Source organism: Paenibacillus sanguinis 2301083 = DSM 16941 (assembly GCF_000374825.1).
GTDB lineage: Bacteria > Bacillota > Bacilli > Paenibacillales > Paenibacillaceae > Fontibacillus > Fontibacillus sanguinis.
Genome location: NZ_KB895386.1, coordinates 57,672 through 115,342 on the forward strand (window position 1 = coordinate 57,672; position 57,671 = coordinate 115,342).

At 50.0% G+C, this 57,671-nt stretch carries 55 protein-coding genes and 2 riboswitches (2 of these 57 cut by a window edge); of the genes, 27 read left to right on the forward strand and 28 right to left on the reverse strand.

Going from position 1 to position 57,671, the window contains the following annotated elements; genetic code table 11:
• From C557_RS23685 to C557_RS0116510, 10 genes are all read left to right on the forward strand, one after another.
• Positions 1 to 1,104, forward strand: the 3' portion of a protein-coding gene (locus tag C557_RS23685) for a putative DNA modification/repair radical SAM protein (RefSeq protein WP_018752989.1). The gene continues 219 nt to the left of window position 1, outside the view; the window shows 1,104 of its 1,323 coding nt (coding positions 220-1,323); the start codon falls outside the window, past its left edge; it ends in the stop codon at positions 1,102 to 1,104.
• On the forward strand, positions 1,089 to 1,940 hold the full coding sequence (locus C557_RS0116460; protein ID WP_018752990.1) for a TIGR03915 family putative DNA repair protein: 852 nt from the start codon (positions 1,089 to 1,091) through the stop codon (positions 1,938 to 1,940). Before C557_RS23685 ends, C557_RS0116460 begins: the two co-directional genes overlap by 16 nt.
• Positions 1,941 to 2,128: 188 nt before the next feature.
• Positions 2,129 to 3,082 carry a TRM11 family SAM-dependent methyltransferase gene (locus C557_RS0116465; protein ID WP_018752991.1) on the forward strand — a complete coding sequence of 318 codons (954 nt, stop codon included), beginning with the start codon at positions 2,129 to 2,131 and terminating at the stop codon, positions 3,080 to 3,082.
• A gap of 82 nt (positions 3,083 to 3,164) precedes the next feature.
• Positions 3,165 to 3,378, forward strand: a riboswitch (cobalamin riboswitch).
• A 279-nt stretch (positions 3,379 to 3,657) separates the two neighbouring features.
• On the forward strand, positions 3,658 to 4,665 hold the full coding sequence (locus tag C557_RS0116480) for an ABC transporter substrate-binding protein (protein WP_018752993.1): 1,008 nt from the start codon (positions 3,658 to 3,660) through the stop codon (positions 4,663 to 4,665).
• Positions 4,665 to 5,711, forward strand: a complete 1,047-nt coding sequence (locus C557_RS0116485; protein WP_085979065.1) for a FecCD family ABC transporter permease — start codon at positions 4,665 to 4,667, stop codon at positions 5,709 to 5,711. The genes C557_RS0116480 and C557_RS0116485 overlap by 1 nt, the downstream gene beginning before the upstream one ends.
• Positions 5,708 to 6,514: an ABC transporter ATP-binding protein gene (locus C557_RS0116490; protein WP_018752995.1), complete on the forward strand. Its 807-nt coding sequence runs from the start codon at positions 5,708 to 5,710 to the stop codon at positions 6,512 to 6,514. Before C557_RS0116485 ends, C557_RS0116490 begins: the two co-directional genes overlap by 4 nt.
• A 23-nt stretch (positions 6,515 to 6,537) precedes the next feature.
• On the forward strand, positions 6,538 to 7,617 hold the full coding sequence (gene cobT / locus C557_RS0116495) for a nicotinate-nucleotide--dimethylbenzimidazole phosphoribosyltransferase (RefSeq protein ID WP_018752996.1): 1,080 nt from the start codon (positions 6,538 to 6,540) through the stop codon (positions 7,615 to 7,617).
• Positions 7,614 to 8,258, forward strand: a complete 645-nt coding sequence (locus tag C557_RS0116500) for a bifunctional adenosylcobinamide kinase/adenosylcobinamide-phosphate guanylyltransferase (protein WP_018752997.1) — start codon at positions 7,614 to 7,616, stop codon at positions 8,256 to 8,258. Before cobT ends, C557_RS0116500 begins: the two co-directional genes overlap by 4 nt.
• Positions 8,255 to 9,109 carry an adenosylcobinamide-GDP ribazoletransferase gene (cobS, locus tag C557_RS0116505; RefSeq protein ID WP_018752998.1) on the forward strand — a complete coding sequence of 285 codons (855 nt, stop codon included), beginning with the start codon at positions 8,255 to 8,257 and terminating at the stop codon, positions 9,107 to 9,109. The genes C557_RS0116500 and cobS overlap by 4 nt, the downstream gene beginning before the upstream one ends.
• Positions 9,110 to 9,143: 34 nt before the next feature.
• Positions 9,144 to 10,850: a cobyric acid synthase gene (locus tag C557_RS0116510; RefSeq protein ID WP_018752999.1), complete on the forward strand. Its 1,707-nt coding sequence runs from the start codon at positions 9,144 to 9,146 to the stop codon at positions 10,848 to 10,850.
• 167 nt (positions 10,851 to 11,017) lie between these two features.
• Here the strand turns inward: C557_RS0116510 and C557_RS0116515 are convergent, their stop codons facing one another.
• From C557_RS0116515 to queC, 7 genes are all read right to left on the reverse strand, one after another.
• The gene (locus C557_RS0116515) at positions 11,018 to 12,709 is read right to left on the reverse strand and encodes a methyl-accepting chemotaxis protein (protein WP_018753000.1); all 1,692 of its coding nucleotides are present in this window, start codon (positions 12,707 to 12,709) and stop codon (positions 11,018 to 11,020) included.
• A gap of 257 nt (positions 12,710 to 12,966) precedes the next feature.
• Positions 12,967 to 14,052: a M24 family metallopeptidase gene (locus C557_RS0116520; protein ID WP_018753001.1), complete on the reverse strand. Its 1,086-nt coding sequence runs from the start codon at positions 14,050 to 14,052 to the stop codon at positions 12,967 to 12,969.
• A 212-nt stretch (positions 14,053 to 14,264) separates the two neighbouring features.
• Positions 14,265 to 15,236 carry a 2-hydroxyacid dehydrogenase gene (locus C557_RS0116525; RefSeq protein WP_026263533.1) on the reverse strand — a complete coding sequence of 324 codons (972 nt, stop codon included), beginning with the start codon at positions 15,234 to 15,236 and terminating at the stop codon, positions 14,265 to 14,267.
• Positions 15,237 to 15,328: 92 nt separating this feature from the next.
• On the reverse strand, positions 15,329 to 15,826 hold the full coding sequence (queF, locus tag C557_RS0116530; protein ID WP_018753003.1) for a preQ(1) synthase: 498 nt from the start codon (positions 15,824 to 15,826) through the stop codon (positions 15,329 to 15,331).
• Positions 15,827 to 15,888: 62 nt separating this feature from the next.
• The gene (gene queE / locus C557_RS0116535; RefSeq protein ID WP_018753004.1) at positions 15,889 to 16,623 is read right to left on the reverse strand and encodes a 7-carboxy-7-deazaguanine synthase QueE; all 735 of its coding nucleotides are present in this window, start codon (positions 16,621 to 16,623) and stop codon (positions 15,889 to 15,891) included.
• On the reverse strand, positions 16,620 to 17,111 hold the full coding sequence (gene queD, locus C557_RS0116540) for a 6-carboxytetrahydropterin synthase QueD (RefSeq protein WP_018753005.1): 492 nt from the start codon (positions 17,109 to 17,111) through the stop codon (positions 16,620 to 16,622). The genes queE and queD overlap by 4 nt, the downstream gene beginning before the upstream one ends.
• Complete coding sequence (gene queC / locus C557_RS0116545; RefSeq protein ID WP_018753006.1) at positions 17,108 to 17,776, reverse strand: 7-cyano-7-deazaguanine synthase QueC; 669 nt, start codon at positions 17,774 to 17,776, stop codon at positions 17,108 to 17,110. The genes queD and queC overlap by 4 nt, the downstream gene beginning before the upstream one ends.
• Positions 17,777 to 17,936: 160 nt before the next feature.
• Positions 17,937 to 17,980: riboswitch (PreQ1 riboswitch) on the reverse strand.
• Between the two features lie 193 nt (positions 17,981 to 18,173).
• Here queC and C557_RS0116550 point away from each other — a divergent pair.
• Positions 18,174 to 19,670: a copper amine oxidase N-terminal domain-containing protein gene (locus C557_RS0116550; RefSeq protein ID WP_018753007.1), complete on the forward strand. Its 1,497-nt coding sequence runs from the start codon at positions 18,174 to 18,176 to the stop codon at positions 19,668 to 19,670.
• 143 nt (positions 19,671 to 19,813) lie between these two features.
• Positions 19,814 to 20,224 (forward strand): NusG domain II-containing protein, encoded by a 411-nt coding sequence (locus C557_RS0116555; protein WP_018753008.1) that lies wholly within the window; start codon positions 19,814 to 19,816, stop codon positions 20,222 to 20,224.
• Here the strand turns inward: C557_RS0116555 and C557_RS0116560 are convergent.
• The 6 genes from C557_RS0116560 to zwf all read right to left on the reverse strand — a co-directional run bounded on the left by C557_RS0116560 (position 20,214) and on the right by zwf (position 27,041).
• A complete protein-coding gene (locus C557_RS0116560; RefSeq protein WP_018753009.1) occupies positions 20,214 to 21,080 on the reverse strand; it encodes a TIGR03943 family putative permease subunit in 867 nt (288 codons plus the stop codon). The two genes, C557_RS0116555 and C557_RS0116560, sit on opposite strands and share 11 nt — an antisense overlap.
• A 53-nt stretch (positions 21,081 to 21,133) precedes the next feature.
• Positions 21,134 to 22,141, reverse strand: a complete 1,008-nt coding sequence (locus C557_RS0116565; RefSeq protein WP_018753010.1) for a permease — start codon at positions 22,139 to 22,141, stop codon at positions 21,134 to 21,136.
• A gap of 289 nt (positions 22,142 to 22,430) precedes the next feature.
• The gene (locus C557_RS0116570; RefSeq protein WP_018753011.1) at positions 22,431 to 23,108 is read right to left on the reverse strand and encodes a uracil-DNA glycosylase; all 678 of its coding nucleotides are present in this window, start codon (positions 23,106 to 23,108) and stop codon (positions 22,431 to 22,433) included.
• Positions 23,109 to 23,355: 247 nt separating this feature from the next.
• Positions 23,356 to 24,768 (reverse strand): NADP-dependent phosphogluconate dehydrogenase, encoded by a 1,413-nt coding sequence (gene gndA / locus C557_RS0116575; RefSeq protein ID WP_018753012.1) that lies wholly within the window; start codon positions 24,766 to 24,768, stop codon positions 23,356 to 23,358.
• 15 nt (positions 24,769 to 24,783) lie between these two features.
• Positions 24,784 to 25,443 (reverse strand): fructose-6-phosphate aldolase, encoded by a 660-nt coding sequence (gene fsa, locus C557_RS0116580; protein WP_018753013.1) that lies wholly within the window; start codon positions 25,441 to 25,443, stop codon positions 24,784 to 24,786.
• A 65-nt stretch (positions 25,444 to 25,508) separates the two neighbouring features.
• Entirely contained in the window at positions 25,509 to 27,041 is a 1,533-nt protein-coding gene (zwf, locus tag C557_RS0116585) for a glucose-6-phosphate dehydrogenase (protein ID WP_018753014.1), read from the reverse strand.
• A gap of 140 nt (positions 27,042 to 27,181) precedes the next feature.
• Here zwf and C557_RS0116590 point away from each other — a divergent pair, with 140 nt between their 5' ends.
• Positions 27,182 to 28,063: a LysR family transcriptional regulator gene (locus C557_RS0116590; protein ID WP_018753015.1), complete on the forward strand. Its 882-nt coding sequence runs from the start codon at positions 27,182 to 27,184 to the stop codon at positions 28,061 to 28,063.
• A gap of 87 nt (positions 28,064 to 28,150) precedes the next feature.
• Here C557_RS0116590 and C557_RS0116595 read toward each other — a convergent pair whose 3' ends face one another.
• From C557_RS0116595 to C557_RS0116620, 6 genes are all read right to left on the reverse strand, one after another.
• Positions 28,151 to 29,263, reverse strand: a complete 1,113-nt coding sequence (locus C557_RS0116595; RefSeq protein WP_018753016.1) for a TolB family protein — start codon at positions 29,261 to 29,263, stop codon at positions 28,151 to 28,153.
• Positions 29,264 to 29,370: 107 nt separating this feature from the next.
• Positions 29,371 to 30,831: a sensor histidine kinase gene (locus C557_RS0116600; RefSeq protein WP_018753017.1), complete on the reverse strand. Its 1,461-nt coding sequence runs from the start codon at positions 30,829 to 30,831 to the stop codon at positions 29,371 to 29,373.
• The gene (locus tag C557_RS0116605) at positions 30,821 to 31,516 is read right to left on the reverse strand and encodes a response regulator transcription factor (RefSeq protein ID WP_018753018.1); all 696 of its coding nucleotides are present in this window, start codon (positions 31,514 to 31,516) and stop codon (positions 30,821 to 30,823) included. The genes C557_RS0116600 and C557_RS0116605 overlap by 11 nt, the downstream gene beginning before the upstream one ends.
• Before the next feature lie 56 nt (positions 31,517 to 31,572).
• The gene (locus tag C557_RS0116610) at positions 31,573 to 32,220 is read right to left on the reverse strand and encodes an ABC-2 transporter permease (protein WP_018753019.1); all 648 of its coding nucleotides are present in this window, start codon (positions 32,218 to 32,220) and stop codon (positions 31,573 to 31,575) included.
• The gene (locus tag C557_RS0116615) at positions 32,217 to 33,077 is read right to left on the reverse strand and encodes an ABC transporter ATP-binding protein (protein ID WP_018753020.1); all 861 of its coding nucleotides are present in this window, start codon (positions 33,075 to 33,077) and stop codon (positions 32,217 to 32,219) included. The genes C557_RS0116610 and C557_RS0116615 overlap by 4 nt, the downstream gene beginning before the upstream one ends.
• Before the next feature lie 2 nt (positions 33,078 to 33,079).
• Positions 33,080 to 33,457: a GntR family transcriptional regulator gene (locus tag C557_RS0116620; RefSeq protein WP_018753021.1), complete on the reverse strand. Its 378-nt coding sequence runs from the start codon at positions 33,455 to 33,457 to the stop codon at positions 33,080 to 33,082.
• A 295-nt stretch (positions 33,458 to 33,752) separates the two neighbouring features.
• Between C557_RS0116620 and C557_RS0116625 the strand changes: the two genes are divergently transcribed.
• Positions 33,753 to 34,163, forward strand: coding sequence for a hypothetical protein (locus tag C557_RS0116625; RefSeq protein WP_018753022.1), 411 nt, complete (start codon positions 33,753 to 33,755; stop codon positions 34,161 to 34,163).
• Between the two features lie 7 nt (positions 34,164 to 34,170).
• On the opposite strand, the gene C557_RS0116630 is transcribed toward C557_RS0116625, so the two are convergent.
• Both C557_RS0116630 and rlmD read right to left on the reverse strand, forming a co-directional pair.
• Positions 34,171 to 34,878 carry an alpha/beta hydrolase gene (locus C557_RS0116630; protein ID WP_018753023.1) on the reverse strand — a complete coding sequence of 236 codons (708 nt, stop codon included), beginning with the start codon at positions 34,876 to 34,878 and terminating at the stop codon, positions 34,171 to 34,173.
• Between the two features lie 132 nt (positions 34,879 to 35,010).
• The gene (rlmD, locus tag C557_RS0116635) at positions 35,011 to 36,486 is read right to left on the reverse strand and encodes a 23S rRNA (uracil(1939)-C(5))-methyltransferase RlmD (RefSeq protein ID WP_018753024.1); all 1,476 of its coding nucleotides are present in this window, start codon (positions 36,484 to 36,486) and stop codon (positions 35,011 to 35,013) included.
• A 188-nt stretch (positions 36,487 to 36,674) separates the two neighbouring features.
• Here rlmD and recQ point away from each other — a divergent pair, with 188 nt between their 5' ends.
• On the forward strand, positions 36,675 to 38,504 hold the full coding sequence (gene recQ / locus C557_RS23690; protein WP_018753025.1) for a DNA helicase RecQ: 1,830 nt from the start codon (positions 36,675 to 36,677) through the stop codon (positions 38,502 to 38,504).
• Positions 38,505 to 38,516: 12 nt separating this feature from the next.
• Positions 38,517 to 40,379: a B12-binding domain-containing radical SAM protein gene (locus tag C557_RS0116655; protein WP_018753026.1), complete on the forward strand. Its 1,863-nt coding sequence runs from the start codon at positions 38,517 to 38,519 to the stop codon at positions 40,377 to 40,379.
• On the opposite strand, the gene C557_RS0116660 is transcribed toward C557_RS0116655, so the two are convergent.
• The 4 genes from C557_RS0116660 to mnmL form a co-directional block, all read right to left on the reverse strand.
• Complete coding sequence (locus C557_RS0116660; protein WP_018753027.1) at positions 40,336 to 41,268, reverse strand: alpha/beta hydrolase; 933 nt, start codon at positions 41,266 to 41,268, stop codon at positions 40,336 to 40,338. The two genes, C557_RS0116655 and C557_RS0116660, sit on opposite strands and share 44 nt — an antisense overlap.
• 81 nt (positions 41,269 to 41,349) lie before the next feature.
• The gene (locus C557_RS0116665; protein ID WP_018753028.1) at positions 41,350 to 41,748 is read right to left on the reverse strand and encodes a VOC family protein; all 399 of its coding nucleotides are present in this window, start codon (positions 41,746 to 41,748) and stop codon (positions 41,350 to 41,352) included.
• Between the two features lie 36 nt (positions 41,749 to 41,784).
• The gene (gene mnmM, locus C557_RS0116670) at positions 41,785 to 42,366 is read right to left on the reverse strand and encodes a tRNA 5-(aminomethyl)-2-thiouridylate-methyltransferase MnmM (protein ID WP_018753029.1); all 582 of its coding nucleotides are present in this window, start codon (positions 42,364 to 42,366) and stop codon (positions 41,785 to 41,787) included.
• Between the two features lies 1 nt (position 42,367).
• Entirely contained in the window at positions 42,368 to 43,321 is a 954-nt protein-coding gene (gene mnmL / locus C557_RS0116675; RefSeq protein WP_018753030.1) for a tRNA modification radical SAM protein MnmL/YtqA, read from the reverse strand.
• Between the two features lie 331 nt (positions 43,322 to 43,652).
• Between mnmL and trmB the strand changes: the two genes are divergently transcribed.
• The gene (gene trmB / locus C557_RS0116680; RefSeq protein ID WP_018753031.1) at positions 43,653 to 44,360 is read left to right on the forward strand and encodes a tRNA (guanosine(46)-N7)-methyltransferase TrmB; all 708 of its coding nucleotides are present in this window, start codon (positions 43,653 to 43,655) and stop codon (positions 44,358 to 44,360) included.
• A 627-nt stretch (positions 44,361 to 44,987) separates the two neighbouring features.
• Here the strand turns inward: trmB and C557_RS0116685 are convergent.
• The gene (locus C557_RS0116685; RefSeq protein WP_026263536.1) at positions 44,988 to 46,127 is read right to left on the reverse strand and encodes an MGDG synthase family glycosyltransferase; all 1,140 of its coding nucleotides are present in this window, start codon (positions 46,125 to 46,127) and stop codon (positions 44,988 to 44,990) included.
• A gap of 49 nt (positions 46,128 to 46,176) precedes the next feature.
• Positions 46,177 to 46,704: a phosphatase PAP2 family protein gene (locus C557_RS0116690; RefSeq protein WP_018753033.1), complete on the reverse strand. Its 528-nt coding sequence runs from the start codon at positions 46,702 to 46,704 to the stop codon at positions 46,177 to 46,179.
• Between the two features lie 628 nt (positions 46,705 to 47,332).
• On the opposite strand from C557_RS0116690, the gene C557_RS0116700 reads away from it, so the two are divergent.
• From C557_RS0116700 to C557_RS0116740, 9 genes are all read left to right on the forward strand, one after another.
• Entirely contained in the window at positions 47,333 to 48,571 is a 1,239-nt protein-coding gene (locus tag C557_RS0116700) for a glycosyltransferase family 2 protein (protein WP_018753035.1), read from the forward strand.
• 273 nt (positions 48,572 to 48,844) lie between these two features.
• Positions 48,845 to 49,339 (forward strand): translation initiation factor IF-3, encoded by a 495-nt coding sequence (gene infC / locus C557_RS0116705; protein ID WP_018753036.1) that lies wholly within the window; start codon positions 48,845 to 48,847, stop codon positions 49,337 to 49,339.
• A gap of 60 nt (positions 49,340 to 49,399) precedes the next feature.
• A complete protein-coding gene (gene rpmI, locus C557_RS0116710) occupies positions 49,400 to 49,600 on the forward strand; it encodes a 50S ribosomal protein L35 (RefSeq protein WP_018753037.1) in 201 nt (66 codons plus the stop codon).
• Positions 49,601 to 49,644: 44 nt separating this feature from the next.
• Complete coding sequence (rplT, locus tag C557_RS0116715) at positions 49,645 to 50,004, forward strand: 50S ribosomal protein L20 (RefSeq protein WP_018753038.1); 360 nt, start codon at positions 49,645 to 49,647, stop codon at positions 50,002 to 50,004.
• A gap of 381 nt (positions 50,005 to 50,385) precedes the next feature.
• Positions 50,386 to 51,468: a BMP family lipoprotein gene (locus C557_RS0116720; protein WP_018753039.1), complete on the forward strand. Its 1,083-nt coding sequence runs from the start codon at positions 50,386 to 50,388 to the stop codon at positions 51,466 to 51,468.
• A 124-nt stretch (positions 51,469 to 51,592) separates the two neighbouring features.
• Positions 51,593 to 53,131: an ABC transporter ATP-binding protein gene (locus C557_RS0116725; RefSeq protein ID WP_018753040.1), complete on the forward strand. Its 1,539-nt coding sequence runs from the start codon at positions 51,593 to 51,595 to the stop codon at positions 53,129 to 53,131.
• Positions 53,124 to 54,197, forward strand: a complete 1,074-nt coding sequence (locus C557_RS0116730; RefSeq protein WP_018753041.1) for an ABC transporter permease — start codon at positions 53,124 to 53,126, stop codon at positions 54,195 to 54,197. The genes C557_RS0116725 and C557_RS0116730 overlap by 8 nt, the downstream gene beginning before the upstream one ends.
• Position 54,198: 1 nt before the next feature.
• Positions 54,199 to 55,158 carry an ABC transporter permease gene (locus C557_RS0116735; protein ID WP_018753042.1) on the forward strand — a complete coding sequence of 320 codons (960 nt, stop codon included), beginning with the start codon at positions 54,199 to 54,201 and terminating at the stop codon, positions 55,156 to 55,158.
• A 219-nt stretch (positions 55,159 to 55,377) separates the two neighbouring features.
• A complete protein-coding gene (locus tag C557_RS0116740) occupies positions 55,378 to 55,689 on the forward strand; it encodes a hypothetical protein (RefSeq protein WP_018753043.1) in 312 nt (103 codons plus the stop codon).
• A gap of 7 nt (positions 55,690 to 55,696) precedes the next feature.
• On the opposite strand, the gene C557_RS0116745 is transcribed toward C557_RS0116740, so the two are convergent.
• A complete protein-coding gene (locus C557_RS0116745; RefSeq protein ID WP_018753044.1) occupies positions 55,697 to 56,152 on the reverse strand; it encodes a GNAT family N-acetyltransferase in 456 nt (151 codons plus the stop codon).
• A 594-nt stretch (positions 56,153 to 56,746) separates the two neighbouring features.
• Between C557_RS0116745 and ilvB the strand changes: the two genes are divergently transcribed.
• Positions 56,747 to 57,671, forward strand: partial view of a biosynthetic-type acetolactate synthase large subunit gene (gene ilvB / locus C557_RS0116750; RefSeq protein WP_018753045.1) — the 5' portion only. 821 nt of this gene lie beyond the right edge of the window; 925 of the gene's 1,746 nt are visible here — the first part of the coding sequence; its start codon is at positions 56,747 to 56,749; its stop codon lies off the right edge, out of view.

The following is a 57,671-nucleotide window of genomic DNA, read 5'->3' on the forward strand; positions in this document are numbered from 1 at the left end:
AACCGCAGATCTAATGATACGCAGCGGGCGATGTTTACACCTGAGGAACTGGCGGAGCTGACGATGAACTTTTACCGCCGTAACTATATCGAGGGATTGTTTCTCAGCTCAGGTATTATGCGAAATCCGGATTATACCACAGAGCAGTTGATTCGGGTGCTGGAACTGCTGCGGAGAACCTACCATTTTCGCGGATATATTCATGTCAAGGCGATTCCGGGAGCCGATCCGGCGTTAATCTCCCGGCTTGGTCTGCTGGCAGACCGGATGAGTGTAAATATTGAGCTGCCCTCTCAGGATAGCTTGCTCCGGCTCGCCCCTGACAAGAATAAGACGGATATCCTGGGGCCGATGACGGCCATACGCCAGGGCATTCGTGAAAATAGTACGGATGTGGTCAAATATCGTCATGCGCCCCGTTTTGTACCCGGCGGGCAGAGCACGCAGATGATTGTTGGAGCGACACCGGACAGCGATTTGAGCATTCTGAAGCTGACCGAAGCGTTATACAGGAATTATGAGTTGAAGCGGGTTTATTATTCTGCTTATACCCCGGTAGCCGAGCATGCCCTGTTGCCGTCCATCGACAGCAAGCCCCCGTTGCTGCGGGAGCATCGCTTATATCAGGCGGATTGGCTGCTGCGGTTCTATGGTTTTGAGGCGAAGGAACTGCTTGACGAGGGTATGCCTAACTTTAATCTGATGATGGATCCTAAATGCCATTGGGCGATCCGGCATATCGAGCATTTTCCCGTGGAGGTGAACAAGGCGTCTTATGAAACCCTGCTGCGCGTGCCGGGCATCGGCGTAAGAAGTGCCAAGCGAATCGTGGCTGCGCGCCGAACGGGAAGCCTGGATTTTCATGGATTGAAGAAGCTGGGGGTAGTGCTGAAGCGCGCGCAATATTTCATAACGTGCTCGGGGCGGCGATTGGAAGGGCTTAAGGTGAACGAGAGCACCATTTTAAGGTCGCTGCTGTCCGGCAAGGAGATCGAGATGTATCTGCCCCGGCCAAAGGTAGAACAGCTATCCCTATTCAATGAAACAGAGCTGGCAGACACAGGCTCAAGGGGAAAGGAACAAACGTCATGGCTGCTTGGTTAACGGAGGCGGCCTATGGCTATGACGGAAGCTTTGACGGCTTGCTTAGCTGCGTGTTCGATAGCTATGAGCGGAAGGAGGAGCTAGTGGATATCTGCTCGGCGGCTGACCCGCAGTATACGTTGTTTCAAACCCGCTTTGTCGAGACCTCTGCGGAGAAGGCAGCGAGGGTCTACAAGGGGATTGCCCAGAAGATATCCCCAGCGGCCCAGGAGCTGGTACGGCGAGGCTTTCTGACCTGTGATCCGCAGAAGGATTTGCTGATTTACCGCTTTCTGCGATTAGGCTTTGCCAAAGGGAACGCAGTTATGGGGATGCTGACTGATCCTGTGGTGTATCGGCTGCACAAAGCAGTGCATCACTTGAATACGGAGACTCATGCCTTGACAGGATTTGTCCGCTTTTCGGTTTATGATGAAGTGCTTGTCTCGGTCATTGAACCCAAGAATTATGTTCTCCCACTGCTAGCCCCCCATTTCTGCGACCGTTACAGCCAGGAGATGTTCCTGATTCACGATAAAACGCATGGACAGGCGCTGGTGCATCGTCCGGTACAGAGGGAAGCCTGGCACACCGAGCTTATAGAGCTTGACGAGCTGACACTGCCAGCAGCCGGGGAAGAGGAACGGCTATATCGCCGTTTGTGGAAGCGGTTCTACAATACAATAGCGATTCGCGAACGCTTGAACCCTCGCGGACAAATGTCGCATATGCCCAAGAGATACTGGGGGCAATTAACGGAGATGCAACAAGAGCAGTCTGCTAGTCCGGGGAAGATTTTTGTGTCCCAGCCTGAAGAATCACAACGGCTACCCGGCAGCTTTAAGCAAGATAGATAAATGGTTGGTTAAGGTTGCAAATTGAATATCGATGCGTAACGAAGTAACCTTCTGCCAAGAGAGGTCATAAGCAAGACAAGACGGGCTGTCTGGTATAACAATAAAATCTGGTACAATAAGGGTAATCCGGTGATCAGACAGAGAAATCCGGTAGCCAAGCCATTGTTGCAGAGGGGAAGGCGGACAGCTTGAATCGGATTCAACAGCAGGAGCCCGTTTATATCTATCCGTATGTCAGCCATGAGAATGAACGTGAGCTATGCCATATGGAGCTTCGGGCGCTCTTTGGTGGTTTTAACGCAGAGCTGCCTTATATTGAAAGTGCGCGGCGGATTGCACCTAACCGGAGCCCGTTTATCTCCTTGCGGCTGGATGTACTGTTCGCCAGGACTCGGCTGGAGGACCTCATGGTGCAGGTGGCAGCCTTGTCCCTGGGGGCTTCAACGTTCAAGGTTGTGTACCTGAAATGTGGACTAAGCTGCACTTATGAAGAGCAGAGAGAGGCAGAGCGTCAGATCGGCGGCTGTATACGGGGAAAGGCCGATATGGAGCATCCGGATGTGACCTTCGGCTTGCTAGCCAGCAAGGAAGGATGGACGCTGGGTATTTGCCGTGCAGCCAATCCGGTATGGTTGGCTCATAAGCATAAACCCCATAATTACTCAACGGGGCTGACAACGGTGACCGCCAGGGCATTGGTGAACATCGCTTTACCTGACCCACAAGGTCTAAAGGCTATAGATCCTTGCTGTGGTATGGGCAATGTGCTGATTGAGGCGTTATCGATGGGCGTGGATATCGTTGGTCGTGATATTAACCCGGTTGCGGTACGCGGGGCCAGAGGCAATCTTCGTCATTTCGGTTACGAGGATACCGGAATTGTTGCCATTCAGGATTTGAAGGAGCTTCAAGGGGAATATGCAGCGGCTATCGTTGATCTTCCCTATAACCTTTGTTCGGTGCTTCCTCCAGAGGAGCGAAGACAGATGCTGGATAGCATACGCCGAATTAGCCACCGTGCAGTCATCGTTTCGATTGAGCTGTTGGAGGAAGAGCTCAGGGCTGCCGGATTTAGCATTATGGATCGTTGTGTAGTCATGAAGGGGAAGTTTGCACGCCGTATCTGGCTGGTTCAGCGATAGGATGCAGGTTGTCAGCACCTAGCTTTTCCCCTATAATCCAATAGAGAAGAAGGCCTTTAAGAGGATGTCGCCTTTAAGACAAGTGAACAATCGTACCGTAGGTCCCGATGCTGCCTTAGCGCAAAGCCAAGTGAAGTTCGGGTTAAAAGGGAAGCCGGTGCAATTCCGGCACGGTCCCGCCACTGTAAACAGGGACGAGCTCACTATAGCCACTGTCTGCCGCTAGACGGGAGATGGGAAGGCGAGCATCGTCGGCACCTGTAAGTCAGGAGACCTGCCACGGGAATTGAATGACGGTCCTTCGAGGAAAGGATAACGTTCTGCCAAGACACCCATGCCTATAGCGATTGTTGTGGCCACGCCACCTTTGCCTGGCATGACTTTGTAGACGTAGCCCACCCGATTTGGAGTGGGTTTTTCTTTTTGAGTGCTTTCTTTTACGCCTATAAGTGCGTGATCCAAAAGTTAGGTGTTCAGGACCAAGAAGATTGGATGAGGGAAGACAACTTTTGGAACAACCTCTATAAGGCAAACTCTATAAGGCAAATATCAGACACAAAGGAGAGGTCAGTGGCATGAACAAATGGCAAAAAATGTGGGGCAGTTTTTTATTGGCTGCGCTGTTGGTATTGGCAGGCTGTAGCAGTAATAATGCGGCCGTAGATCAGAACCAGGGAACGGACACACCTGCAGCTCAGGAGCAAAATGCAGGTACAAATGCAGGAAATGAGCAGACCGCTGCGCAAACGGAATATCCATTGACTGTACAGGATTCGAGTGGTCAGGCATTTACCTTCCAATCGGCTCCACAAAGAATCGTATCCCTGGCTCCTTCGGATACCGAAGTATTGTTCGCACTCGGGCTGGACGAGCAAATTGTTGGCGTATCCGATTTGGACGATTACCCGGAAGCGGTAAAGGGCAAGCCGCGGATGGGAACCTCCAAAGTCAATGTAGAAGCCGTCGTTGCTGCGCAGCCTGACCTCGTTGTGACGGCCAACTTCATTAACGAAGCTACGGTCAAGAGCTTGGGGGATTTGGGCATCAAGGTGTTTCAGTCCGAACCCAAGACAATTCAGGACGCCATGGAGCATATCAAGCTGATCGGCACGATTACGGATCACCAGGCTCAGGCAGGGGAAGTGATTGCCAAGATGGAGCAGGAACTGCAATTGGTGACTGAAGCTGTCAAATCCGTGGGCGAGGATCAGAAGAAAAAGGTATATATCGAGTTTTCCCCGGGATGGACGGTGGGGAAAGGCGAATTTATGGATGAAATGATCACGCTGGCTGGTGGGGTCAATGTAGCATCTGACATCGAAGGCTGGTCGGAGATCAACGAAGAGAACATTATTCAGGCTGATCCGGACGTCATTTTGTATGCAAAGAGCCTGGTTTATGAGAACAATCAAACTCTGGCTGATATTATTAAAGCCCGCGGTGGTTGGGAGCAAATCAAAGCCATCAAGGAAGATCAGGTCTTTGGCCTGGAAGATAATCTGCTGAGCCGCCCGGGACCACGGATTACGCAAGGACTTATTGAGGTGGCGAAGGCGATCTATCCGGACCTGGTACAGCCATGATTCGTGGCAAACTGGCCGGATACGGAACGATAGGGCTGTTGCTGCTCGTAGTGACGCTGCTGCTTTGCATCGGAATCGGCTCGGTCTATTTGCCTGCTGGGGAGATTGCGGCTATTCTGCTGCACCGGATTCCGGGACTTGGCCGCTTGATTACTCCTGATTGGGAAGTGGCGGCGGAGCAGATCGTCGTGCTGGTCCGCCTTCCGCGTGTATTACTTGGCATGCTTGTTGGCGCTTCACTGGCGGTAGCCGGAGCCGGATTTCAGGGTGTGCTGCGCAACCCGCTGGCTGATCCCTATACGCTTGGCGTATCTTCGGGTTCGGCCATCGGCGCCGCCGTCCTGATATTCTTCGGCTGGCAGTTTTCCGTGCTAGGGGTGTTCACGCTCCCGGCCATTGCCTTTATTACCGGATCGATCACCCTGTGGATTGTTCTGTGGCTGGCGCGGGAAAACGGCAAGCTGCCGATCGAAAGCTTGATCCTCTCGGGGGTGGTCATGCAATCCTTTCTTGGAGCGGTGGTCTCTTTTCTGACGGCAATGTCCAAGAAGACGGTCAACGAAATTTTATACTGGACAATGGGCAGCTTAAGCTTGCGTGGATGGTCGTATACGGCCATCCTTTTCCCATATTTGCTGCTGGGAGCGTTATACTTATGGAGTAGAGCCAAGCACTTGAATTTGCTGTCCCTGGGCGAGCGACAAGCCGCTCATTCCGGTATGGCTGTGGAGCGGACCAAGCTGCTGGTGCTGCTGGTGGCTACGCTGATGACGGCGGCAGCCGTATCTGTCTCGGGAGTTATCGGCTTCGTTGGACTGGTGGTTCCGCACATGATTCGTTTGATTACCGGACCGGATTATCGCTTGATTATTCCACTGTCGGCGATGGGCGGCGGTATATTCATGATGTGGAGCGATCTTGCCGCTCGCTCCCTGCTTGCCCCTACCGAAATTCCACTTGGCATTGTTACTGCTTTTGTAGGTGCTCCCTTCTTTGGTTACTTGCTATACCTCAAGAAGAAGCAAAGGGAGGCGGAAATGCGTTGATTGAAATCACGAATATATCCAAAGCTTATGGCCGCTACAACATACTGGATAAGCTGAGCTGGAAGGTGCGGTCTGGCGAATTCTGGGGACTGATTGGCCCGAATGGCAGTGGCAAAACCACCCTTATCAACTTGATTTCCGGTGTGGAGAAGCCGGATGGCGGAGAGATACAACTGGATGGAAAGCGACTGGATACCTATTCGCGCAAGGCGTTATCGCATAAAGTTGCCGTGCTGCAGCAGGATGGCCTGCCCCCCGTGAGTTATTCGGTCCGTGAGGTGGTTGAGATGGGCAGGTTCGCCTATCAGGACTGGCGTGGCCGGGAGCTAGGTGATCCGTTGGCAGGAGCCAGGCTAATCGATGGCATCATGGAGCGCCTGGATTTGCTGGAACTGCAGCACCGTCCGCTCAGCGTACTCAGCGGAGGACAACGGCAACGGGCTGCATTGGGGAAGGTCATGGCCCAGCAACCGGAATTGGTATTGCTGGACGAGCCAACCACCTATCTGGATTTGCGCTACCAGCTTCAATTTATGGAACTGGTGGCCGACTGGCAGCGAACAGAAGGGCTGACGGTCATCTCAGTGATGCATGATTTGAATTTGGCAGCGATGTATTGTAACCACCTGCTTGTCATGAGCGGCGGGAGCATCGTGGGACAGGGGGCCCCGGAGGACATTCTCTCTCCAGACCTGGTAGCCAGCGTGTTTGGCGTTCATGCCCACCAGGTCGTGCATCCCGATCTGAACATTCCCCAGCTATTACTGCGGCGGGGGGACGTTGCTCCGTGGCAGAGTCAGTAAGGCTGAGAAAGGGGAAAATGAACATGGAATTTAAAGCGCTAGCACAGTTGATAGAGGAGATCACACCTCTGAATTTGGCAGCGATGAAGGCAGCCGGGGAGCATCTGGATCGTCTGGCCAAGCCGCCCGGCAGTCTTGGCAAGCTGGAGGCGCTGGCGGTGAAGCTGTGCGGTATTACCGGGGAAATGCAGCCGTTATTTTCTGACCGGACCGTTATCGTTATGGCGGCGGATCACGGGGTATGCGAAGAGGGCATCAGTGCCTTTCCCGCTGAGGTGACGCCCCAAATGGTGCTTAACTTTCTCGCCGGTGGCGCGGCTGTGAATGTCTTGGCTCGCCAAGCGTCAGCCGAGGTTGTCTGCGTGGATATCGGAGTGAATGCAGAGCTTGCGCATCCGAATTTACTTCAGCGCAAGCTCCGTTATGGTACCGCCAATATGGTTAAAGGTCCGGCCATGAGCCGACAGGAAGCGGAGGCAGCTATTTTGGTCGGCGCAAATGTAGTTGCTGCCGAAGCGGGACGAGGAGCCCGGCTGTTCGTGACCGGAGAGATGGGTATCGGCAATACGACGGCCAGCGCAGCGCTGATGAGCAGTCTTACGGGTTATTCTCCGCTGGAAAGTGTCGGTCGGGGAACGGGCATCACGGATGAACGTCTGCAGCACAAGAGAAATGTGGTGGCCCAAGCGCTGGAGATGAATGCGCCTGATGCAGAAGACCCGCTTGACGTACTGTCCAAGGTAGGTGGTCTGGAGATTGCCGGGATGACCGGGATTATTCTGGGAGCCGCTGCTTTGCATTGTCCGGTTGTTATTGATGGCTTCATCTCTACGGTGGCTGCCTTAGTTGCCGTTCGTCTGGCGCCGGAAGCAGCTAATTACGTAATTGCTTCCCATATTTCTCAGGAGCAGGGGCATCGTCAATTGCTGGAATCCATGAAGCTTGCACCTATGCTCGATCTGGACATGCGCCTTGGTGAGGGCACCGGAGGTGTGCTGGCATTGCATCTCGTGGATGCCGCTTGCCATATCATGAGGGAGATGGCTACCTTTGAAAGTGCGGGAGTATCGGATGGCGTTGCCTCCGAAGAGCTAAGCCGATGAAGGTTCTGGTGACCGGAGGAGCGCGTAGCGGAAAAAGCACGTTTGCTGAACGCTTTGTGATGAAACAGGCGGGCTCGGCGATTTATGTTGCCACGGCACAAGCCTTTGATAAAGAGATGAAGGAGCGTATTGCACTTCACCGGCAGCAGCGTGAGGAGCAAGAGTATGGTTGGACTACGCTGGAGGAGCCCTATAGACTTCCCGCTTTACTGATAAAACTAGGTGGAGACCACGATGGCCAGGAACGGTTAGCGACGTCTTCCATGGAGCATGAGCTATGTTCTGACGCTAAGGCTAGAGTCGTGAATACCTGGACTTGCCAGCCTACCGTGCTGGTCGATTGCCTGACCTTATGGTTGTCCAACATATTGCTGGCTGCCGGAGATGAACCCGATCATGCGATCGAAACGGTCATGGAGCAGATCAGACAACTGGCTGCGGCTGTGGCTGAATTCCCGGGCACATTGGTGATGGTCACGAATGAGGTAGGCCATGGGATTGTACCTGAGTATCCGCTGGGGCGGCAATACCGGGACTTGGCCGGTACAATGAATCGCATGATTGCAGCGATGGCGGATCAGGTATTTCTAGTCACAGCAGGCATCCCGATAGAATTAAAAAGCAGGGAGTATCTTTTATGAGCGAACCTAAATCTCAGGGACCGCAGAATAATGTCGTCTATCCCTTATCTCATCAAATCGTTGCGGCGTTTCAATTCCTGTCCCGTATTCCGATTCGGAAGGAACTGGATTTTACACCCGATCTGTTGCGGCGCAGTGCGGTGTACTATCCCCTGGTCGGCGCGTCCATTGGTATCTGTGTCTGGGGGGCGGGTCTTTTATTCGCTTGGCTGCTGCCTTCCTGGCCTGCGGCTGTACTTGCGCTGATGGTTTGGGTCTGGCTCACGGGCGGCTTGCATCTGGATGGCTGGATGGATACGGCGGACGGGCTGCTGAGCTACCGCTCCAGAGAGAGAATGCTGGAAATTATGAAGGACAGCCGGGTCGGTGCTATGGGCGTACTAGCTTGTATGCTGCTGGTGTTGCTCAAGCTGTCCTTGGTCTTTTCCTTGCTGCAAAGCAGTCCCGTTCAATCGGGATTGGCCATTATGACGGCAGCGATCTGGAGCCGCTGGTTCATGACCCGGGCTATGCAGCGCTGGCCGAAGGCCAGGCAAGGGGAAGGGCTGGCAGGGCAATTCCGTACCGTGGGTGGACGCGAGGCTCAGGAGTCAACGCTACTGGCCCTGTTGCTGACCATTGCAATTATGTTGTTGTGCCTGCTGCTGGCTTTGCAAGGGATGGAAGGGGATGCTTTGATGAAGGTCATGCTGTATATGATGCTTCACCCTTTTGTGGCCTGGGGAGCAGGCACCTGGGCAGCAGGACGAATCAGCCACAAATTGGGGGGCTTGACAGGGGATACCTACGGAGCGTTGAATGAAGGGCTGGAGGCTTTGCTGTTGCTGCTGGCTGTCCTGATTTTACTATGAAGACGGACCTTGCAAGAGAGGAGCACAAACTGGAATGGAGCGTAACAAAAAGCTGGCTGCAAGCATCGGTGCAGTTCTCATGGTGCAAGGCACGGCCTCGGATGTAGGAAAAAGTGTAATCGTAACGGCCTTATGCCGTATTTTTGTTCAGGACGGTTTGCGTCCTGCCCCGTTCAAATCCCAGAACATGGCTCTGAATTCTTATGTTACGCCGGACGGTAAGGAGATTGGCCGCGCGCAGGGAACGCAGGCTGAGGCCTGCGGGATTGCAGCGACTACGGACATGAATCCGGTGCTGCTTAAACCAACGGGGGACATGCATTCGCAAATCGTAGTCCATGGCCGTCCACATCAGCATCTCAGTGCGGTCAAGTATCGTGAGGAATTCTTGCCGCAGGCCAAGCCGCTGGTGATGGAAGCCCTGAATCGGCTGCGTCAGCAATACGACATCGTGGTGATGGAAGGTGCGGGGAGTCCGGCGGAAATCAATCTCAAGCATCGTGATATCGTAAACATGAATCTGGCAGGCTGGGCGGATGCTCCGGTTATTCTGATCGGAGATATCGACCGGGGGGGTGTATTTGCTTTTTTTGTTGGGACGCTGGAGCTGTTGGAGCCGCATGAACGAGCCCGCGTCAAGGGCTTCATTATCAATAAATTTCGCGGTGATGTGTCTTTATTGAAGCCTGGTTTGGATTGGCTGAAGCAACGTACCGGTATCCCTGTATTAGGTGTCATTCCCTTCATGCCGGATATGGATATTGATGCAGAGGATTCGGTGGTGCTGGATACCTATGACTCGGCCCGGCCTGCCCTCGGACAGGCGGAGCTGGATATCGCTGTCATTCGCTACCCGCGCATCTCCAATTTCACTGACTTCGCGCCCTTGGTGGCAGAGCCTGATGTTTCGGTTCGATATGTAGATAAGGCCGCAGATTTGGGAAGACCCGATGTGATCATATTGCCGGGAACGAAGGATACGCTGGGTGATTTGGACTATTTGCGTCGTCAAGGACTGGAGCAGGAGATATCCGGCCATTTGCAGCGTGGCACACACACCCAATTGGTCGGAATTTGCGGGGGTTATCAAATGCTTGGGGAACAGCTCCATGATCCTGAGGGAGTGGAAGCCATGGCTTCCAGGTGGGCCCCTGGTCTGGGCTGGTTACCGTTGTCTACTACCTTTCTTCCCGGGAAGAAGACCGTGCGTGTACAAGGCACGATGCTGGATGATTCTCCACTACGCTTGAATATGACAGATCGACAGTTCCTCATCGAGGGCTATGAGATTCATGCCGGGGTCACTATACCGGTGTCCGCTCAAGATATTTCAGTATCCGTTGCCTCCTTATTTGCTGTCCGTTCCATTCAAGACACCAGCCGCAATGCGCAGGCAGAGGATGCCCGGGCAGAAAGGGATAGCTTAGGTCAAGATATGGCTGATCAGGATAGACAAAGGGACTTGCATGCGGGTGGCGAGGTTCATCTGGAAGGAGCTTCACGCAGCGATGGCAGAGTGTTCGAGACTTACTTGCACGGTCTGTTTCATAACGACGACTGGAGACGTGCCTGGTTAAATGGCATCCGCGTGAGCAAGGGGTTAGCTCCGTTGGAAGCTACAATCTCTATGGCAGCACGCAAGGAGGAGGCCTTTGATCGGCTTGCAGATCATGTCCGTGCACATTTGCATATGAAGAAGCTATACGAGATTGCTGGAATTCAGCCTGAATCCGAGGCGTAAGTCATGGTTATCAGTGCAGCTAAGTCACATAATTAAAAACCGTCCCCTGGGCACCGTTTAATGAATCACGGTGAAGGGAACGGTTTTTTTGTTGAACTCATAATTAAGGCTCAATCTAAAAAATCATCGCATATATGTCCAGCACTGATTTTGGTGTTGAGCCATAATTAAATCTGGAACTTCTCAACAGACTCGCGCAATAATATCGCTTGCTTGTGCAAGGATTGAACCGTCTGAGCATGGCCTTCCATTTCAGATAGCTGCTGCTGGGAATAGTCAGAGATTTGCACCATATTTTCAAGCGACTTTGCGGTGATATTCGCTGATTCCTCAACAGAGGCCGTAACTTCCTCTGTGCCCGCAGATACCTGCTGGGTTGAGGCCGAGACGGACTGAATGGTCAGGTTTACATTGTGAATCAACTCTGTCAACTGCTCAAAGGCTTGGCCCGCTTGCTTCACACGCTCTGTACCGGACACGATCTCTTGGCTGGCATTCTGCATAGCGTTGACGGAGTTCTCCGATTCCTCGCGTATACTGAGCAGATTTTCGCTAATCTCTTCCATGGCCAGCCGGGATTGCTCTGCCAGCTTGCGGACTTCCTCGGCAACGACGGCGAAGCCTTTGCCGTGCTCACCCGCCCGCGCAGCTTCAATCGCGGCATTCAAGGCCAAAATGTTAATTTGCTTTGTAATATCGGTGATGGTTCCTACGACCGTAGCAATCGATTCCGAGCGTTCGTTGAGGTTGCGGATATACGCCAGCGTACGGTTGGCTGCATCCTCTACATGGAGCATTTGCTGTACGGCAGTTTGAGCCAGTTCATTCCCCGCTCCGGCCTCAGCGGAGGCTTGTCCGATTCGGTCACTCACTTCCGCAGAGGAAGTGGCAATATGCTGCACTCCTAGGGATATTTCTTCCATAGCCCGAGCATTTTCAGCGGCTGCCGAGGCAATTGTCATACTTCCCGACTCGATCTCTTGAGTAGCCGTATTGGAGCGTGCAATCAAGTCCTGAAAGGTCGTTACTGATGTTGACAGATGGTCAGAGGCTCCCACGACAGCATGAGAGGTTTGCATTACGGTTGCAAACATTTCTTTGAGTTGGGTCGTCATCGTCCGGAAGCTGTTGGCCAACTGCCCGATTTCATCCTGGCTCTTCACTTCGATAGTTTGGCGGAAATCGCCAACTGCCATTTTGTCAGTGGCTGCAACCAGCTTCTTGATGGGCTTGGTGATTCGCGTACTGATCAAGTAAGCGGCGGCCATGCCCAGCACAATAACGAGAGCGGTAATGGCGATACAGATATTTAGTATTTCTGCCCGCTTCTCATCAATAAACGTGGCATCAAGCCCCACACCAAGCAATGCTTTACTGCCGGGGATGGCAATAAAGGCCGTTTTGTGCGATCCAAAGCTGTCCGAGTAGAGGTCGCTGATCTTGACTCCACCGTTGACCGCCTCCGTCATGGCCGCTTGAATCTCCAGCTTATCGCCGGCTGTCATGCCCGAGTTCTCATTGGCAGCCAGCACGGTGGCACCTTCTTCCTGAAGATGAAGCAGGTAAGCGGTGCTAAGCTGAAATTCGGCGGCGCTGGAGGTCAGATACTGCTCTACTGTAAACCGCGAGTTTTCGTTGCCACTTAACAGTTGCAATGATTGGGTAGTATCCAGGCGCTTGAAAATATCCTGAGTGCTGGTCAGCAATACCTTATCGAATTGAGGCAGCACATTTTGATTAATGATGCCCATAGAAATGTAATAAAAGCTGACACTAAATAATAGCGATGAAATGACGATGACCGCCGCAAATACACTCATCAGCCTGCGGCTTATGGAGCGATTAATGCCCTTAAACAAAGAAAATCCTCTCCAATCTCCCTTAAGATGTTGTTATTGGTTCTTATAGGAACTGCAGTGTCTATTTTTCTACCACTGGTTCATAAGCATTATTCTATAGGAAAAAATGCCCTTTGAAAATAAGCTCGTCACATTTTTTTGGTTTTCAAGCTATTATTTATGTAAAAATGCCTAGAAATGCAGATAAAAAGGAAAATAAAAAAGGAGCCTTGAGCCCTGGAAAGGGCAACAAAGCTTCTTTTTTATTACATTAAGCGTTAGATATAAGTTAGGTTTTTAGGGTAGCTGGTTAATACTTCCACCCCGGTTGCTGTGACCAATACATCATCTTCGATACGAACGCCGCCCACTCCCGGTACGTAAATGCCTGGCTCTACCGTAAATACATGTCCTTCCGCTAGCCGGTATTCATTTTCCCCATGGACGGAAGGAAATTCATGGACATCAATGCCAAGCCCATGGCCAAGCCGATGAAGGAAATACTCCCCATATCCAGCCCTTTCGATGACTTGCCGTGCAGCATGGTCAATGGAGGCGAAGGTCACGCCGGGCTTGATGGCCGCGATTGCCGCTTCGTTAGCGGCTAGCACGGTTTCATAGATTTTAATCAACTCCGGGGATAGTTCCCCGACAGCGAAGGTTCGAGTAATGTCCGAGGCGTAGCCATCTGCATAAACGCCGATATCGAACATCAGCAGATCGCCCCTGCGGATTTGTCTGTTGCCAGGTACGCCATGCGGAAGGGCTGTTTTCTCGCCCGATAGAACCATCGAGTCAAAGGAGGGACCATCTGCACCCAATTTGCGAATTTGATATTCAACCTGGGCAACGAGCTCATTTTCAGTCACGCCTTCTTGCACCTGAAGCAGCGTTTCACTAAGCACCTGCTCAATCAGCCGGACGGCATGCTTGATTTTATCTACTTCAGCCGTGCTCTTGCTTACTCGCAAGTCACGGAGCCATGTTCCTACGTCCGTGTACCCGCCAAAACCTAACGTGTCTTTCATTTGCTCAAATTTAGCAACGGAAACCTGCTCCTTCTCAAAGCCGAACGTCCCTTTTAGTTCACCCAGCCTTGATTTGAGCACTTCATAGGGATTGTCGGTATCTCCATGGGTCAGAATTTCGGTTACATCCGCAGCAGCCCGGGCGGCTGCTTCATCCAATGCAGGGACGAGCATAAAGGGCTCGCTTCCGACTTGCAGAATCGCTCCAAGAAACCGTTCATGCGGATTGCTTAAAAATCCGGTGAGATAGTAAACATGTTTTGGGTCCGTAATCAGTACGGTATCGACACCTGATTCATGCATCTTGCGTTCAAGTTCCATCCATTTTGCATTCATTCCAAAACCATCGTCCTTTCGTTACAAAACCTCTCGTTCTATTATAGGACAAAACCTGTCAAGAACGTATAGAATACAATAAATGAGAGGAGCGTCCCTAGCTTTATCCGGGTTCAAGCATTTTGAAAAACGCACAGCGGAAGCATAAGCTTTGGTCCTGTAAACCCGACTTTTTGAAATACGTACTAAAAAGGGGGAAGATGAACCAGGTGCTATGGTCTTAATTCTTTCACAAGATTAGGAGGTGTACGTCCTTCTAAGGCAGCTACCAGATTGTGAGCGGCCACCATGGCCATCTTGCGGCGTGTCTGATCGGTAGCAGAGCCGATATGAGGCAAGGTGACGACATTGCGGAGCTGGAGCAGCGGGTGATCCGCGGCAATCGGCTCGTGCTCGTATACGTCCAGACCGGCTCCATAGATCTGTTGATTTTGCAAGGCGGCGACCATCGTCGCCTCATCCACAGTCGCTCCACGCGAGGCGTTGACAAATATGGCGGTTGGCTTCATCAAGGCGAACTCCCGGGCGCCGATTAAATGGCGGGTTTCCGGAGTAAGCGGCGTCATGAGGACAAGGAAGTCGGCCTCCTTAAGCAGCTCATCCATGGGCAGATAGCGGGCCTCCAGGTTGGCCTCGGCATCTGGCCTGCGGCTGCGGTTGTAGTAGAGGATCTCCATGCCAAAGCCGAACCTGCCACGATGGGCCACGGCCTCGCCGATTTCACCCATACCGATGATGCCGAGCTTCTTGTGATGAACATCCAGTCCGAAGAAGCTCGGACCATCTCCACGTTTCCACTGTCCTGCCTTGACATATTGATCCAGTTCAGAAATGCGGCGGGCGACATCCAGCATCAAGGCAACAATGAGATCGGCCACGGTATCGTTTAGCGATCCCGCCGTGTTTGTCCCCATGACTCCACGTTCTTTCATAGCTGCAAGATCAAAATTGTTATAGCCGACGCTGACATTGCTAACTACCTTCAATTTGGGAGCGTGGTCCAGCAATTCCCGGTTAATGCTGCGGTCAGCGGTCAGCAGGCCCTCGGCTTCGGCAAGGCTTGCCAGCAGCTGCTCTCGGGTAATCGGCTGGGGCTGATTCCACATGCTTACATCACAATGCTCTTCCAGATAGGCTTTGACCTCTGGGGGGAGGTTCCTCGACACAAACACTTTTGGCTTCATCGGCATTTCTCCTCTCCTGTATCTCCTGGGCGCAGCAGGGCGCTAAATTTCCTGATCATCCTATTATACCGTAATCGATCGCCCATATAAATTTAGCGGTTATCTACTTTTTCCGGATACATATCATGGTTCAGCAAACGGTGTTCGGCCATGGCTTCGTATTTGGTGCCGGGCTGGCCATAGTTGCAATAAGGGTCGATGGAAATCCCGCCTCGGGGAGTGAATTTGCCCCATACTTCAATATATTTCGGTTCCATCAGCTTAATGAGATCGTTCATGATGATGTTGACGCAATCCTCGTGGAAGTCTCCGTGGTTGCGGAAGCTGAACAAGTATAACTTAAGCGATTTGCTCTCGACCATTTTAATGTCAGGAATGTAACTGATATAGATGGTGGCAAAATCGGGTTGGCCGGTAATCGGACACAGGCTGGTGAACTCAGGGCAATTAAACTTTACAAAGTAATCGCGGTACGGGTGCTTATTGTCGAAGCTTTCAAGCACCTCTGGCGCATAGTTAAACGGATATTTAACGCCCTGGTTGCCCAGCAGCGTCACATCCTGCATTTCCTCGGGTTTTCTTCCGGACATGAGAAGTCCTCCTTAATCTAATCATGTAGATGACTTTCTTTGCGGTACAACCTTTGCAAGAGCTAGACGCCACGCTTGTTGCCCCATACGAGGGCATGCAATTGCGGCAATACACGAACATCATTCAGTTCAGATGCAGCGATGACTTTATCGATCAGAGTCTCATAGCGGTGGAGCAAATCAGAAGCATGCTCCGCGATATCCATGCGCTTGACGTCCGGATTGCCTACCTGCAGGTACATGGCTATCTCGGGATAACGTTTATGGACTTGCTTGGCATAAGCCAGGTCAAAGTCGTCAAATACGACGACCTTCAGACTGACAGCCAAAGGATACGGGCGATGCTTCAGCTTGCCGACGATCTTGTCCAGAGCGGTCCAATCGGTCTCCATGCCGGAGCTGGGCGGTTTCGGCGAGAGGGTTACCTGCTCTACTTCGGCTAGCCAGTCCTGCCAACGGGAGCCTTGGGTCTCGACGGCTACGGCTAGTCCCTCGGCATGGAGCAGCCTGACGAGCTCAGCTAACTGCGGCAGCAGGGCGGGATTACCGCCTGACAAGGTGACATGGGCAAAACGGTCTTCACCCGCTTTGCGCAACTCCGCCAGAATTTGTCCCGCCGTCAATCGGCGGATCGATTCCTTGGCGCTGCCGTCCCAAGTGAAGGATGAATCACACCAGCTGCAGCGGTAATCGCATCCGGCAGTACGGACAAACATCGTTTTCTGGCCAATTACCATGCCTTCGCCCTGGACGGTAGGCCCAAAAATTTCAAGTACAGGAATCACAGGTTCACTCATTCCTGCATCCACTCCCGCTTGACCTCGGCATAGCTGGTCGGCGTCTCATACAGACGGACAAATTCCGTCCGTCCCTCCTGAATGGAAGAGCGATATGTGGGGGAGCTCAGGGCGGCCTCCATTTTCTCATAGAGCCAGACCACCATATTTTCGGCGGTTGTATTCATCGGCGGCAGGGTTTCGTTCAAATAGCGGTGATCGAGAAAAATTTCAATTTCCTGTTTCCAAATGGCTTTGAGAGTGCTGAAGTCCACTGTAATTCCAGTTTCGTCCGGAAAGGCGCTAATGCCAAAAACAACCTTATAGGTATGACCGTGCAAATTTTTGCACTTGCCTTCATAGGCATGGAGATGATGTGCCGCATCAAACGTAAATTCCTTGCTGACCAGCACCCGGCGACGATGATAGCGAAGCTGGTCCGCGGTGATATCCACACCCAGCTTTTGTAGAGACTCTACAATACGAAATTCTCCAGGTGTTCGGCTCATCGTTGATTCGTCCCTTCGCGTTCCTGCAGGTATTTGTCCAGTCCGGCTTGTCTGAGCTTGCACGCGGGACATTCGCCGCAGCCATGGCCGATGATGCCGTTGTAACAGGTTAAGGTGCGTTCACGGATAAAATTGAAAGCGCCAAGCTCGTCGGCCAGCTTCCAGGTAGCTGCCTTGTCAATCCACATCAGTGGCGTATGAATCACAAATTCATAGTCCATAGCGAGGTTCAGCGTTACGTTTAGCGATTTGACAAAGACGTCCCGGCAGTCCGGATATCCGCTGAAATCCGTTTCACATACCCCGGTTATAACGTGCTTGGCCGAGATTCCTTTGGCCATAACCGCAGCAAAGCTGAGGAACAAATGATTGCGTCCATCGACAAAGGTGCTGGGCAATTCGCCTTCTTTTTGTTCAATTGCCATATCGCTGCGGGTCAGAGCATTTTGCGTGAGCTGCCCTAGCAGGCTCATATCCAGTACGGTGTGCTTGATGCCAAGCTCCCCGGCAATCTCTCTTGCGCACTCAATCTCCAGGCTGTGGCGTTGTCCGTAGTCGAACGTGACCGCCTCCACTTCACCAAATTGCTTCATCGCCCAGAACAGACAAGTGGTGCTGTCCTGGCCGCCGCTAAATACTACAATGGCTTTTTCATTTTTAAGCATAAAAAAACCCTCCGTCTTCATGGAATAATAGAAGAAAGAGAGTTCTTGAACTGGTCACAAAAAACAAGCCTGGCATATGCTCGAGCTTTTTCCGGATTACCCTCAGGTGGTAGTCAAAGCTCACGTGATGGTAATGGAAAAAGACCTCCGCATAAGGAAGGCGCTTATAGTTTTTTATAGAGGGAGTTCGCGAACCTCTTCCATCTCCCTTACCTTTTGGGAAGGGGGATGAGTTTCTTCAATTGTCATAAATTTTATTATAGCATATATTGTCCCGCCTGAAAGTGGAAAAGTAAAGCAAACAAGGTAGGAGAATAGTCCCAAATCCCCAATAGACCGTTTCCAAAAATGAATTATTATCGGATAATGGAAGTAATCAAATGAAGGAGGGGAACACATGAAGAAGCTCAAATGGCTGTCTATTCCTTTGGCGTTCATGCTTGTTGTGCTTGCCGGTTGCCAATCGGTTGGCGGTTTGGATATAAGCAAGGCGCTTGCCAACAATATGAAGCCGGTGTCCAGTGAATCCAGACAGACCGTAAGTGTAGAAGTAGTGCCAGCAGAGGGGGCTTTGTCTGTTTCAGACAAGGTTGCTATTGAACTGATTAATTCTTTTTCCTTAAATATCGAACATGGGAAGGTAGAGGACGATCAGACTGTGTCCATGAAAGGCGATGTGCAACTGAATGGTCAGACAACTCCGTTCCTGTTGTCCATGGATGAGCAGGGAATCGGCCTGCAAATTGAGGGAGCCAAACAACCTTTGTACATATCGCAGCAACAGGAAGCTCCAGACATCCTGGCAACGGATAATCTGGATGCGATAAATCAGGGGTCCCAGGAAATGGCGGTCAAGGTCGGGGAATTTATCTATAAGCATTTCCCTAATCCGCCGGTAATATCTGTCGAACAAGGCGAGACTGAAGTCAACGGTGAGAAGCTGAAGTTGACGCATTTGCATACAGAAATTCGCGGTGATGAATTCTTTGACTTAGTCAAGCCGTTTCTGGCCAATGCTGCCAAGGATGAGCAAGGGCTGAAAGCTTTGATCGAAGGCTATTATGATCTGTTCGTTCCATATGTTCTCATGCTTGAGGAGAACTCCTCTGCATTGCCTGACGACAAACAGGCCATAGTGGATAATATCTACACTGAGCTGAAAAAAGGGCTTGAGGAGATCCTTGCTTCCTATGATGCGGAGATCCAAAAAATGCTGGGGGATGACCCTGATGTAGCAACGATCTTTGGCAAAGACACCGTTCTGAAGCTAGACCTGTACTTCGACGGCCAGTTAAATGTGCGTAAGCAAACGATGGATCTGAATATCGCCTTGCCAAGTTCTGAGGATCTTCCGATTTCGGCTGTGAAAGTACACAGCGACAGCGAAGTTTGGAATATCGGGGGCGCTGTCAAGGCCGACAAAGTAGACACAAGCAATGGTGTATTGGACTTCACAGCAGCAGATCCAACACCGGGGCAAGTCCTGCGCAACTTTGAAGGCGTTGCGCCGTTGTATCAATTCCTGGACGAAACTATGAACATCGGCTACAAGATGACTTCTATCGATACAGATAGCGACTATTATGGCGTCATTAAGAAGGAAGGGACAACGTACATTCCACTGCGCTTTTTCGCTGACGAATTGGATGCAGATATTAAATGGATGCAGGATTCTTCCCAGTTTGTGGTGACGGATGATATTACCGGTAAGGAAATTGTACTTAAGGTCGGCTCAAGCGAAGCCTTGGTAGACGGCACTCCGGTACAGCTCAAGCATCCTGTGTTCATAGACACCAATGGTTCATCTTACGTGCCGCTTCGCTTTATGGCCGAAGCTCTGGGCGCTGAGCTGGACACAGAAATTGAAGGTTGGATTATGCTGACAAGAGAGTAGGTTGAATAATCCGGATGGCTGGCCAGAATAGGCAGCCTGCAACTTAAAGGGCCGTTCCCCGCATATTATGATGCGTACGGGAGCTGGCCCTTTTTGAACTCATATTATTACGCTTGTTACAGCGAGACAGGGTGAAATTAAAAATGTTGAAACTAAAACGCGGCGATGTGCTGTTAATGATCGTGTTGGTGCTGGCAGGCTCGATTTGGTTAGGGTTCCGTCAAGAAATGGAAAGCCGCCAAACCTATGATCCGGCTACACTTTCTGCGGAGATTCAGGTCGATGGCGAACTGTACCGGAGTGTGCCGCTGGACGAGGGGGAGCAGACGATCGATATTGCCACGTCGTATGGCCGGAATACCCTGAAAGTATTTGATGAAGGCATTCAGATGGTGTTCGCCGACTGCCCAAAGAAGATATCGATGCAGATGGGATTCATTTCCCGTCCCAATGAAACGATTATCTGCGTTCCTAACCGAGTATATGTGCAAATCGTGCAAAGCGGTGAGCCTGTGTCCGATGAGGAGGCAGTAGATGCCTTTATCAGCGGCTGATGTTATCCCATACCTGGATGGAATCGCCGTTTGGATATACATAAGGGGTAGCAGGCCGTTCGATTTCCGATAATCGCTCTGCTTTGATCGTAATGATGCTCTTGCCCTGTCTGGTTTGAGGTTCTATGATTCCTTCCACCTCAAGCCAGGCATCTTTGGCGAGCCCGGAAACAGGATGATCCGACGTGATAATGACACCAAATGGAGAGGAATCAGCGGTGCAGCACAATACAAGAAAGCGTCCTAAGACAAATTGTTTGGCGCCCTGTATGAGCTCTTCATCCTGGTACACGAAGCCGCTTAGCTTGATCCTTTTGCCGCGAAATTTGTCCTGAAAAAGCTCGATGGCTCCAATGGTCTCGGAAAATATTTCGGGCTTGACCTCGATGACGGGCTCGGGATAAAGCCGCTGGGCCAAGGCAGCAAATTCTGTATTATACGGATCAGGCGCCTTGAAGATTTCCTCCAGTTGTTCCGAGGCGAGCAAGGGAGAGGACAAGCTCATGCCCTTCTTGGCGGCGGCGAAGCTGCCTAGCTCCTGATCGGGCAATAAGGTCCCCAGCAGCAGCGGAAACAGAAACAAGCCATAGACCGCGGCATTTTTCCAGCCGGATGCGGAAAGGGGACGCTCACAATCGCAAAGGGCGGCGGAGCGTTGGAACAAGGCTTGATAAGCCAAGCAGATAGCCATAAGAACAAGCGGTATGGGTACATAGCGAATCAGCGGCTCCATACGGGGAGCAATATAGAAATAGAGAGCTCCGGAACGGGTTAGATGAGCAATAAACAAGGCCAGGCCAAGCAAGATGAAGGCTCTGACTAAATAATGTCTGCGAATAATGAGCGGCTGATTCATATGGGCAATAATCCTCCTTATGAGCTTTTACCATCGCAGGGCAGGCCGTTTGCCTACAGCCATAACGCACCAACCAGTACGGCCCCCGTAAATACGAGTGCAGAGATCAGGAAGGCAAGCAGTAAAACGAATTTGGTGCGGAATACAGAGAGCAGCATCAGCATATTTTTAAAGTCCAGCATAGGCCCGAAGACGAGAAAGGCCAGTAGCGATCCCCCGGAAAAGGTTTGCAGGAAGGTGGAGGCTACAAAGGCATCGGATGTGGAGCACAGGGACAGAACGAAGGCAAAGCCCATCATGAACAGGTAGGCACTGACAGACCCGCTTCCAATGTCCGCCAGATGTTCTCTGGCGATAAACGCCTGAATGCCTGCGGTTAACAGACAGCCAATCAGCAGGTATTTGCCCATCTCGAACACTTCATCGGCAGCATGTACGAACACTGCGGTCAGTTTGTTGCTGCCATGAGCAGGTGTGTGTCCCTGTCCATTGCCGTCTTGAGTAACGCCAAGTGCCAAGGAATGCTTGAGTGGATTGTCCTTCCAGCAGAGGTATAGTATCCCGCCAATGGCTGCGGCAACAGCAAAGGCCAGTCCCATACGAGCGTAGACCATTTCCGGATACAGGCGAAAGGCCATATAGGTGGCACTGAACACCACGGGGTTCAGAATGGGGCCGGATAAAATGAACACGACAGCCATATAGACAGGCATTCCCTTCTGAATCATCCTCCGAATCAGAGGAATCATCCCGCATTCGCATACGGGAAACACCAGTCCAAGCAGACAAGCGAAGAGAATGCCCGGTACGGGATGCCTGGGCATCCAGCGGCGCAGCATTTCTTCAGAGACAAATAGATGCATAAGTGACGACAGAATCGCTCCTACCAGGACGAAAGGTAAGGCTTCGAGCAGAATGCCAAGGAAGCTGGTCTTAAAGGTCTGCATTTCGTCCATCGGCACCTGCCGAAGGAGGGCGGGCGAGACCGCTGTCAAACAGGCCAGCGCAAAGGCAGCCGGCAGCAGCATAGGCAACAAACGGGGGACAGGAATTTTGTTCATCTGGTTCTCCTTCTAAGCTTCATCATAATCATAATTATTACGATTCAAGGAAATTCAGAACCAGGGTTGGCCTGGGTGGGACAAGTTTATTTTGGAAATTAAACTGACTGAAACATTTTTAATCAAGGAGATGTTACACCGAATGAGGGTTGATGGATATCTCCGGCCTGACATTGACGACGACCGGATTTCTTTTATGTTTGAGTCAATGCATACAGACTAACAAAGCCGATAACCCCATTACGCGGTTATCGGCCTCTTCATATTCAGGCATTGTTGACTGGATGCTTCATGTCAGATCAGGAATTTGCCAATCAATTTCAGGAAGCCCCTGAGCACGCAAAAATTCGTTTGCTCTGGAGAAGGGCTTGCTGCCAAGAAAGCCGCGATGGGCTGATAGGGGACTAGGATGCGGTGTTTTAATCAAATAGTGATTTTTATTCGTTATCAAAGCCGCTTTCTTCTGAGCGTGGCTCCCCCAAAGCAAATAGACAACCGGATCACTTTTCTCGTTCAGCGTCTCGATCACCTTGTCAGTAAAGTTCTCCCAGCCTTTATCCTTATGAGAGTTGGCCGTCTCGGCTTGCACGGTCAGGACCGTGTTGAGCAAGAGCACACCTTGCTTGGCCCAGGGAACCAGATAGCCATTGTTCGGAATATAGCAGCCCAGGTCGTCGCGCAGCTCCTTGAAGATATTTTGCAGGGATGGCGGAGCCTTCACTCCAGGCTTCACGGAGAAGCTAAGACCATGCGCTTGCCCTGGTCCATGATAAGGGTCTTGCCCCAAAATCACGACCTTCACGTCAGCGAAGGAGGTATAATGAAGGGCGTTGAAGATATCGTACATATCGGGATAAATTGTTTTCGTGCGATATTCATGGGCCAGAAATGTACGGAGCTGCAAATAATACGGCTTGTTGAATTCGGCTTCCAGATAAGGAGCCCAATCATTTTTTAAAATGGTCAAGCGAATGTCACCTCGGTTTGACTTGTTTTCAGTTAGTTTGGCTGACTTTCAGCTTATGTTATTTTCGACAAGTCTGGTCCCGGTTCCTGCCCGGGCGGCCAACCCTTTATGTTTGAAGGGAGATTAAGCGTCATAATTAGCCATACCGGCCGCATCGATCTCCTCATCCTTGTGAACAGACCAAGCCTTCCCTTGTCTTCTGCTCATGGCAGGCAAAGGAAGGCCTGGAGTTCATCGATGATTTATTTTAACGATCCATCCATTGGAAATGGAAGCTTCCTTCCTGATCCACCCGCTCGAAGGTATGCGCACCGAAATAATCGCGTTGTGCTTGCAGCAGGTTGGCTGGCAGCCGTTCGGACCGATAGCTGTCATAGTAGGCCAGGGCAGAGGAGAAGGCTGGCACCGGAATGCCGCGGGTCACCGCCGTGGCAATTACCTCTCTCCAGGCTTCCTGATAGCTCTCCACAACTTCCTTGAAATAGTCGTCCAGCAGCAGGTTGCGAAGCTCGGGATTACGGTCATAGGCATCCTTGATGTTCTGCAGGAAGCGGGCGCGTATAATGCAGCCGCCGCGGAAGATCATGGCGATGCCGCCGTAATTCAAATCCCAGCCGTACTCATCGGAGGCCAGCCGCATTTGTGCGAAGCCTTGCGCATAGGAGGCAATTTTACTGGCATAGAGTGCCTTGCGAACGGCCTCGATAAATGCCTGCTTATTACCCTGGAATGCTGCCGTGCTTGGGCCGCTCAGTCGTTGGCTGGCGGCTATGCGCTCCTCCTTCATCGCGGAAATGAACCGGGCGAATACGGATTCGGTGATGATAGAGAGCGGAACGCCCAGGTCCAGCGCGCTTTGGCTGGTCCATTTGCCCGTGCCCTTCTGCCCCGCAGAATCCAGAATAACATCCACCATCGGTTTCCCGGTCTGAGGGTCCTTCTTCCCGAAGATATCTGCGGTAATCTCGATCAAATAGCTGTCAAGCTCGCCCTGATTCCATTCGGTAAAAATATCATGAAGCTCGTTGACGCTTAAGCCCAGTACATCCTTCAATAGCTGATAAGCCTCGCCGATAAGCTGCATATCGCCATATTCAATGCCGTTATGCACCATTTTGACGTAATGTCCGGCGCCATCCGGCCCGATATAGGTGGAGCAGGGGTCGCCACTCACCTTTGCCGAGATAGCGGTGAGAATTGGCTCCACCAATTCATAAGCGTCCCGTTGTCCACCGGGCATAATGGCTGGTCCCTTCAGCGCGCCTTCTTCGCCACCGGATACGCCAGCGCCGATATAACGGAAGCCTTGAGCTTCCAGCAGCTTGTTTCTGCGTTGGGTATCGGGAAAATGTGCGTTGCCTCCATCGATAAGGATATCGCCGGGAGACAGGAACGGCACAAGCAGATCAATGGTGTCATCCGTTGGTTGCCCGGCTTTGACCATAATGAGGATTTTCCGCGGTGTTTCCAACGCTTGGACGAAGTCTTCAATACTATAAGTGCCAACAAAATTTTTATCCGGGGCTTCTTCCAGCAATTCTTTCGTTTTTGCTGAGGAGCGGTTGTACAAGGCTACGGAGAAGCCTTTGCTTTCTATATTAAGTGCGAGGTTTTTGCCCATGACAGCCAGGCCGACAACCCCGATTTGTTGTTTCTGCATCAGGTACCTCCAGATTTATGCATTCTTCCAATCAAATGCAAATTTTTCCAACCCTTGATCTGTGAGCGGGTGCTTCACGAGCTGTGCAATGACGCCAAAGGGGATGGTTGCGATATGTGCACCAGCCAAGGCCACACGGGTTACGTGGTCCGGATGCCGTACCGAAGCGGCGATAATCTGCGTATCCAGATTGTGCACTCGGAATAGTTCGGCAATTCTGGTGACAAGCTGTACTCCATCCTCGGAAATATCATCCAGGCGGCCGAGAAAAGGCGACACATAGGTCGCCCCGGCCCGGGCTGCCAGCAAGGCCTGATTGACTGAGAAAATCAGGGTAACATTAGTCTTCACACCTTGCTTGGCCAGTACGCTGGTTGCCTCCAGCCCTGCCAGGGTCATGGGCAGCTTGATCGTAATATGCGGATCATGGTTATTGATCTGAATCAACTCGTTGGCTTGTTTAATCATCTCCTCCGCAGTTACGGCATCCGGCGTCACTTCTGCGGAGACAGATTCCACATCCGGCACGGCCTGTAATATCTCCGCGATCCGGTCCTCGAATTTGACGCCTTCCTTTGCAACGAGAGAAGGGTTGGTCGTAACTCCAGACAATACCCCGATCCTGTAAGCTTTTTGAATATCCTCCAGATTGGCTGTATCAATAAAAAATTTCATCGTCAATCCCTCCAATTTGTAAAGCCTATTTTTGAGATATCTGACTGAAAAAATGGATGATTTGATTATTTAACAAGCGATGGTTCTTTGTCTTGACGAGAGCCTTGCGCTTCGGCAGAGCTTGCTTCCGCATGCTCCTGATCGAACCACCACTGGAAGCCGTCTTCTGCGAGCAGATCATGGGCCGATTGTGGTCCAAAGCTGCCAGCTTCATATTCGTATAATGGCACCTCGTTAGCAGCAAAAGCCTCTTGAATAGGTTGAACCCATTTCCAGGCTAACTCCACTTCATCCCAATGGGCAAAGAAGGAGGAGTCCCCGCGCAGAGCGTCATAGATCAGATTCTCGTAAGCTTCCGGCACCTCGCTGCCGCTCTTGTGTGTACCGATCAGCACCTTGGTCAGGTCCTGATTCTGCGCCGCATCTTCGGTATTCAACCGCAGATAGATGCCTTCGTTGGGACTAATCTCGAAGACCAGCAAATTTGGCGTGTGCGCGCTGGCTTCATTGGAGGTTTGCTTGATCGGTTCCTTGAACTCGATAACGATTCGGGTAGCTTTCTCCTTCATCCGTTTACCTGTTCGAATATAGAACGGAATGCCACGCCAGAATTGATCATCAATTTGCAGCTTGGCGGCAATAAAAGTCTCATTCTGCGAATCCTGCGGAATACCGGCTTCGTCCTTGTAACCCAGGACTGGCTTGCCTCCAATCGTACCTTGCTTATATTGTCCACGAATCACCTGGCTGCTGACATTTTGCGGCAATAGCGGCTCCAGGGATTGCATGACATGTCTTTTCTTCAAACGAACCTGTTCGGAGTCATCGCTCTTTGGCAAATGACCGGCAAGCATCATTAACAATTGCAGCATATGGTTCTGGAACATATCGCGAAGTGCGCCGGAATGATCGTAATAACCAGCTCTTTCTTCTACGCCCACCGTTTCACTGGCGGTAATTTGCACGTTGGCAATGTAACGGTTATTCCAGGAAGCTTGAATGACCGGATTCGTCCGCTGGAGCACCTCCAGCTTTTGCACCATGGGTTTACCGAGGTAGTGGTCAATCCGGAAAATCTCTTCTTCGGCAAAGGACTTGCCAAGCTGCTCGTTAAAGTCGCGAGCGGATTGCAGATCACGGCCAAACGGCTTTTCGATAACAAGGCGCTTCCATCCGGTGGTATCGCCAAGTCCGCTATTTTGAATATGTGCAGCGATGGTCTCAAATAGCTCCGGTCCTACAGATAAGTAGAACAAACGATTGGGTTCGATGGCCAGGCTTTGCTCACGTTGTTCGACCATTTGCAGCAGGCTTTGATAGTCCTCTGTGCGGTCTACGTCCAGCACATGATAACGGAAGAAGCCGAGAAATTTCTTGACGGCTTCGGGATCTTTGACCTCACGTCTCGAAAAGCTGTGCAGGGATTGCTCGATGTTCGCCTTGAAGGTGTCATCGGACCAAGCTCTTCTGCCCAAGCCAATCACGGAGAAAAGCTCCGGCAGTTTTCCATCGATAAATAAATTAAACAGGGCCGGGTAAATTTTGCGCTTTGCCAAATCGCCGGTTGCCCCAAACAATACAAATGTATTGGCATCCATCCAGGTTCTCTCCTCTCGGCATAGCTTTTCTGTCTATGCAACTATGTTTAGCTATAGATTCATTAGCTTGATACCACTATAATACGAATTAGCACTATATATGTAATTAATATATTTGACAGGAGCTATAGACCACATTTATGACAAACAATTATGAGCTATATAAAGTTTTCTATTGGGCCGCAAAAACAGGGAGCCTGACCCAGGCGGCCCATGCGTTGTTTCTGACCCAGCCGAGCGTTAGCCATGCCATCAAGCAATTGGAGGAAAGCTTTGGCCTCACCTTGTTCCAGCGTAACTCCAAGGGCGTGTCGCTGACTCAGGAGGGTGCGGTTCTGTATTCTTATATTGAACAATCCCATATTCTGATCTCGCTGGCTGAGAAGAAAATGGCGGAGTTGAAAAATCTGGATAGCGGTGTGCTGCGCATCGGTGGCAGTGATTCGTTGTTCAAGCATTACCTATTGCCTTTTTTGGAACAATTTCATCTTCAATACCCTGACATTGGCATCCAGCTGCTGCATGGGACCACCCCGGAAATCATGGGATATCTGAAAGAAGGCAAGATCGATCTTGGTGTAGCCAGAATGCCGATTCTTGACTCGCAAATCGAGGTTCAGGAAGGTATCGAGCTTCAGGATTGCTTTGTGGCAGGCTGCCGTTATGCCCCTGAAATCAAGGATAAGGTGATTTCCTTGCAGGAGTTGCTGGAATATCCGCTTGTATTATTCTCGCGCAATAGCCGGGCACGGATGGCCATTACAGAGCTCTTCCACGGCTACGGCTTTGAATTAAGGCCGGAGATTGAGGTGGGCAGCGTCGATTTACTGATCGAGCTGGCACGCAGGGGGCTTGGCATCTCGTATGTAGCACGCGAATTTGTGAGCAAGGAATTGGAGGAGGGTTCCTTGTTCGAGATTAAGCTGGACGTTGACCTTCCACCTTCCCAGGTGGGGGTTATGAATATGCGTAATTTGCCGCTAACCAGTGCAGCGAAGAAGTTTATTGAGGGATTCAAGTGACCAATTGAACAACCATTTGGAGTGGCTCCCCATAGAGTAAACAGGGCTTAGTCTTCTGCACCTGCTATTCCATGGGGAGCATTATGTTTACTGTAACGAGGATTTCAAATAAACGATGCTGCTGTTATACTGCTCTCCATCCCACCGCGCATATGCAAGCTGCTCGCCGGTGGGGCTCCAGCAGGTTATGGCATTGGCAATATCCACGGCGATCGGAGTGGACTCGCCTGCCAGCAGATCGTGCACGTATAAGCCGCTGACGGAAGCTCCATTCTCTTCACCCTTCATGCTGTAAGCAATCATTCGCTGGTCAGGGGACCAGGAGATACCGCCTAATTCAACGCCCTCGGCAATCTTCTTAAGATTACTTCCATCGATATCTGCCAGTGATAACGTTTGTTTGGCTCCGTTATATTGCAAGATCAGGATTTTGTTCTGATCCGGGGAAGGGTACAAGCCGCCTACGTCAGGCAGGTCCAGGCTTGCGGTATCCCGTGTTGTCAGGTCGAGGGCTTGCAGTGTATTATCATCCGAAGTGTTGTAATACACCTTATCTTTGATCTTTCTAACAATAAACAGGTTCTCCTGATCCAGCGCAGAGAGGGGAGTTGCTTTTCCCTTCGTATCGGAGAGATAAGCCCCGTTCATATACCCGGCCCCGACAATGGTGTCTTGATCTGCCCAGTAGGCGCTACCTACATTGCCGATATTTTCTCCGGAGATTTTAAAGCTCTTCAGGCTATCAAGTTCAAGCACCTCATACGACGGGTCTCCCAGGCTATTTCCGGCATAAAGTAAATACTTATGGTCTGGCGAGAGCTTTGCTCCGCTCAGATTCAAGTCTGGCTCTTCTTTTAGCAAGGTATACTCTTGGGTAGCCAGATTGAATTTGTATAAGCTCCTTGGGTGATGACCGGCCAGCTCTTCAAGGCTCATTTCCTCCAGGGACGCATTTTCCTTCGCAACGATCACCGTGTTCTCGTCCAGCCAATCTGAGATTTCCACGTCCTTATAGGCATCGATCTTGGCAACGGATATTCCGGGCTCGCCAGTATCGCTGCTCTCATCGTCAATAATGGTAATGGAACTCCCTGGTTCCTGAATGGTGACCTTGCCGTTCTCCTTTGCCCCGTTACAGCCTGCGGCCAGAATCAGGACGGTCAATATGCCGATTGCTTTGGTTAATGTAATGTTCTTCATTTTCTCTTCGCCTCCTCGATAATTAAATTATCAAGAACTTGTTTCGCAGGAATCTACAAATGTAGCCGTCAGGTTAACAATTGTATCCAACTTGTAAACAAAGCGGCTCAAGTTGAATCAGAGGCGGGAAAAATAAGCCTGAACAGGCTGCCCTCCGGCCCGGTGCGAATCAGAGCAATGGAGCCGCCCATCATTTCGGCGTGCTTCCGGGTGAGCGACAAGCCAAGCCCGGCCCCGCCATATTCTCTGGCTCTATTTTTATCCACCGTGTAGAACGGTTCAAATATCTTCTCCGCAAGCTCGGGGGGGATGCCAATTCCGGTATCGGCAACCTCAATAAATACTTGATCAGCGACTGCGTAGCTTTTGATGGAGATCGTTCCGTTCGCTTTATTATATTTGATGGCATTGTCCAGCAAATTAACCAGAACAAGGGTCAAGCTGTCCTTGTCCCCGCAGATATGCGTGTCTTCCAGCTCGGTATGGAGCTTGATGCCAAACTTATCGGTTTTGCCCTTCAAGCTGCCCAGTACCGATGCAATCGCCGGTTTAACCGCCAGTCTCTCAAGCTTAAGCTCGAAATCATATTTCTCCAATGCCGATAGCTGCAGAACCTTGTCGACCATCTGATAAAGGCGTTCGGTCTCGCTCTTCACATTGACGATGGCTGTCTGGAGCAGTTTTTCGTCATCGGGATACATCTCCAGCAGGTCAATGTAGGCCTTGATGGAGGTGAGCGGAGTCTTGAACTCGTGAGTGACGTTGCCGATAAATTGCTTCTGCTGGATATCCAGCAAGGACAGCTTGTCTACCGCCAGCTTAAGCTTGTTTTGCTCCTCTTCCATGCCCTGAATGGTACGTTTGATCTGTCCGCTCATCGCATGAATTCCTTGACTCAGCTTGCCGATTTCATCCTTCCGCTTTAGGATAGCGGTGTTATATTGGCCCTTCCCGATCAGGTCCACCATATGATTAAGCTTGATAATGCCTGAGGCAAAGGAATTAAAATATACATTACCAACGAGGAAGCTCAAAATAAACACACCCGCGCCGATATAAATGAACAGCTGCCGGATATCATTATAGAATGCCAGATGGGTCGATAGGGAGTAATAGAATTGGATAACCCCGACTTGCTCGTTGCCTGCCCGGAGCGGTGTCAGATAAAATAGAGAGTCGCCTTCCACGAGATAAGCCGTTTTATGTTCCAGGGCGTAGGCGAGCGTTCTCTTGATATTGTCAGGGGATGGGTTTGCCGTTTTTCTGCTGACGGGTTCTCCCTGCATATCATACAACACTAAGGATTGTCCGCTAATAAGCTCCAGCTCCTCGGCGAACTCCTGGCCTTTGGTGGTCAGGAAGGTTTCAGGAACCTTGCTTTTTTCCGACAGGAGGGTCTGTATAAAATACATATTTGCCGTTTTCGCTTGTTGGGATAAATATTGCTCGTATTGATTTTGCTGATTGTCCTCAATGCCTCGCAGCACCAGCAAGCTGAGCAGAAATACGACAAGGAGCAGCAAAGCAGCCAGAAACAGGCTGAACTTCATTCGGATACTAATGTTCACGACTGCCTCCCAAGGCTTTGTAGCCAATGCCGTATACGGTTTGAATGACATGATCAAAGGGAGAGCCCAGCTTCTTGCGGATGCGCTGAACATGAATGTCCACGGTACGTGTACCTCCGAAATAATCGATTCCCCATACTGAATTGAGTAATTGTTCTCTGGTGTAAACTCTTTCCGGATGAGCCAGCATGAGAGCCAGCAGGTCATACTCCTTGGGAGTTAGCTCCAAGGGTTGGTCACCCGCATGAGCCGTTCGTTTATCCGTAAAAAGCGTAATGCCGCCTACACTGATTTTGCCTGCATCCTGATTCGGCTGGGTGGTCTGCATTCTACGCAGTAGAGATTTCAGCCGGGCCAGCAGCTCCCGCATATCAAATGGCTTCGTCATATAATCGTCGGCCCCTAGCTCAAGGCCTAATACCTTATGAACGATATCTTCCTTTGCGGTCAACATAATGACCCCTGCGCGTCTTTTTTCTTGAAGCTTCTTCAAAATCTCATACCCATCCATCCCGGGGAGCATCACGTCTAGGATCAGGGCATCCGGCTGGAATTCCTCAATTCTCTTCAAGGCAGCTTCGCCATGATAAACCGCCTCGGCCATGTAGCCCTCTCTGGTTAAGGCATAGGTGATGGCATCTGCTATGGTTGGTTCGTCTTCAATCACAAGAATTTTTTCCTTCACTGCAAGCTGCCACTCCTTTCCGGGGGGGGGATTCAGCTATCCTGTAAATTCCTCCGCTAAAGCTCTTTATGAGCAAAAATTTGATAGCTGATTTTAAACATCATATAGTCCCAAAGCAAGGCAATCATCGGGGAGCAGCCCAGCAGAATGAAAACATACGTTTCTGTTAAAACAATGCCAAGCGCAGAAAACAACTGGTATATACCCAGACAAATGGCAGCGGGAATTAAAAAGGATATCAATAAAAGCAGACGAGCTTTTTCCGCTCCAAATTTGAACACGAGGGGAATAGAGACCCCTCCGAAAATCATAGCGACAACCCATGCTGTTAAAGCCAATACTAATAATTCATACATGCTTGTCAAATTGAACGTGAGCTTGCTTGTAATCATTCCACCAACTGTGCCGATCAGCAATCCAACTACAGAACCAATCCCGGAAAAAACCAGCAATACGATAAACTTGCTGGCAACCAAATCCTTTCTGGAGACAGGCATGATCATGGCGTACCGTGTCCACTTGGAATGATCATCAAAAGAAAAGGTTGTCATAATCATCATGCTATGCAAGATAGTACATGCAAATATATATTCGGCGACACCCGATGTAGGGATAAGAGCAACAGCAAGCACCATAAGGATGAACAGCATGGACTTTGCATTGTGCCTGATATTATATAAATCCTTTAATATGAGGCTTTTCATTTGGCGTGCTCTCCTTTCACATACAATAGCAGAATATCGTCAACCGTAGCATCATCCACTACTGCGGTTTTATACTTTCTTCTGGCCTTTTCCTTATCGGACACCAGCACATTCCATTGATAATCGTCTTTACGATACGTAAGGATTTCCGTTTTATCAATTTGGTTGAAAATGGCTGCACCGCAGCGAATAATACCGTAATGGTAACGCAATTCATCTTTCGCCTTGCAGAAGAGGAGCTTGCCTTGATGAATAAAAGTGATATAGTCGGCAATCTTCTCCAAGTCCGTTGTAATGTGGGAGGACATCAAGATGGAGTGGTTTTCGTCTTGCACAAAATCCAGGAAAACATCGAGAATATCCTCTCGCATGACCGGATCAAGACCGCTGGTGGCTTCGTCTAAAATCAGCAGTTTTGGTTTATGGGATAGGGCAACAGCGATGCTCAGTTTCATTTTCATGCCTTTGGATAACGTTTTAATTTCTTGGTCCAAAGGAAGGTCGAACCGGGTCAAATAATTTAGGTATAGCTCTTGGTCCCATTGTTTATAGGCCACTCTGGAAATTTTACCAACTTGCGCGGGGGTCAGTGTTTCATGGAAGTTGATACCGTCAAACACAACGCCGATGTCCTCTTTATATTGCTTGGAGGAAGACAATTCCTGTCCCCAAAAAGTAACTGTACCCTCGTCCTTATGGATCAGATCAAGAATGGCATGAATTGTTGTGCTTTTCCCTGCTCCATTTTCGCCAATCAGACCCATGATAGTCCCTTTAGGAACAGAAAATGAAACATGATCCAATTTAAAATCAGTGTATTGTTTCGTTAAATTCTCCACCTGCAAAATGGCATCCACAGTTATTCCTCCTCATGATAAAACATCGTCAAAAGCTCAACCAGCTTTTCTAATGAGATTCCGCTCGTTCGTCCAATATCAGCGGCTTCTTGTAAATGTTCTTCCGCTAATCGCTGTTGCTCCTCTTGATAAAAGTCTTTGTTCTGAGCGGACACAAAACTTCCCCGGCCAACGGTGGTTTCAATAAAGCCATCTCTCTGTAAATCCTCATACGCCTTTTGAACCGTAATGACACTTACATGAATGGATTTAGCCAAGGCGCGCATAGAGGGAATAGGGGAGCCAGTTTGCAATTCGCCACTCATAATCATGGCTTTAATCTGTGAGGTGATCTGCTCGTAAATGGGCTTGCTCGTGTTACTGCTTATGATAATTTCCACAACGCTCCTCCATTTGTTACATAATGTACTTGTTGATACAGTACATTATAATACAGATATGCTTATCATGTTAATAGATTTTAAAAAAAGTTATATTCTGGTTTTGGGGCAATTGATCCTGTAAAGTTAAAGGTAAAGCCCGAGGTTTCTCGCTTGGGTGGAGTTGCTTCAAAGCTTATTTGTACAGAGTGGTTCTTTCTCAAATATTAAATGAAAAAGCCTTCAAAACCACCGCTAAAGTGGGTTAGAAGGCTTCTCTGGTGCTTATAATCTTGTCTGAAGTGGGGGGAGTTATATGAAACAGAAAATCTTTTTATTAGTCTTAACAGCCATGATAGTAGTGGTTGGAGGATTATATGCTCTTAGTTATATGCCTAGGAAAATCATTAATATTGAGCCATCAAACGTATCTAAAATCGAGATATTCGATGGAAACCGCGGTGAACAACTTATTGTAACTGATGAAGAACAAAAGAAGCATCTCATTTCCAACCTTAATAAAATTTCTTTTAGAAAAGAAAAACTTAGCATTGGATATATAGGATATAAATTCAGAACAACTATTTATAATAAAAACGGAAAAGTATATAAAGAAATTATAATAAACGCAAGTGATACCTTAAGATATCGCGGTTTCTTTTATACAACTGAATCGGGAATGATTGATTTTGATTATATAGATAGCCTTTTTGAGACAAATAGATAAATATTTTTTATCTGCATATTGATTTCCGAATCCATTCTCTATAAACAACCAGGTCTTCTTCCGTGTGAAAATAATGCTCCGAACTTTTTGAAACGGAAAGATTACAATGAAAATTTTCGCAAAAGGATGAAAGTACATCGTACTCACAAAGTTCATCCTTTTTCCCATATAAGATGGATGTTGGCGTGTTCCATTTCATAATTGGATTTTCCATAACGTACTGATAATAATCCCAATACAGCGTTTGACCCATAGGAGTAGCTAGTTCCTTATCCCTGTGCAGCTGTTCTTCTGTCACAGCAAACCACTGCATCATGTTTTGGATTAACCTTCCCATATCTACTACCGGAGAAAGAAATAGACTTTGCTTTAAGCTCTCATCCTTGTAAGCTAATAAACTAAAATAGGCACCTATACTATTTGCCCATAAGCTGATTGAGTTCGTCCTTGCTGATGCAAATGCAAAAATCTTCTTTAAATCCGAAACACCGTTTTCTGCCTTACAGAGTGTTGGCTCATCTTTTCTATCTCCATGCTCGGGCAAATCGAAGCTAAGTACCTGATAACCTAATGGGACAGCTTCTTCTGCCAGAATGCTGATTGGAATATCGGCTTTGGATGACAGATTACCATGTACCGCGATGAATAACTCTGTACTTTCCTCTCCCCATAAAAGAGCAGGGATTCCTTCTATTACTACCTTTTTCTTTAACATGTTTCCTCCCTGCTACAGAGGGATTGCCCTCTGTAAATCTTAGACTCAAAAGAAAGGCAAAAACCGGGCGTTTTATCCTGGTTTTTGCTCATTATTTGCTTCAAAACCACAATATCTTGTGGTGAACTGCCCTTATTCCTTAATGTTACCACAATATGTCATCAGAGCTGTACACTCCACATGGCTCGTCTGCGGGAACATATCCACCGGCTGAATCCATTCCAGCTTGTATCCGCCCTCCAGCAGGATTTTGCAATCCTTGGCCAGGGTGGAGGGGTTGCAGGAGATGTAGACAAAGCGCTTCGGCCTGGAGCGCAGCACGGCCTCAATGAACCGGACATCCAGCCCGGTTCGAGGTGGGTCGGCGACGATAATGTCCGGCGAGAAGCCGCTCTTGACCCAGCGCGGCAGCAGTTCCTCGGCGTACCCCGTATGGAATGAAGTATTGGAGCGGTCGTTGCGTTCCGCGTTGGCTCTGGCATTCTCGACCGCTTCGGGAATGGACTCGATTCCGCGTACCTCCCTGGCATAAGGGGCCAGCCACAAGCCAATTGTTCCCGTGCCGCAATAGGCATCAACCACCGTTTCCTGTCCGGTCAGTCCGGCTGCTGCGCGCACGGACTCGTACAGCTTGACCGTCTGCAGCGGATTAAGCTGAAAGAAGGCGCGAGGGGACAGGGAGAATTCAAGCTCACCCAGTGACTCCTGGATTCCTTCAGCGCCCCAGAGGATTTCGGTTCGCTGTCCGAATACAAGTGAGGTATTTTTGGGGTTTACATTCATCGCCAGACAGGTGAGGTCCGGAAGGGCAAGGCGAAGCTCCTTGATCAGTTCCTGCCGGCGGGGGAGCTTGTCACTTGCTGTAACCAAAGTTACCTGAACCTGATCTGATTGAAACCCTGCGCGGACCACAATCGTCCGCACAACGCCCTGATTGCTTTTCTCTTTATATACCGGGATGTTGAGGCGCTCTAGTATCCCCCGCGTCTTGTCTACAACTTCATTGACCTTGGGATGCTGAATCGGACAGCCGGTAATATCAATTAGCCGATGGGAATCGGCAGCGTACAGCCCTGCGATAATCCCCTCCGGCGAGGTGCCAAGCTGAAGCTGGGCTTTGTTGCGGTATCCCCAGGGGTGGTCCATCCCGAGCATCGGCTTCATTTTCAGCTCCTGCAAGCCGACATACCGCGAGAAGGCCTCGCGAATGATATCCTCTTTACCCGCTAGCTGCCCCTCGTATTTGATATGCTGGATCTGGCAGCCGCCGCATACGTCAAAGACGGGACAAGGTGCATCGGTGCGGTGCGGGGAGCGCTTCTCAATCTCCTTGATCCGGGCGGTTATATATTTAGAATCAACCTTCGCAACCTCGGCCTTGACCACCTCTCCAGGAATACCGCCTTCGATGAATACCGCCTTGCGGCGATAGTAGCCTACACCTTCCCCGTTGATGCCCAGTCTCTTGATCGTGATCACGATACGGTCACCGGCGCGCACTTCTTCCGCTTGCTCGCGTTTGGCCGCATAGGGCTTGAAATGGTTCGTCGGACGGGCAGAGCTATTCTTTTTACTATCTCGCGCCGCAGCACGTTTATTTTCTTTCATTTCCAGTCTCCATCCTTAAAGCATTTATACAAGCTCACTATACCACGGGCAGGGGAGATGGTTCCATATCCCGGTTGGGTTAGGTTGCCCAATTTGGCAAACCTCGTTAAACTTAATTTATGAAACGGCTATCTTTTCCGCTTGCGGAAGAGGTGGCCTTTGAATGGGATGTTAGGAGAAATGCTGAAATGACCACGGGTGTATTAACGATGGAACAAGCGCAGCAGCTGCTGCAAAAATATTACGGCTATCCCGACTTTCGCGAAGGGCAACGGCGTATAGTCGCCAGCGTGCTGTCCGGGGCGGATACCTTGGGAATTATGCCAACGGGCGGAGGGAAATCGATCTGCTATCAGATTCCTGCACTGATGCTGCCGGGTCTGACACTGGTCGTGTCGCCATTGATTTCGCTCATGAAGGATCAGGTGGATGCCCTTACGGCTACAGGGATATCCGCTGCTTATATCAACAGCACTCTGTCGGGAAAAGAGGTCAACGACCGCATCCGCGCGGCCCGGCGGGGGGAGGTTAAGCTGCTGTATGTGGCGCCGGAGCGGCTGGAGCTGGACTGGTTCCGCGAGGAAATGAGCGCCTTGACGATCTCCTGTGTAGCGGTTGATGAGGCGCATTGCGTCTCGCAATGGGGACATGACTTCCGAACGAGCTATCTGGCGGTCTCGCCGTTCGTGGAGAGCTTGCCGCAGCGGCCGATATTGGCCGCGTTCACAGCCACAGCTACGCCAGAGGTTATGGACGATATGGTTCGTCTGCTCAGGCTTAACACGCCGGAGGTGTTTGTCACGGGTCTGGGACGGGACAACCTGTCGATGTCCGTGCTGCGCGGCGAGAACAAGAAGGAATTTGTGCTGAATTATGCCAATACCCATGCTCACCAGCCAGGTATCGTGTATGCAGCTACCCGCAAAGAGGTGGACGACCTCTATGAGCGGCTCAGTCGCTCAGGCATACCCGCTGGGCGTTACCATGCCGGCTTGTCCGATAAGGAGCGGGAGGAGAGCCAGGAGGCGTTCCTTTACGACGATATCCGGGTGATGGTGGCGACCAATGCCTTTGGCATGGGGATCGACAAGTCCAACGTCCGGTATGTCATCCATTACAACATGCCCAAGAACATGGAGGCTTATGTTCAGGAGGCGGGGAGGGCTGGACGGGATGGCGAGCCTAGCGAGTGCATCTTGCTGTTCAGTCCGCAGGACATCATGACGCAGAAATTCCTGATCGAGCAAAATCCCCAGGATGACGACCGGAAACGCAACGAGTATCGCAAGCTTCAGCAGATGGTGGAATACTGCTATCAGACGAAATGTTTGCGCTGGGCGATGCTTGATTACTTTGGCGAAGCGCATGACCATAAGCCTTGCGGCATATGCAGCTCGTGCCGAGACGAGCGGGAGCTGGTGGATATGACAAGGGATGCTCAAATCATTTTCTCCTGTATTCACCGGATGAGGGAGCGGTTTGGCGTGTCCCTGGTCGCTTCAGTGCTCAAAGGGTCGCAGAACAAGAAGGTGCTGCAGTACAAGTTCGACAAGCTTCCAACCTACGGGATGCTGCGTACCCGGACGGAGAAGCAAATCTCTGAGCTGATTAATGTGTTTATTGCCGAGGGATATCTTGCCTTATCCGAGGGGCAGTATCCGGTAGTGCGCTTGCAGCCGCTGGCTGTGGAGGTACTGAAAAGCCAGCAGCAGGTTATGTTGCGTGCACCGGAGCCATCCGCAGCCCAGCGTCCGTCCAGCTCGCGGCGTCGCGGCCACGACGATGGTCCATCGGCGGTCAATGAAACGGTGTTCGAGCAGTTGCGCTTGATTCGTCGCGATTTGGCGGAAAGGGAGCATGTGCCATCCTATATCATATTTAACGATGCGACCTTGCGCGAGATGAGTGTCGTTTGCCCGACCCGTGAAGCGGACATGCTGAAGATCAAAGGAGTCGGTGAGGTCAAGTACCGCAAATACGGGAAGCCGTTTCTCGATTTTTTTCAAAATATGGAGTAGGGTTGTGAGCCTGTGAAAGTCATTCTGGCAACATTAAACGCAAAATTCATTCATACCTCGCTGGCGATCCGCCTGCTGAAGGCTTACAGTGAGAAGGAATTTGATATTGATCTGGCCGAATATACCATTAAAGATCCGGTGATGAATATCGTCTCTGATTTATTTCAGAAGCAGCCTGATGTAGTTGGCTTCTCCTGCTATATCTGGAACATTGAAGAGACACTCAAGCTGGCGTCTTTATTGAAAAAGGTGCTGCCGGAGCTGCGAATTATACTCGGCGGTCCGGAGGTATCTTATGATGCCAGACATTTTATGGAGCGATCTAAAGATATAGATTTTATCGTCATGGGCGATGGGGAGGAGACATTCCATCATCTGCTCCAGGAGCTGTCGGGCGAAGGGAAGTTCCATTATGTCTTTGGAGCGGCTTATCGCAAAGGCGAGGAAATCGTGGTTAATCCGCCTCGTCCGAATGCCGACCTTAATACGCTGCCATCGCCGCATCGTTTTGCGGATGATATTCCCGATTTGGGCAAACGCATCGTCTATTTTGAGACGAGCCGGGGCTGTCCGTTTAATTGTCAGTTCTGCTTGTCCAGTGTAGAAGTGGGGGTGAGGTACTATGATATCGAGCGAGTGAAATCCGATATTTTGTACCTGATTCAGCATGGCGCCAAAATTATCAAGTTCCTGGATCGCACCTTTAACATCAACCGCAGCTATGCCATGGAAATGTTCCAGTTCCTGATCGAAAATCACCAGGGCTGCGTGTTTCAATTCGAGATTACAGCGGATATCATGCGGCCAGAGGTGCTTGATTACTTGGCGGAGAATGCGCCACCGGGAATTTTTCGCTTTGAGATCGGAGTTCAGTCGACGAATGATGCGACCAATGAGCTGGTCAAGCGTCGGCAAAATTTTACCAAGCTTACGCGGACGGTTATGAAGATCAAGGACTGCGGGAAAATTGACCAGCATCTTGACCTGATCGCCGGACTGCCGGGAGAGGATTATGCCTCCTTCCGGAAAACGTTCAACGATGTATTTGCCATGCGGCCGGAGGAGCTGCAGCTTGGCTTTCTGAAGATGCTGCGAGGGACGGGACTGCGCAATGAAGCCGCCAAGTATAATTATACATTTATGGACCAGGCGCCCTACGAGATTTTAGGCAACGACATCCTGCCATTCTCCGATGTAATCCGGTTGAAGCGGCTGGAGGATATCCTTGAAAAGTATTGGAATGCCCATCGTATGGATCATACGCTGGAGTATCTGATTACCCGTGAGTTTGAGTCCCCGTTCGATTTCTTTCAGGAATTTGGCGACTATTGGGAGGAACAGGGCTGGCAGCGTATTGGGCATCAGCTTGAGGATTTGTTTACCCGTTTGCATGCATTCCTGGAGCATCGGGGCGTGAAAGAGCCGGGAATCGTGTTGGGCCTGTTGAAGCTGGACTATTTACTGGAGCATAAATATAAGCCCCGCAAAATCTGGTGGGAGGACCGTATGAACAAAGAGCGGCGGAGCAATGGCTTCAAGGTGCTGGCGGGACAGTCAGCACGGCTGCCAGCACGCTATAAGGCCTATGGCCTTGAGGAGCGTGATTTGCAAAAGTATGTCGTGTTGGAGGAAGCACCCTTGTCGATCAGAGAGCATGTGGATGCCGCTGTCCAGCTTGAGCTTGATCAGATGCTGGAAACTGTGCCGGGAGAGGGAGCATCGCTTGAGAGCTTGCAACTGGTCGTTCTTTACCAGCAGGAGTCAGACGGGCGTCCTGTATACTTTCTTGTACAGCCGATTCAGATGGTTCAACCGGGTGGAGCATCAGTATCTATTCCGGTAAATGACGCTCCAGCCAGTCACGCAAATGGTTAGTAACTTCATCCCGGTTAATTTCATTCAGCATCTCGTGTCGCCCCTCAGGATATAGTCTGACCTCGATATCCTGCAGGCCAAGCTGTTCATACAGCTCGGCCAAGCGGCGGACACCTTCACCATTCAGGCCCACCGGATCAAGCTCGCCGCCAAAGATATACACGGGCTTGTGCTTCGGAATTTTCTGCATATTCTGAGGCTGATGAATCTCCTGAAGCAGGCCAAAAAAGTCGTAGAAGAAGCCCGCGCTGCATAGGAAACCGCATTCGGGATCCTGTAAATATCGGTCCACCTCTTGCTGATCTCGGGACAACCAGTCAAAGGGGGTTCTAACCGGCAGAAATTTGCGATTAAATCCGCCGAAGGTCATGGCATTCAAGAGCAGGCTGCGGTGGCTGGCGCCTTGTAGTCTGGACTGCATACGAGCCAGACTCTTGCCCAAGGTCAGCAAGGACCGGGGGCCATTGGTGCCGGAGAGAATAAATCCGCTATAAGATTCGGGCGCCATGTACATGACTTTCTGTGTCAGAAAGGACCCCATGCTGTGACCCATCAGAAATAGCGGTAATGCCGGCTGCTCGCGTTTAATGATCTCGCCTAATGCCAGCATATCCTCCGCCATGCCGGTAAAGCCGTTGCTTCCCGGCCAGCCAAGCTCCTTCGGGGAGCCGGCGGTACGTCCGTGTCCCCGATGATCGTTGGCATACACGATATAGCCGCACGCGGTCAAGCAGCGGGCTAACCGTTCGTATCTTTTAGCCGTTTCCGCCATCCCGTGAGCGATTTGCAGAACACCCGCGGGTGGTGACTTCAGATCTTCAGACCGCCAACGGTAAACGAAGACATCATGCCCCGTCCCATTATCAAAGGTAAACGTAAGCTGCTCCATGCGCTGATCCCTCTTTCTTTTTAAGAGGTTATTCTCAAAGTCATCTTTCGATCTCTCACACTTTAAGGTTTGCTTAGGCGATCAAGACGAGAATGCCGACTGGAAGAACTCGATCCGTTCCCCATCCGGACCATTGAAGAAGAAGAAGCGGGCTCCATTCGGCAGGTCGCGAATCTCCGGGTCCAGGCCGGAGAGGCCCAGCGAAGCAATACGTGCATATTCCTCTTTAATGTCACTGGCTGTAAAGGCGAGATGGTGCACTTTGCCTTCATTCGGCAGCTCTTCGCTGTCCTGAATGCTGATCAGTTCAACCTCTACGGATTCCTGTCCGGGAAAGGCCAGAAACGCCAAGCGAAGCGTATCGTCCACTTCTCCAATGATATGCAGCAGCTTCATGCCGATAATTCGTTCATAAAATTCAATGGAGTCCTCTAGCGCCGAAACGCGAACTCCTATATGTTCAATCTTGCGAATACCCATTAGTATGCCCCCTCATGCTACTGTTCATTTCAAGGTTTATTTTCGATCAACGGCGATTAAGTATGGTGCAGCAGGCCGTTGCAATTGCCGATAGATGATGGATTGTCCCCTGGCTGCCGGGAGAGCCTTGGCCCAATTCTCCACAGCCGCAGCTTCAAGCTCGCCGCCCGGATGCCCGGGGTAGAGGACGGCCGTCAAGACACCGCGTGGACGCAACAGACGAAGCCCCGCCTCCAGAGCGGGGATCGTGCTGTCAGGGACGGTGATCAATGCCGGGTCAGCCCCTTCGGCAGGCAGGTAGCCAAGGTTGAACATGACGGCAGCTACCTGTCCATGCACATTTATGGGCAGCTCTTGCTCCATCCGGGCATGACTGGCGTTCAGCAGCATGACTTCTGCAATCAGGCTGGCGTCTTCTTTCGTTAATCGATCTTGAGTCAAGGTCAGGGCCTGCTGCTGAATATCAAAGGAGAATACCTGGCCTTTGCCACCACATGCTTTGGCCAGAAACAGCGTGTCCGCCCCGGTTCCAGCCGTAGCATCCACGGCGATATCTCCGGGGGCGATCCGTTCGCGCACAAGCTTATGAGCAAAGCTTAATACCGAGAGAAAGCCCATCCTAGCGTCCCCTCCAGTATTTGCCCTGCCATGTATCCCGTTGCTTCAATTCATCGTCAATGGCATTCAGCACTTCCCATTTCTTCAGGCTCCACATGGGGCCGATCAACAAATCGCGTGGTGCATCTCCCGTCAGACGGTGGACAATCATCTCCGGTGGAAGAAATTCCAAGGTATCCACGATGAGCTTAACATATTCATCCTGCTCCAGAAAGCGCAGTAAGCCAGCTTCGTATTGCTTCACCATCGGGGTCTTGCGCATCAGATGCAGCAGATGAATCTTGATGCCCTGCACATCCATGGCCGCAACGGCCCGTCCGGTATCGAGCATCATTTCATGGCTTTCTTGCGGCAGCCCGTAAATAATGTGGGTGCACACACGAATATTCCGTTTGCGCAGCTTCTCTACCGCCTCGGTATAGCACTTTGTATCATGAGCGCGGTTAATGAGCTCGGAGGTGGATTCATGAATAGTCTGCAAGCCCATTTCCACCCACAGGTAGGTGCGCTCATTCAACTCGGCCAAATAATCAACTACATCGTCCGGCAGGCAGTCCGGGCGGGTAGCGATGGATAGCCCCACAACACCGGGCTGCTCCAGAATAGCTTCATAGTATTCACGAAGTTGCTCTACCGGTGCATACGTATTCGTATAGGCCTGGAAATAACCGATGTATTTGGCATGGGGCCATTTCTGGTGCTGACGGTCGCGAATCGTGGCAAATTGGGTTACCAGATCGTCCCGACGGCTGCCGGCGAAGTCTCCCGATCCCCGCGCGCTGCAAAATGTGCAGCCCCCCTTGGCAATTGAGCCGTCCCGGTTAGGGCAAGTGAATCCGGCATCGAGCATAACCTTGAACACCTTCTCACCGAACTGGCTGCGCATTTCCGTATTCCATGTATGAAATCTTTTGTCTCCCCACAAGGTGGGAGAGCTTGTCATTTGTATGTTCATCTGAACTCCTTCAATCTGTCACAAAATTTTCTTTGTATATTTATTCATATAAAAAAACACTGTAGATTCGCCGCTTCTACTGATTCATTGTATCAAATTTTGTGCAAAAAGGGGAATAGAGCCTGCCGTCTTCCTTGCGAAGGGTTACAGAATATGTTATTTTGATAGTATTAAATTTGTGGAACCCCAATTCCAAAATATATCGAAAAAGGAATCATGCGTTCCGTCTCCCCGGCGGTCGTTTGATTCCTTTTTCATTGTGGTCTTTACTTTTGCGACGATCTTCGGCAAAATATGCAGGGAATGGATAACACGAAAGCGGAGGAATAACATGCGTTTACGCGGTAGAAAAGGGATTCGGGAAAGCTTGGAGCAGCAGGAGAAACTGGTGGTTTTGAATCCTCAAGAGTATAAAGGACGCTGGGCAGAGGTGTTCGGTAATGACCGGCCGATTTACATTGAGCTGGGCATGGGCAAGGGGCAGTTCATCAGCGGTATGAGCGTTAAATACCCCGACGTTAATTTTATCGGGATGGATATGTATGACGAATTGATTCGCCGCGGCAGTGAGAAGGTGCGGGCGAAGTGGGCCGAGCATGATGGCAGTGAGCCCCGGAGCGTCCGATTGGCGCTTGGCAATATTGAAATGATTGAGGACTTTTTTGCACCAGGAGAAGTCGAGCGGATTTATTTGAATTTTAGCGATCCGTGGCCGAAGAAGAAGCACTGGCGCAGACGCCTGACACATCCCCGGTTCCTTGAAAAATATCGTACCCTGCTGAACGAAGAAGGCGAAATTCATTTCAAGACAGATTCGCGAATCTTGTTTGAATTTTCACTTAATGCTTTTTCGGCAGCGGGCTTGCAAATGAGCGATATTACCCTCAGCTTGCACGAGGGCGGCATTAACGAGGCACATGTATTGACAGAATACGAGAGCAAATTTGTAGCTCAAGGGATGCCGATCTATCGCTGTGAGGTTATGGTGGGCGAAGCAGCTCTAAGACGCTACCAAGACCGAAAAATGGATATGTTTTAAGTGTAGTTCAGAAAGTCATCTTTTGATCACGTAGCGGATTCCGGAAGTAAACTTGACATCGAATCTTGAATTCAGCCGGGCCTAGCCTATGCACGAATCCCAAGAATTCGCTGAGTACCGCTGGTTCCCAGGTTCTATTCGAGGATTCCTCTTCTGAAATTATAGGGAAAAACTCAGACTGTCGAGAAAGGGCGTGACTTACCATTTCTATGAAGAAGAACCCTTATAGGCTAAGGGCTCTTTTATCCGAGATGTATGGAAACCAACTTGCTCAACAGCCTGAAAAACTCCCGTTAAATGGCTCAAATCCGCCAGAAATCGGGGATTTATATGGATTTCCTCATGCTAATCATTATGAAATGGTCAATTTTTTGGGAAAAATCCTGAAATTAACATGAAGATTTCCTGTTATATGTGATATTTGGTGAAATACGGGCGAATTAGCATGAGGATTTCCCGTTAAAGGTATATTCGTTTTTGATTTGCTCCCGAATGCATCATGTCAACCTCTGGTTTTGTTTTGATTCCTAGTTAAAATTGTGCTTTTAGACAAAAACCTTCAACTGCACGATCCTGATCAGCATGGTCACGATCCAGCGAAGTTGAAGGTTTTTTTGGCATCTATAATTATTTTTTGAAAAAATTTGTATTTCCGAGGAGATCGATGATGGCTTGGGCACTTTGCATAGGGCGATACCCTGCGATGTGGTTGATTACCTCTTGCCGTGAACGCACCACTTCATCATAGTTCTCAGTCAGGCGTTGAATCCAGGTTATAATATCATCCAGCGAATTGATGGGTGTACCCCAGCCCTGCTGTGTGAAATAATGGGAATTTTCTTCCTCTTGTCCCGGAAGCGGCTTGTGGAACAGCATGGGAATTCCCTTCGCCAAGCCTTCAGAGCAGGTCATGCCGCCAGGCTTGGTAATAAGCAAATCAGAAGCCTCCATCAGCTTATCGATGTCTTTCGTGAATCCAAGAAGCTTGATATTGGGATGATCATACCGAGGGTCCTTCTTCATCTTCTCCAGAGACTTCTCATTGTTGCCAAAGCAAAAGATAAGCTGAATCTGTTCCCGGTACGAAGCGAGCAAGGAATAAACAGCCTCGTCCTTCATAAATCCCCAACCTCCGCCCATCACAAGCACTGTTGGCAAGTTGCCAAGCGCAAGCTGCTGGCGAATATCCTCCTTCCGGTGCCGCTCCCAGAAGTTCGGATGCACGGGAATACCGGTGATGAGAATCTTACTCTTTTCTACGCCCCGCTCCAGTAGTTTCTGCTTCACTTGATCCGTCGATACCAGATAGCAGTTGACCTCACGGCTTACCCATGCCCCATGTACGTCATAATCCGTGATGACCGTGGAGAGTGGGACATTCAGCATGCCAAGCCGCTTCAGACGTGAAATCACCGCACTTGGAATCGGATGGGTGCAAACAATAACGTCAGGATGCAGATGACGAATAATTTGAATGGTACGGGTATAAAAAATCCGATGAAGAGCAAGTGTCGTCAATCGGTTCAGGGACTTCTTGTAATTGCTGCGATACATCATACGAATCAGCCGAGGTTGTGAGGATACCGTTTTTTTGTAGGCCGTAATGATGAGCGGCGCTACTCTTGGATTTAAAAAACTGCCCAACTCCAGCACTTTCGTCTGTACATTCGGTGTCAGCTTGCGCAAACTGCTGGAGAGCGCATAGGCCGCCTGTGTATGACCGGCTCCAAACCCTTCGGATAAAAGCAAGACTCTTTGTTTTTGCACTGGTTTCACCTTTTCCTGCAAGGTTTTCCTATTGTCTACAATATCCCCTTTAGCTCCATAATGCAACCGTGCCAAGGGCTACGGAAGAGCCGATGACAGCCCCGGCCAAGGTATCGGATGGATAATGCAAGCCCAGGTAAATCCGGGAAATCGCTACAAGTAGAGATAAGGGCAATAAGGCCAAGATTAGTCCGGGGGCCGCTGCCATGAAAGGCACGGTCACGGAGAAGATAGCTGTTGTATGACCGGACGGAAATGAGTGGTCGGTCAACGGATTGCGAAAGGTATTCGTGCCAGGCAAGGTCAAATAAGGCCGTACACGCGGGTACGTTTTCTTGACCACAGCCACGGGAATATGGCTTGCCGCCAGAGCAACGCAGGATTGCAGGCCAATTTTGCTCCATGGTTGTGGTGCCGCGATCCAAATCAGCAGGGAGGATATGATCGTAAACCAAGCTCCACCCAGATGAGTTAAATGATAAAGCCAAAAGTTCAGAAAACTGTGATGCAAGCGACCATTAATTCCTATAAAAAGCTTTCGGTCGAGTTGTTGTAGCTTATGAAATAAACGAATCATGAAATCCCTCCGCATGATGTTTAACCGCGTATTGCGGCCTGAAGCGCCTTGGGGCACACCTTTCAAATTGCTGTCTATCTAAAGTAGCATGGCATTTTCAGGTTAGACTTATCATATTTTTAATCCATGGCCTTTTCAAGAACGTTTTTTGCACCAGGAGCCACGGGGACAAAAATGAGCTTCTTTTTTTTAGTAGGCTGATTCAAATGATAGCAAAAAAGTTTAAAGAAGATGGTGCGGAATTGTAAACTTTTTGCCGGGTAGCTTCGTCATGTATACATGGCGTGCCGATGAAAACCTTGCTGATCAAGAAAAAAAACAGAAAAAAGAAATAAAAAATGCCAAAAATGATGAAAATAAGATGTAACCGTCCCTGAATGCAGCAAGTAGGGGTCCGATGCGCCCTAATTGACCAACTTCAAGGTATTTGAGCTGCGACGGGGGCAGAGCCGTTTTGACAAAAGACGTGAAGTCATGGAAAATCGTAATGGTTTACTTCACCAGAGCAACAAAGTAAAAGAACAGAGAGAAAGACGAAACAAAAATGAAACAAGGGTCATAACAACAAAATAAACTCCAAACAAAGAGAAAACACACAACAAAAGGGGTTAAAAGGGGGCAAAAAATCATGTTTGAAGTCTTTTTGATCGCACTTCAGGTCGTGCTCGCAGTGATCGGGGTATATCAATTCGGCTTGGCTCTATTCGGCATGTACAGGAACAAGCACAAGGAGCAGTTTGCTCCAAGCAAATCATTTGCCGTGCTGGTAGCGGCACATAACGAGGAAAAAGTAGTTGGCGCTTTGATGGAGAACCTGAAGCATCTCAACTATCCGAAAGAATTGTACGACGTTTTTGTCATTTGCGATAACTGTACCGACAATACCGCGAGCATCGTCCGCGAACACGGAATGCATGCTTGCGTCCGCAGCAACTCGAATCTGCGCGGGAAAGGCTACGCCATTGAATGGATGCTGAAGGAGCTCTGGAAGATGCCGCGGCAATACGATGCCGTAGTCATGTTTGACGCTGATAATCTGGCGCATCCGGATTTCCTGCGGGAGATGAACAATGATCTATGTAGCGGCGCCCGGGTTATTCAAGGGTACATCGATACCAAGAACCCTGAGGACTCCTGGATCACCGCTTCCTATGGCATCTCCTATTGGTACTGCAACCGTTTGTGGCAATTGTCCCGGACAAACCTGAAGATGGCCAATTTCCTGGGCGGTACGGGCATGTGCTTCGAGACCGAATTGTTAAAGGAAATGGGTTGGGGCGCAACGAGTCTGGTTGAGGATTTGGAATTTACAATGCGTTGTGTGGAGCGCGGGGTCTACCCGGTCTTTAACTACAACGCCAAGCTGTTTGATGAGAAGCCGCTTACGTTCAAAGCATCTGCTCGTCAGCGCTTGCGCTGGATGCAGGGGCACTTTACCGTTGCTCGTCGTTATTTCTTCCCGTTGCTCTGGCAGAGCATCAAGGAACGGAATGTAGTGAAGCTGGACATGGCCTTGTACGGTGCCAATGTATACGTAGTGCTGTTGACCTTCCTGCTCACGGCCTTGATCTGGGTGGATCAGGCTTTGCTGAACGGTCCGCATTTTGATACGCTTTACGGCTATTTGCCACTATGGGTCTCCTTTGTGGCAATATTGGCCAACGTATTTATTTTTTTGGCAGCTATGGTTCTGGAGAAGATCAAATTCAAGAAGGTATATGCTTATCTGATCTTGTTCCCGGTTTATTTGGTTTCCTGGTGGCCCATTACGTTTTATGCTTTCTTCACGCAGAACAACAAGCAATGGAGCCACACGAAGCATACGCGGGTGGTCCGTTTGGAAGAAGTGCAAAGCAAGCAGGGATAATTGTCGCTTGACCGATTATTCTTGATTGTGATATAGTGTTTAAGGTTACAAGAATGACTTTGATATTTGGATTGCAAGTAGAGGCCCTGGCTTCTCACCTGATCGACCTTATGTCGGCTGGTTTTGATCCGTTGATTTGTGAATGGTATGTTCATGATGATTAACGATCAATGAGGGATGCAGGCGATTGTCTGTATCCCTTTTTTAGTGTGTAAGCCTGGTCAGAGCAGACTTAGAACTATCTGGAGGTGGAGAATTATCAGTAAGGAACACATGATCAATGATGAGATTCGTGCAAAAGAGGTCCGTCTGGTGGGTGCCGAAGGCGAGCAAATCGGTATTACGCCTCTGCGCGAAGCGCTGCAGATGGCTATTGACTTGAATCTGGATCTGGTGAATGTTGCGCCGACGGCCAAACCGCCGGTTTGCCGGATTATGGATTATGGCAAGTTCCGCTATGAGCAGCAGAAGAAAGAGAAGGAAGCTCGTAAGAATCAGAAGATCGTGGATATTAAGGAAGTATGGTTCCGGGCCAATATCGAGGAACATGATTTTCAAACAAAGCTTCGCAATGTGGTCAAATTTCTGAAAGACGGCGACAAGGTAAAATGCTCGGTTCGCTTCCGCGGACGGGAAATTACCCATGCGGATATCGGGAAGAAGATTCTTGATCGCGTAAAAGAAGAAGTTGCGGAGATATCAGCCGTTGAGCGCTTTCCGAAGCTGGAAGGCCGCAGTATGATCATGATCTTGGCACCGAAAAACTAACGTTTGTTTTCTATATATAGTAAAGAAAGCGGCGTCCACAAACTTTGAGGGGGAAGTACAATGCCTAAAATGAAAACTCACAGCAGCCTGAAAGGCCGCTTCAAAATTACCGGAACCGGTAAAGTAAGACGTTACAAAGCGAACCGCAATCACTTGCTGTCCCATAAGTCGAAACGTGGCAAACGTGTTTTGGCCAACAGCCCTGTTGCTTACGCCGGTGACGTTAGCCGTATGAAGCAACAATTGGCAAACCTGAAATAATTGAAATCAGACAAATACACACAATGACCTGGGAGGTTTTATAAATGGCAAGAGTTAAAGGCGGATTCGTCGTTCGTCGTCGTCATAAAAAAGTATTGAAATTGGCTAAAGGTTATTTCGGTTCCAAACACCGCATTTTCAAAACAGCAAATGAGCAAGTGATGAAATCCTTGCTGTACGCTTATCGCGATCGTCGCACGAAGAAACGTGATTTCCGCAGATTGTGGATCGTACGTATCAATGCTGCGGCTCGTATAAACGGATTATCTTACAGCAAGCTGATGCATGGCTTGAAGCTGGCTGAAGTGAACATCAACCGCAAAATGCTGGCAGATCTTGCTGTAAATGATCTGAATGCATTTAATTCGTTGGCTGCTGTTGCGAAGGAAAAGATCAACGCTTAAGTGAGATGTTAATCAAGGCGCTGTCTCCGGTAAGACACCGGGACGGCGCTTTTTTTGGGAAGAGAAGAGTAAACCCCCCTTACAAAATCGATGCCTATAAGAAACTGTGGGAAAAACAGGTATTTCTTGCTTGGTAATTAGTGGTGTTCTGGCATGGAACTTCAGAAAACTTGGCACGATATAGATAAGAAGCCATCGCTTACATGAAGCGAACATTGAATGATATTTATGTCTAAAGAAAGCGTTTTAAAATGAATAAACCCGAAAATTATTTAACCAATGGTTGTTAAAGGTATGGATTTTAGCACATTTTGCAGGTATAATCGGTCTGTGTGGTGAAACCTAGACAGGCCACAATATTCTAAGGGGGATATAATCGCAATGAACAAAGCCTTCAAACTATCTTTACTTATGGTGCTGGCACTCACTTTGGTTCTGGCGGGATGCGGCAACAATGCAGCAAACAACGGTGGAGCGGCCAATACAGGCAACACGGGTAATGCCGACAATACGCAAGCGGGCAACGGTGGGGACACCGCGTCTGATGCATCCAAGTTTAAAATCGGTCTCGTCACCGACGTAGGCGGCGTAAACGACAAATCCTTCAACGAATCTGCATGGGAAGCTCTTGAAGCATTGAACAAAGAGCAAGGTATTGAGCACAAATATTTACAAAGTAATCAGAGCTCGGACTATGTTCCGCATCTTAACCAGTTTGTGCAAAATGGCTATGACCTGACCTGGTCGATCGGTTTTGACTTGGGAGATGCCACCAAACAAGTGGCTGATGCCAACCCGAACGCCAAGCTGGCGATTATCGACAGCGTTGTTGAAGCCCCTAACGTAGAGTCTGTTACCTTTGCCGAGAATGAAGGGGCATATTTGGTTGGAGTGGTAGCAGGACTTACCACAAAAACAAATAAAATCGGCTTTATCGGTGGTACCGAAACCCCGGTTATTAAACGCTTTGAAGTTGGCTTTGAAGCCGGCGTGGCTGCCGTGAATCCGGATGCCGAAGTGAAAATTACTTATGCAGCCGCTTATGACAAACCTGATATCGGTAAGTCCCTTGCAGCCCAACTGTTTGATTACGGCGCGGATATCGTATTCCCGGCTGCTGGGCAGACAGGCAACGGGGTATTTAACGAAGCAACGGCACGTAACAACGCTGGTGGCGCTAATAAAGTCTGGGTAATTGGCGTGGATAAGGACCAATCCATTGAGTTTGGTAATGAAGTAACGCTGACTTCCATGATCAAGCGGGTAGACGTTGCGGTGAAGAACGTGACGCAACAAGTAATCGACGGTACTTTTAAAGGTGGACAAGTCACGAACCTGACCCTGAAAGAAGACGGCGTGGGCTTGCCTGAAGAGAATCCAAACCTAGACCAGGAAATTCTGGATAAAGTAGAAGAGTACAAGCAAAAAATCGTCAGCGGGGAAATTACAGTTCCGGCTGAGTAATGATTTTTAGCAGGTGCAGTTCAGACCTGCGTCGAAAGTAGAATATAAGGTTTCAAGCAGGCAAGGCCAGTGGATCAACTGGCCTTGTTGCTTGCGTTAATCCCAATATGGTGAGGGTGATTTCATGAGTGCTGAGGCTCCAGTGGTCGAGTTAAAGCAAATCACAAAGCGTTTTCCAGGTGTAATCGCAAATGACTCCATTAGCCTGACTTTGCGTAAAGGGGAGATTCATGCCCTGCTCGGTGAGAATGGTGCGGGTAAATCAACGCTGATGAACATTCTGTTCGGACTCTATCAACCCGATGAAGGTTCAATTGAGATGAACGGCAAGCCGGTGACGATCGATAACCCTAATAAGGCGATCAAGCTTGGAATTGGGATGGTTCACCAGCATTTCAAGCTGGTACAGCCTTTTACGGTAACCGAGAATATTATTCTTGGCATGGAACCCAAAAAAGGCTTTAATATCGACTATAAATCCGCGTCTGCCCAAGTGGCAAAATTGTCAGAGCAATACGCTTTTCAGGTGAATGCGAACGCTAAAATCCAGGATATTTCTGTCGGGATGCAGCAACGGGTCGAGATCATGAAGATTTTGTTCCGCGGCGCGGATGTACTTATATTTGATGAACCTACCGCGGTGCTTACGCCGCAGGAGATTCAAGAGCTTATGGAAATCATGAAGCGTTTGGTTGCAGAGGGGAAATCAATTATATTGATTACCCACAAGCTGAAAGAAATTATGGATATTTCGGATCGCGTGACGATTATTCGTCGCGGCAAGGTGATCGATACGGTGGATACGGACAAGACCAACCCGCAGGAACTGGCGGAGAAAATGGTTGGCCGCGACGTTTCTTTCAAGGTGGACAAGCAAGCACCGCAGATTGGACAGCCTGTGCTGCAATTAAGAGAGGTAACGCTTAAGGGCAAGCATGGAATATCTGTTCTGAACGGGCTGAATTTGGACGTGAAGGCTGGCGAAATTGTTGGCATAGCCGGAGTAGACGGGAATGGTCAAAGTGAATTGATCGAGGCGATCACCGGGCTGCGTAAAATCGATTCTGGCTCCATTCAACTTGGGGGCAAGGAAATCGCTAATTTGCCTGCGCGGAAAATCATCGAAAACGGACTCTCGCATATTCCTGAGGACCGTCATAAGCACGGGTTAGTGCTGGATTTCTCCGTGAGCGAAAATATGGTCCTGGAAACCTATTACAAGGAGCCCTATAGCAAACGTGGTTTCCTGGATCACAAGACGATTGACGAGCATGCCAAGGCGCTAGTGGAAGCCTTCGACGTTCGTACGCCTAGTGTCGAGACGAAAGCGCGCTCCTTGTCGGGCGGGAATCAGCAGAAGGCGATTATTGCGCGGGAAATAGACAAAAATCCGGATCTGCTCATTGCGGCACAACCGACGCGTGGTCTGGATGTGGGAGCGATTGAATTTGTTCATAAGCAATTGATTGAGCAGCGCGATCAAGGGAAAGCAGTATTGCTCGTTTCCTTTGAGCTGGATGAAATTATGAATGTATCGGATCGCATCGCGGTCATTTACGAGGGGCGTATTGTGGGTGAGGTGCTTCCACAGGAGACCAATGATCAGGAGCTTGGCCTGATGATGTCGGGAAGCCTGGAACGGGGAGGTCATAGCGTTGGATAAATTGCGCAAAATATTCACCATGGACAGCCTGATTTTGCCGCTTGTGGCCATTATTCTTGGCTTGCTGGTCGGTGCGGTAGTTATGCTGATTGGCGGCTATAACCCGCTGACAGCATATGGTGCGCTGATTCAAAGGGTCATTGGCAATCCCTATGATTTCGGGGAAACGATCCGTCAGATTACCCCCTTGATTTTTACCGGCTTGGCCGTCGCTTTTGCCTTCCGTTCCGGTATGTTTAATATCGGTGCTGACGGTCAAGTATTGATTGGGATGACCTCGGCTACGGCTGTATCACTTTCCTTGTCGGCTCTTCCCTCGGCAGTGGTTGTACCTCTGGCTGTGATCGCCGGGGGACTGGGAGGCGGCTTATGGGCGGCCATCGCAGGTTATCTGAAGGCCAAACGGGGCATCAACGAGGTTATCACCACGATTATGCTTAACTGGACGGCACTGTACTTATCGAATTATGTTATTCGTCATTTCTTTCTGTTGAAGGGACAGAATCGTTCGGAGAATATCGAGGCTTCTGCGGCGATGACATTTCTAAATGAAGTATTTAATAATGCGCGAATCCATTGGGGAACCTTGGTCGCGCTTTTGGCTGCGGCATTTTTCTTTATCTATTTGTGGAAGACCAAGCAGGGCTATGAAATGCGCTCTGTAGGCCTCAACCCGAATGCTGCTGAATATGCCGGTATGAATGTGGGCCGTAATGTGGTCAAAGCTATGTTCATTAGCGGTGTATTCGCGGGTCTGGCGGGCACCTTTGAGGTGCTGGGCGTATTCCACTATCAATCCGTCTTTGCCGCTTCCCCAGGTTATGGCTTTGATGGCATTGCTGTAGCGCTGCTGGGCATGAATCATCCCTTTGGCGTGGTGCTGGGGGCCATTCTCTATGGTGTCCTGACTTATGGTGCGGCTGGTATGAGCTTTGGCGCCGGAGTTCCTCCGGAATTGATCAAGATCGTCATAGGCTCGATCATATTCTTCATTGCGGCTCAGGGCATTGTCAAACTTATCTTGAAGCCCCTGGTTATGAAGCGCAAGAAAGAGAAGGTGTTGTAAGATGGATGTGCTAACACTACTTGGTCAACTGCTCAATTCGACCCTGGTCTTCTCGACGGCTCTTATTTTCACCGCCCTTGGGGGGATTTTCTCGGAGCGCTCGGGTGTAGTGAATATCGGGCTGGAGGGCTTGATGATCTTCGGTGCATTTGCGGCCGGAGTAGGCACCTATTATGCTCAGGAAGCAGGCTTGGGGGCGTTCGCTCCATGGGTGGGGGTACTGGCTGCCGTCATTATGGGAGGGCTTGGTGCGCTTATTCATGCAGTAGCTACGATTACATTCAAAGCGGATCAAACGATCAGTGGGATTGTCATCAATTTCCTCGCTGCCGGCTTGACCGTCTATATCGTGAAGCTTCTGTTCGACGGCTCAGCGGAAACGCCGCTGATCAACGTATTTCAGAAAGTTCCTATTCCCTGGCTTCGCGATATCCCGATCATCGGTGAGGGCTTGTTTAATGCCTACCCGACAACTTATCTGGCCTTGATTCTCGTGATTGTCATTTATTTTGTCCTGTTCAAGACGCCGTTTGGGCTACGGCTCCGTTCTGTGGGCGAGCATCCAAGCGCGGCGGACACGCTGGGCGTCAACGTGACCAAGATGCGTTATATCGGCGTGCTGCTTAGCGGGATGCTGGGAGGCATCGGCGGTGCAACTATTACGCTGACTACCACCAGCACATTTGCCCATAACACCATTTCGGGGCAAGGCTTTATTGCCATCGCGGCGATGATTTTCGGGAAATGGAATCCACTGGGCGCCTTTGGTGCAGCGGTATTTTTCGGGTTCTCTCAGGCGATCCGCAACTATGTGCAATTGTTCGAATGGTCCAGAAGTATTCCGCAGGAATTTATCTTTATGATTCCTTATGTACTGACCATCATCGTGCTTGTGGGAGCGGTAGGACGTTCCTCTGCGCCATCGGCACTGGGGGAGCCGTACGATCCAGGCAAGCGATAATAACGTTAATACCTAAGGGTTCCGTCTCTGACGGAGCCCTTTTTGGCATGGGCGGAGCCGGCGGGGAGACAAGCCCGATTTTGCCGTCAAAGGCGATGGCGCAAGCATAGGAGGGGACTTATGAATAGGTTAGGTTGAACACAACATAGCCGACTGGAATATTCGGACAGGGATGACTGTTCACGGCTATAGGATGTAACCTGACAGGAGGAGTTTGCGATGAGCAAATCGGTGACAAGAAAAGAAGCTGGGAAATGGCTGGGCAAGTCGATCACGGCTTATAAAAAAGATGGTACTGTAGTGACAGGCAAACTGGTGAAAATCAGCGGCAACCGCTTGATTATTCGTCAAGCCCCCGGGAAAAAGGTGAAGACCAAGGCACTCATTCCCCTCGTTCTATTCGACTTGCTGGCAATCGGCACAGCTCCGTATGCCGGCTTTGGTGGCGGCTATGGCGGTTACGGAGGTCCCTATGGTGGTTATCCATATGGCCCCGGTCCCGGCTACGGCGGGTACAACTACTTCTGGTAAGTTCTGCTCAGAAACGGGCGGGGAGTGTCTTTTCCAGCTCATAGCATTGGGCCGCCTGGATATAACGCAACCTTTGGTAGCCCAATTTGCGGTAAAACAGGTGGGCTCGGGGATTACTCCGGTCCACCATAACTTTTGCCCGCTTGCAGCCGCGGGACAAGGCAAAGTTCTCGGCGTGGGCCATAAGTGTTTTGCCGATGCGCTGACGCTGGCAGGATGAGTCGACGGCCATCATATCAATGTACAGCAGCTCGCCATGAATCAGAAAATGAATGAATCCCACCGGGTCAGCCTCATAATAAGGTGAGGAGACGAGGGATATTCCACGGGACATGCGTGAAGGCAATTCGCGCAGAGCTGTCTCGATTTCATGGGAGGGCATATGAGAGAAGGGGACAAGCTCTTTCCGGATTAAATCATAGATAAAGGGATCGTCTTGTTTAGGCCTTCTATAACGAATCATACGCTGCTTTTCCTCCTTGCTGTGCGTGTCTGGGCACTATCCTTTATCATATGTTCGCAAGGAAGGAAAGGGTTCCGCAGAAAAAACTTTAATTCATTAGGGTATTGACTCGATGTGTGAACTAATCATATAATGTTCCTAAACATTTTAAGACTATATCATGTATCGGCGATGAAGAGGACGAAGGTTTAAGGGCTCTTTGCTCAGAGAGTGTGTGGATTTGCTGAAACCACCGCCAAAATCCCTTGAATGCGAGCTCACCTCGGAGCCGTTTTCCTGAAAGGCCGCAAGCCATTCCGCGGTAGTGCTTGCGCTGAAGGCTTATTAGGGAAAACCGTCAGGCCCGCGTTACGGACCACGAGTAAGGGCGGCATACGTCTATACTCGTCAAGGCTCGACATTGCGAAGTGTCGGGTGAAAATGGGTGGTACCACGAAGGATCAAACCTTTCGTCCCTCGGAATAGGAAACTGTTCCGGCGGACGGAAGGTTTTTTTGATTTTGATTTGTTTTTATTTGCTTTAAATGAGGGTTCAAAAAGTCGGTGATCAAAAGAGGACTTTTTTTGAACTACCTTTTGGAAGGAGGATGACTGATGAGCGCGCAAATTCCAGAAGTGCGGTCTACAGAACAATTACGTGAGAAATGGATGAAACCGGAAGTCATTTCGGGTTCAGAAATACTGCTTCGCAGTTTGCTTTTGGAAGGTGTCGAGTGTGTCTTCGGCTATCCGGGTGGCGCGGTATTGTACATTTACGATGCGTTGTATGGATTCACCGATTTCCACCACCTGCTGACAAGACATGAGCAGGGAGCCATTCATGCAGCAGATGGTTATGCACGGGCCACCGGCAAAGTTGGCGTATGCATCGCTACCTCCGGCCCAGGGGCAACCAACACCGTAACAGGAATCGCTACAGCGTTCATGGATTCGGTACCGCTTGTTGTCATTACAGGCAATGTCGTGTCAAGCCTGATTGGCACAGATGCTTTCCAGGAGGCGGACATTACCGGCATTACGATGCCGATCACGAAGCATAGTTACTTGGTACGGGATGTTGAAGATTTGCCAAGAGTGATTCACGAAGCGTTCCATATCGCAAATACAGGCCGTAAAGGTCCGGTTCTGATCGATATTCCGAAGGATGTATCAGCGAACAAAGCCCGCTTTGAACCGGTTCAATCGATTAACCTGCGTGGCTATAATCCCACTGTCGTACCGAACCGGTTACAGCTCGACAAGTTGGCGGCGGCCATTCAGGAAGCCGAGCGGCCGGTAATTATCGCCGGGGGCGGCGTGGTGTATTCCGGAGGACATGAGCAGTTGTTTGAATTCGTGAACAAGACACAAATTCCCATTACGACAACCTTGCTGGGATTAGGTGCTTTCCCAAGCGGTCATGAGCTATGGATGGGAATGCCGGGGATGCATGGCACCCTTACGGCCAACCAGTCCATTCAGGAGGCAGACCTGCTGATTAACATCGGGGCCCGGTTCGACGACCGGGTGACGGGCAAGC

Excerpts from the sequence above, each read along its gene's own strand:
- C557_RS0116665 (WP_018753028.1), bottom strand. The coding sequence starts at position 41,748 with ATGGGTATTCGCAAGATTGAACATATAGGAGTTCGCGTTTCGGCGCTA.
- queE (WP_018753004.1), bottom strand. The coding sequence starts at position 16,623 with ATGAGTGAACCTGTGATTCCTGTACTTGAAATTTTTGGGCCTACCGTC.
- C557_RS0116625 (WP_018753022.1), top strand. The coding sequence starts at position 33,753 with ATGAAACAGAAAATCTTTTTATTAGTCTTAACAGCCATGATAGTAGTG.
- C557_RS0116610 (WP_018753019.1), bottom strand. The coding sequence starts at position 32,220 with ATGAAAAGCCTCATATTAAAGGATTTATATAATATCAGGCACAATGCA.
- mnmM (WP_018753029.1), bottom strand. The coding sequence starts at position 42,366 with ATGGGCTTTCTCTCGGTATTAAGCTTTGCTCATAAGCTTGTGCGCGAA.
- C557_RS0116720 (WP_018753039.1), top strand. The coding sequence starts at position 50,386 with ATGAACAAAGCCTTCAAACTATCTTTACTTATGGTGCTGGCACTCACT.
- C557_RS0116555 (WP_018753008.1), top strand. The coding sequence starts at position 19,814 with ATGTTGAAACTAAAACGCGGCGATGTGCTGTTAATGATCGTGTTGGTG.
- infC (WP_018753036.1), top strand. The coding sequence starts at position 48,845 with ATGATCAATGATGAGATTCGTGCAAAAGAGGTCCGTCTGGTGGGTGCC.
- mnmL (WP_018753030.1), bottom strand. The coding sequence starts at position 43,321 with ATGAACATACAAATGACAAGCTCTCCCACCTTGTGGGGAGACAAAAGA.
- trmB (WP_018753031.1), top strand. The coding sequence starts at position 43,653 with ATGCGTTTACGCGGTAGAAAAGGGATTCGGGAAAGCTTGGAGCAGCAG.
- queF (WP_018753003.1), bottom strand. The coding sequence starts at position 15,826 with ATGTCCGGAAGAAAACCCGAGGAAATGCAGGATGTGACGCTGCTGGGC.
- fsa (WP_018753013.1), bottom strand. The coding sequence starts at position 25,443 with ATGAAATTTTTTATTGATACAGCCAATCTGGAGGATATTCAAAAAGCT.
- gndA (WP_018753012.1), bottom strand. The coding sequence starts at position 24,768 with ATGCAGAAACAACAAATCGGGGTTGTCGGCCTGGCTGTCATGGGCAAA.
- C557_RS0116480 (WP_018752993.1), top strand. The coding sequence starts at position 3,658 with ATGAACAAATGGCAAAAAATGTGGGGCAGTTTTTTATTGGCTGCGCTG.
- C557_RS0116740 (WP_018753043.1), top strand. The coding sequence starts at position 55,378 with ATGAGCAAATCGGTGACAAGAAAAGAAGCTGGGAAATGGCTGGGCAAG.
- rplT (WP_018753038.1), top strand. The coding sequence starts at position 49,645 with ATGGCAAGAGTTAAAGGCGGATTCGTCGTTCGTCGTCGTCATAAAAAA.
- C557_RS0116745 (WP_018753044.1), bottom strand. The coding sequence starts at position 56,152 with ATGATTCGTTATAGAAGGCCTAAACAAGACGATCCCTTTATCTATGAT.
- C557_RS0116510 (WP_018752999.1), top strand. The coding sequence starts at position 9,144 with ATGGAGCGTAACAAAAAGCTGGCTGCAAGCATCGGTGCAGTTCTCATG.
- C557_RS0116460 (WP_018752990.1), top strand. The coding sequence starts at position 1,089 with ATGGCTGCTTGGTTAACGGAGGCGGCCTATGGCTATGACGGAAGCTTT.
- recQ (WP_018753025.1), top strand. The coding sequence starts at position 36,675 with ATGACCACGGGTGTATTAACGATGGAACAAGCGCAGCAGCTGCTGCAA.
- rlmD (WP_018753024.1), bottom strand. The coding sequence starts at position 36,486 with ATGAAAGAAAATAAACGTGCTGCGGCGCGAGATAGTAAAAAGAATAGC.
- C557_RS0116595 (WP_018753016.1), bottom strand. The coding sequence starts at position 29,263 with ATGAAGAACATTACATTAACCAAAGCAATCGGCATATTGACCGTCCTG.
- C557_RS0116590 (WP_018753015.1), top strand. The coding sequence starts at position 27,182 with ATGACAAACAATTATGAGCTATATAAAGTTTTCTATTGGGCCGCAAAA.
- queC (WP_018753006.1), bottom strand. The coding sequence starts at position 17,776 with ATGCTTAAAAATGAAAAAGCCATTGTAGTATTTAGCGGCGGCCAGGAC.
- queD (WP_018753005.1), bottom strand. The coding sequence starts at position 17,111 with ATGAGCCGAACACCTGGAGAATTTCGTATTGTAGAGTCTCTACAAAAG.
- C557_RS0116565 (WP_018753010.1), bottom strand. The coding sequence starts at position 22,141 with ATGAACAAAATTCCTGTCCCCCGTTTGTTGCCTATGCTGCTGCCGGCT.
- cobS (WP_018752998.1), top strand. The coding sequence starts at position 8,255 with ATGAGCGAACCTAAATCTCAGGGACCGCAGAATAATGTCGTCTATCCC.
- C557_RS0116735 (WP_018753042.1), top strand. The coding sequence starts at position 54,199 with ATGGATGTGCTAACACTACTTGGTCAACTGCTCAATTCGACCCTGGTC.
- C557_RS0116520 (WP_018753001.1), bottom strand. The coding sequence starts at position 14,052 with ATGAATGCAAAATGGATGGAACTTGAACGCAAGATGCATGAATCAGGT.
- C557_RS0116560 (WP_018753009.1), bottom strand. The coding sequence starts at position 21,080 with ATGAATCAGCCGCTCATTATTCGCAGACATTATTTAGTCAGAGCCTTC.
- C557_RS0116630 (WP_018753023.1), bottom strand. The coding sequence starts at position 34,878 with ATGTTAAAGAAAAAGGTAGTAATAGAAGGAATCCCTGCTCTTTTATGG.
- C557_RS0116725 (WP_018753040.1), top strand. The coding sequence starts at position 51,593 with ATGAGTGCTGAGGCTCCAGTGGTCGAGTTAAAGCAAATCACAAAGCGT.
- cobT (WP_018752996.1), top strand. The coding sequence starts at position 6,538 with ATGGAATTTAAAGCGCTAGCACAGTTGATAGAGGAGATCACACCTCTG.
- rpmI (WP_018753037.1), top strand. The coding sequence starts at position 49,400 with ATGCCTAAAATGAAAACTCACAGCAGCCTGAAAGGCCGCTTCAAAATT.
- C557_RS0116500 (WP_018752997.1), top strand. The coding sequence starts at position 7,614 with ATGAAGGTTCTGGTGACCGGAGGAGCGCGTAGCGGAAAAAGCACGTTT.
- C557_RS0116690 (WP_018753033.1), bottom strand. The coding sequence starts at position 46,704 with ATGATTCGTTTATTTCATAAGCTACAACAACTCGACCGAAAGCTTTTT.
- C557_RS0116660 (WP_018753027.1), bottom strand. The coding sequence starts at position 41,268 with ATGGAGCAGCTTACGTTTACCTTTGATAATGGGACGGGGCATGATGTC.
- C557_RS0116525 (WP_026263533.1), bottom strand. The coding sequence starts at position 15,236 with ATGAAGCCAAAAGTGTTTGTGTCGAGGAACCTCCCCCCAGAGGTCAAA.
- C557_RS0116550 (WP_018753007.1), top strand. The coding sequence starts at position 18,174 with ATGAAGAAGCTCAAATGGCTGTCTATTCCTTTGGCGTTCATGCTTGTT.
- zwf (WP_018753014.1), bottom strand. The coding sequence starts at position 27,041 with ATGGATGCCAATACATTTGTATTGTTTGGGGCAACCGGCGATTTGGCA.
- C557_RS0116700 (WP_018753035.1), top strand. The coding sequence starts at position 47,333 with ATGTTTGAAGTCTTTTTGATCGCACTTCAGGTCGTGCTCGCAGTGATC.